General features: G+C 63.8%; 54 protein-coding genes, 1 other RNA gene and 1 pseudogene (2 of these 56 only partly in view). 44 read left to right on the top strand and 12 right to left on the bottom strand.

Translation table 11 applies throughout. From position 1 onward, the window contains the following. Window positions 1-342, bottom strand: partial view of a hydantoinase B/oxoprolinase family protein gene (locus NKG99_RS06340; protein ID WP_352865357.1) — the 5' portion only. 3,525 nt of this gene lie to the left of the window's left edge; only the first 342 of its 3,867 coding nucleotides appear in the window; the start codon lies at window positions 340-342; the stop codon falls past the left edge of the window. Window positions 343-537: 195 nt separating this feature from the next. Here NKG99_RS06340 and NKG99_RS06335 point away from each other — a divergent pair, with 195 nt between their 5' ends. From NKG99_RS06335 to NKG99_RS06305, 7 genes are all read left to right on the top strand, one after another. Next, entirely contained in the window at window positions 538-795 is a 258-nt protein-coding gene (locus tag NKG99_RS06335) for a hypothetical protein (RefSeq protein ID WP_352865355.1), read from the top strand. A 175-nt stretch (window positions 796-970) separates the two neighbouring features. After that, on the top strand, window positions 971-1,690 hold the full coding sequence (locus NKG99_RS06330) for a TerB family tellurite resistance protein (protein WP_352865353.1): 720 nt from the start codon (window positions 971-973) through the stop codon (window positions 1,688-1,690). Next, window positions 1,687-2,442 carry a peptidoglycan recognition protein family protein gene (locus tag NKG99_RS06325; RefSeq protein ID WP_352865350.1) on the top strand — a complete coding sequence of 252 codons (756 nt, stop codon included), beginning with the start codon at window positions 1,687-1,689 and terminating at the stop codon, window positions 2,440-2,442. Before NKG99_RS06330 ends, NKG99_RS06325 begins: the two co-directional genes overlap by 4 nt. A gap of 209 nt (window positions 2,443-2,651) precedes the next feature. After that, complete coding sequence (locus NKG99_RS06320; RefSeq protein WP_352865348.1) at window positions 2,652-3,377, top strand: lytic transglycosylase domain-containing protein; 726 nt, start codon at window positions 2,652-2,654, stop codon at window positions 3,375-3,377. A 50-nt stretch (window positions 3,378-3,427) separates the two neighbouring features. After that, an RNA gene (rnpB, locus tag NKG99_RS06315) (RNase P RNA component class A) lies at window positions 3,428-3,838 on the top strand. A 171-nt stretch (window positions 3,839-4,009) separates the two neighbouring features. After that, window positions 4,010-4,285: a type II toxin-antitoxin system ParD family antitoxin gene (locus tag NKG99_RS06310; RefSeq protein WP_352865603.1), complete on the top strand. Its 276-nt coding sequence runs from the start codon at window positions 4,010-4,012 to the stop codon at window positions 4,283-4,285. Beyond that, window positions 4,282-4,584, top strand: coding sequence for a type II toxin-antitoxin system RelE/ParE family toxin (locus NKG99_RS06305; RefSeq protein WP_352865346.1), 303 nt, complete (start codon window positions 4,282-4,284; stop codon window positions 4,582-4,584). Before NKG99_RS06310 ends, NKG99_RS06305 begins: the two co-directional genes overlap by 4 nt. A gap of 9 nt (window positions 4,585-4,593) precedes the next feature. Here the strand turns inward: NKG99_RS06305 and NKG99_RS06300 are convergent, their stop codons facing one another. Next, window positions 4,594-5,709 (bottom strand): cystathionine gamma-lyase, encoded by a 1,116-nt coding sequence (locus tag NKG99_RS06300; RefSeq protein ID WP_352865343.1) that lies wholly within the window; start codon window positions 5,707-5,709, stop codon window positions 4,594-4,596. Between the two features lie 407 nt (window positions 5,710-6,116). Here NKG99_RS06300 and mraZ point away from each other — a divergent pair, with 407 nt between their 5' ends. The 24 genes from mraZ (at window position 6,117) to NKG99_RS06180 (ending at window position 34,930) form a co-directional block, all read left to right on the top strand. Further along, the gene (gene mraZ, locus NKG99_RS06295) at window positions 6,117-6,575 is read left to right on the top strand and encodes a division/cell wall cluster transcriptional repressor MraZ (protein ID WP_352865341.1); all 459 of its coding nucleotides are present in this window, start codon (window positions 6,117-6,119) and stop codon (window positions 6,573-6,575) included. Further along, entirely contained in the window at window positions 6,572-7,606 is a 1,035-nt protein-coding gene (gene rsmH, locus NKG99_RS06290) for a 16S rRNA (cytosine(1402)-N(4))-methyltransferase RsmH (RefSeq protein WP_352865339.1), read from the top strand. Before mraZ ends, rsmH begins: the two co-directional genes overlap by 4 nt. A gap of 4 nt (window positions 7,607-7,610) precedes the next feature. Beyond that, window positions 7,611-8,006: a cell division protein FtsL gene (gene ftsL, locus NKG99_RS06285; protein WP_352865337.1), complete on the top strand. Its 396-nt coding sequence runs from the start codon at window positions 7,611-7,613 to the stop codon at window positions 8,004-8,006. Then, on the top strand, window positions 8,003-9,712 hold the full coding sequence (locus NKG99_RS06280) for a peptidoglycan D,D-transpeptidase FtsI family protein (protein WP_352865335.1): 1,710 nt from the start codon (window positions 8,003-8,005) through the stop codon (window positions 9,710-9,712). The genes ftsL and NKG99_RS06280 overlap by 4 nt, the downstream gene beginning before the upstream one ends. 54 nt (window positions 9,713-9,766) lie before the next feature. Further along, window positions 9,767-11,221 (top strand): UDP-N-acetylmuramoyl-L-alanyl-D-glutamate--2,6-diaminopimelate ligase, encoded by a 1,455-nt coding sequence (locus NKG99_RS06275; RefSeq protein ID WP_352865333.1) that lies wholly within the window; start codon window positions 9,767-9,769, stop codon window positions 11,219-11,221. Then, window positions 11,218-12,675, top strand: coding sequence for a UDP-N-acetylmuramoylalanyl-D-glutamyl-2,6-diaminopimelate--D-alanyl-D-alanine ligase (locus NKG99_RS06270; RefSeq protein WP_352865331.1), 1,458 nt, complete (start codon window positions 11,218-11,220; stop codon window positions 12,673-12,675). Before NKG99_RS06275 ends, NKG99_RS06270 begins: the two co-directional genes overlap by 4 nt. Window positions 12,676-12,693: 18 nt before the next feature. After that, entirely contained in the window at window positions 12,694-13,776 is a 1,083-nt protein-coding gene (gene mraY, locus NKG99_RS06265; protein ID WP_013530954.1) for a phospho-N-acetylmuramoyl-pentapeptide-transferase, read from the top strand. Between the two features lie 8 nt (window positions 13,777-13,784). Continuing rightward, window positions 13,785-15,185 carry a UDP-N-acetylmuramoyl-L-alanine--D-glutamate ligase gene (gene murD / locus NKG99_RS06260; RefSeq protein WP_352865328.1) on the top strand — a complete coding sequence of 467 codons (1,401 nt, stop codon included), beginning with the start codon at window positions 13,785-13,787 and terminating at the stop codon, window positions 15,183-15,185. Next, window positions 15,185-16,336, top strand: a complete 1,152-nt coding sequence (gene ftsW / locus NKG99_RS06255) for a putative lipid II flippase FtsW (protein ID WP_027034940.1) — start codon at window positions 15,185-15,187, stop codon at window positions 16,334-16,336. Before murD ends, ftsW begins: the two co-directional genes overlap by 1 nt. Window position 16,337: 1 nt before the next feature. Then, complete coding sequence (murG, locus tag NKG99_RS06250) at window positions 16,338-17,465, top strand: undecaprenyldiphospho-muramoylpentapeptide beta-N-acetylglucosaminyltransferase (protein ID WP_352865326.1); 1,128 nt, start codon at window positions 16,338-16,340, stop codon at window positions 17,463-17,465. After that, window positions 17,462-18,868 (top strand): UDP-N-acetylmuramate--L-alanine ligase, encoded by a 1,407-nt coding sequence (murC, locus tag NKG99_RS06245; protein WP_352865325.1) that lies wholly within the window; start codon window positions 17,462-17,464, stop codon window positions 18,866-18,868. Before murG ends, murC begins: the two co-directional genes overlap by 4 nt. After that, window positions 18,865-19,830 (top strand): UDP-N-acetylmuramate dehydrogenase, encoded by a 966-nt coding sequence (gene murB / locus NKG99_RS06240; protein ID WP_352865322.1) that lies wholly within the window; start codon window positions 18,865-18,867, stop codon window positions 19,828-19,830. The genes murC and murB overlap by 4 nt, the downstream gene beginning before the upstream one ends. Window positions 19,831-20,132: 302 nt before the next feature. Beyond that, complete coding sequence (locus NKG99_RS06235; RefSeq protein WP_352865321.1) at window positions 20,133-21,059, top strand: D-alanine--D-alanine ligase; 927 nt, start codon at window positions 20,133-20,135, stop codon at window positions 21,057-21,059. Continuing rightward, a complete protein-coding gene (locus tag NKG99_RS06230) occupies window positions 21,047-21,988 on the top strand; it encodes a cell division protein FtsQ/DivIB (RefSeq protein ID WP_352865319.1) in 942 nt (313 codons plus the stop codon). Before NKG99_RS06235 ends, NKG99_RS06230 begins: the two co-directional genes overlap by 13 nt. Beyond that, the gene (ftsA, locus tag NKG99_RS06225) at window positions 21,985-23,292 is read left to right on the top strand and encodes a cell division protein FtsA (protein WP_352865317.1); all 1,308 of its coding nucleotides are present in this window, start codon (window positions 21,985-21,987) and stop codon (window positions 23,290-23,292) included. Before NKG99_RS06230 ends, ftsA begins: the two co-directional genes overlap by 4 nt. 66 nt (window positions 23,293-23,358) lie before the next feature. Then, on the top strand, window positions 23,359-25,035 hold the full coding sequence (gene ftsZ, locus NKG99_RS06220; protein ID WP_352865315.1) for a cell division protein FtsZ: 1,677 nt from the start codon (window positions 23,359-23,361) through the stop codon (window positions 25,033-25,035). A 281-nt stretch (window positions 25,036-25,316) separates the two neighbouring features. Beyond that, on the top strand, window positions 25,317-26,267 hold the full coding sequence (lpxC, locus tag NKG99_RS06215; protein ID WP_352865313.1) for a UDP-3-O-acyl-N-acetylglucosamine deacetylase: 951 nt from the start codon (window positions 25,317-25,319) through the stop codon (window positions 26,265-26,267). Window positions 26,268-26,529: 262 nt separating this feature from the next. Beyond that, entirely contained in the window at window positions 26,530-27,399 is an 870-nt protein-coding gene (locus NKG99_RS06210; protein WP_352865311.1) for an outer membrane protein assembly factor BamD, read from the top strand. A 169-nt stretch (window positions 27,400-27,568) separates the two neighbouring features. Then, entirely contained in the window at window positions 27,569-29,242 is a 1,674-nt protein-coding gene (recN, locus tag NKG99_RS06205; protein WP_352865309.1) for a DNA repair protein RecN, read from the top strand. Between the two features lie 168 nt (window positions 29,243-29,410). Next, a complete protein-coding gene (gene ligA, locus NKG99_RS06200) occupies window positions 29,411-31,615 on the top strand; it encodes an NAD-dependent DNA ligase LigA (RefSeq protein WP_352865307.1) in 2,205 nt (734 codons plus the stop codon). Continuing rightward, on the top strand, window positions 31,612-32,316 hold the full coding sequence (locus NKG99_RS06195; RefSeq protein ID WP_352865306.1) for a DUF2461 domain-containing protein: 705 nt from the start codon (window positions 31,612-31,614) through the stop codon (window positions 32,314-32,316). Before ligA ends, NKG99_RS06195 begins: the two co-directional genes overlap by 4 nt. A gap of 339 nt (window positions 32,317-32,655) precedes the next feature. Continuing rightward, window positions 32,656-33,384 (top strand): AzlC family ABC transporter permease, encoded by a 729-nt coding sequence (locus tag NKG99_RS06190; protein WP_352865304.1) that lies wholly within the window; start codon window positions 32,656-32,658, stop codon window positions 33,382-33,384. Beyond that, window positions 33,381-33,677 carry an AzlD family protein gene (locus tag NKG99_RS06185; RefSeq protein WP_352865302.1) on the top strand — a complete coding sequence of 99 codons (297 nt, stop codon included), beginning with the start codon at window positions 33,381-33,383 and terminating at the stop codon, window positions 33,675-33,677. The genes NKG99_RS06190 and NKG99_RS06185 overlap by 4 nt, the downstream gene beginning before the upstream one ends. Before the next feature lie 356 nt (window positions 33,678-34,033). Then, window positions 34,034-34,930 (top strand): LysR family transcriptional regulator, encoded by an 897-nt coding sequence (locus NKG99_RS06180; protein WP_352865300.1) that lies wholly within the window; start codon window positions 34,034-34,036, stop codon window positions 34,928-34,930. Here NKG99_RS06180 and NKG99_RS06175 read toward each other — a convergent pair. From NKG99_RS06175 to NKG99_RS06165, 3 genes are all read right to left on the bottom strand, one after another. Beyond that, entirely contained in the window at window positions 34,920-36,764 is a 1,845-nt protein-coding gene (locus NKG99_RS06175) for an aminopeptidase P family protein (RefSeq protein WP_352865298.1), read from the bottom strand. The two genes, NKG99_RS06180 and NKG99_RS06175, sit on opposite strands and share 11 nt — an antisense overlap. A 132-nt stretch (window positions 36,765-36,896) precedes the next feature. Continuing rightward, on the bottom strand, window positions 36,897-37,769 hold the full coding sequence (locus tag NKG99_RS06170) for a 50S ribosomal protein L11 methyltransferase (RefSeq protein ID WP_352865296.1): 873 nt from the start codon (window positions 37,767-37,769) through the stop codon (window positions 36,897-36,899). An 89-nt stretch (window positions 37,770-37,858) separates the two neighbouring features. Continuing rightward, window positions 37,859-38,437, bottom strand: coding sequence for an SCO family protein (locus NKG99_RS06165; protein WP_352865294.1), 579 nt, complete (start codon window positions 38,435-38,437; stop codon window positions 37,859-37,861). Window positions 38,438-38,658: 221 nt separating this feature from the next. Between NKG99_RS06165 and NKG99_RS06160 the strand changes: the two genes are divergently transcribed. The 3 genes from NKG99_RS06160 (at window position 38,659) to NKG99_RS06150 (ending at window position 40,601) form a co-directional block, all read left to right on the top strand. Next, window positions 38,659-39,177 carry a CreA family protein gene (locus NKG99_RS06160; protein WP_352865292.1) on the top strand — a complete coding sequence of 173 codons (519 nt, stop codon included), beginning with the start codon at window positions 38,659-38,661 and terminating at the stop codon, window positions 39,175-39,177. 85 nt (window positions 39,178-39,262) lie between these two features. Then, window positions 39,263-39,904: a transferase hexapeptide repeat family protein gene (locus tag NKG99_RS06155; protein ID WP_352865289.1), complete on the top strand. Its 642-nt coding sequence runs from the start codon at window positions 39,263-39,265 to the stop codon at window positions 39,902-39,904. Window positions 39,905-40,175: 271 nt separating this feature from the next. Continuing rightward, complete coding sequence (locus tag NKG99_RS06150) at window positions 40,176-40,601, top strand: low affinity iron permease family protein (protein WP_352865287.1); 426 nt, start codon at window positions 40,176-40,178, stop codon at window positions 40,599-40,601. 3 nt (window positions 40,602-40,604) lie between these two features. Here the strand turns inward: NKG99_RS06150 and NKG99_RS06145 are convergent, their stop codons facing one another. Continuing rightward, window positions 40,605-41,471, bottom strand: a complete 867-nt coding sequence (locus tag NKG99_RS06145; RefSeq protein ID WP_352865285.1) for an SDR family NAD(P)-dependent oxidoreductase — start codon at window positions 41,469-41,471, stop codon at window positions 40,605-40,607. A 155-nt stretch (window positions 41,472-41,626) separates the two neighbouring features. On the opposite strand from NKG99_RS06145, the gene NKG99_RS06140 reads away from it, so the two are divergent. Next, on the top strand, window positions 41,627-41,908 hold the full coding sequence (locus NKG99_RS06140) for a hypothetical protein (protein ID WP_352633593.1): 282 nt from the start codon (window positions 41,627-41,629) through the stop codon (window positions 41,906-41,908). A 76-nt stretch (window positions 41,909-41,984) separates the two neighbouring features. Here the strand turns inward: NKG99_RS06140 and NKG99_RS06135 are convergent, their stop codons facing one another. Together NKG99_RS06135 and NKG99_RS06130 are read right to left on the bottom strand one after the other, a co-directional pair. Beyond that, the gene (locus NKG99_RS06135) at window positions 41,985-42,413 is read right to left on the bottom strand and encodes an SgcJ/EcaC family oxidoreductase (protein WP_352865283.1); all 429 of its coding nucleotides are present in this window, start codon (window positions 42,411-42,413) and stop codon (window positions 41,985-41,987) included. A 105-nt stretch (window positions 42,414-42,518) separates the two neighbouring features. Then, window positions 42,519-43,094 (bottom strand): TMEM175 family protein, encoded by a 576-nt coding sequence (locus tag NKG99_RS06130; RefSeq protein ID WP_352865281.1) that lies wholly within the window; start codon window positions 43,092-43,094, stop codon window positions 42,519-42,521. A gap of 192 nt (window positions 43,095-43,286) precedes the next feature. Here NKG99_RS06130 and NKG99_RS06125 point away from each other — a divergent pair, with 192 nt between their 5' ends. Further along, window positions 43,287-44,495 carry an MFS transporter gene (locus tag NKG99_RS06125; protein ID WP_352865279.1) on the top strand — a complete coding sequence of 403 codons (1,209 nt, stop codon included), beginning with the start codon at window positions 43,287-43,289 and terminating at the stop codon, window positions 44,493-44,495. Window positions 44,496-44,514: 19 nt separating this feature from the next. On the opposite strand, the gene NKG99_RS06120 is transcribed toward NKG99_RS06125, so the two are convergent. Then, window positions 44,515-45,987 (bottom strand): MATE family efflux transporter, encoded by a 1,473-nt coding sequence (locus NKG99_RS06120; RefSeq protein ID WP_352865277.1) that lies wholly within the window; start codon window positions 45,985-45,987, stop codon window positions 44,515-44,517. Window positions 45,988-46,157: 170 nt separating this feature from the next. On the opposite strand from NKG99_RS06120, the gene NKG99_RS06115 reads away from it, so the two are divergent. Beyond that, a complete protein-coding gene (locus NKG99_RS06115; protein WP_352865275.1) occupies window positions 46,158-46,946 on the top strand; it encodes a L,D-transpeptidase in 789 nt (262 codons plus the stop codon). A gap of 56 nt (window positions 46,947-47,002) precedes the next feature. On the opposite strand, the gene NKG99_RS06110 is transcribed toward NKG99_RS06115, so the two are convergent. Then, window positions 47,003-48,478 carry an esterase-like activity of phytase family protein gene (locus NKG99_RS06110; protein ID WP_352865273.1) on the bottom strand — a complete coding sequence of 492 codons (1,476 nt, stop codon included), beginning with the start codon at window positions 48,476-48,478 and terminating at the stop codon, window positions 47,003-47,005. Window positions 48,479-48,638: 160 nt separating this feature from the next. Here NKG99_RS06110 and NKG99_RS06105 point away from each other — a divergent pair. Then, a pseudogene (locus NKG99_RS06105) lies at window positions 48,639-49,005 on the top strand (trimethylamine methyltransferase family protein); the annotation flags it as partial. A 171-nt stretch (window positions 49,006-49,176) separates the two neighbouring features. After that, window positions 49,177-49,491, top strand: a complete 315-nt coding sequence (locus tag NKG99_RS06100; protein WP_352865271.1) for a ferritin family protein — start codon at window positions 49,177-49,179, stop codon at window positions 49,489-49,491. Between the two features lie 25 nt (window positions 49,492-49,516). Here the strand turns inward: NKG99_RS06100 and NKG99_RS06095 are convergent, their stop codons facing one another. Next, entirely contained in the window at window positions 49,517-50,542 is a 1,026-nt protein-coding gene (locus NKG99_RS06095; RefSeq protein WP_352865269.1) for a LacI family DNA-binding transcriptional regulator, read from the bottom strand. Window positions 50,543-50,737: 195 nt separating this feature from the next. Here NKG99_RS06095 and NKG99_RS06090 point away from each other — a divergent pair, with 195 nt between their 5' ends. From NKG99_RS06090 to NKG99_RS06070, 5 genes are all read left to right on the top strand, one after another. Continuing rightward, entirely contained in the window at window positions 50,738-51,769 is a 1,032-nt protein-coding gene (locus NKG99_RS06090; protein ID WP_352865267.1) for a Gfo/Idh/MocA family protein, read from the top strand. After that, complete coding sequence (locus NKG99_RS06085; RefSeq protein ID WP_352865264.1) at window positions 51,766-52,674, top strand: sugar phosphate isomerase/epimerase family protein; 909 nt, start codon at window positions 51,766-51,768, stop codon at window positions 52,672-52,674. Before NKG99_RS06090 ends, NKG99_RS06085 begins: the two co-directional genes overlap by 4 nt. A gap of 100 nt (window positions 52,675-52,774) precedes the next feature. Beyond that, a complete protein-coding gene (locus tag NKG99_RS06080; protein WP_023757039.1) occupies window positions 52,775-53,788 on the top strand; it encodes a substrate-binding domain-containing protein in 1,014 nt (337 codons plus the stop codon). 86 nt (window positions 53,789-53,874) lie between these two features. Beyond that, a complete protein-coding gene (locus NKG99_RS06075) occupies window positions 53,875-54,672 on the top strand; it encodes an ATP-binding cassette domain-containing protein (RefSeq protein WP_352865262.1) in 798 nt (265 codons plus the stop codon). Beyond that, window positions 54,669-55,721, top strand: a complete 1,053-nt coding sequence (locus NKG99_RS06070; RefSeq protein WP_352865260.1) for an ABC transporter permease — start codon at window positions 54,669-54,671, stop codon at window positions 55,719-55,721. Before NKG99_RS06075 ends, NKG99_RS06070 begins: the two co-directional genes overlap by 4 nt. 11 nt (window positions 55,722-55,732) lie before the next feature. On the opposite strand, the gene NKG99_RS06065 is transcribed toward NKG99_RS06070, so the two are convergent. Further along, window positions 55,733-55,984, bottom strand: the 3' end of a protein-coding gene (locus NKG99_RS06065) for a hypothetical protein (RefSeq protein WP_352865257.1). The gene runs 399 nt beyond the window's last position; 252 of the gene's 651 nt are visible here — the last part of the coding sequence; its start codon lies beyond the right edge, outside the window; its stop codon occupies window positions 55,733-55,735.

The following is a 55,984-nucleotide window of genomic DNA, read 5'->3' as shown; positions in this document are numbered from 1 at the left end:
GATCTCCTTGGCGAAGATGTCCGGGCGCGCCTGATAGGCGATCTTCAGCGCATCGCGAAAACCCTTGGTGATGAGCAAAAGCACGCGGTCGCCCTTGCGCTCCAGCAGCGCATTGGTGGCGACCGTGGTGCCCATCTTGATGTCGCCGATCAGACCGGGCGGAATCGCGTCGCCGGAGGACAGGCCGAGAAGGTCGCGAATGCCCTGGATGGCGGCATCGGTATAGGCCTCGGGATTTTCGGAGAGAAGCTTGCGGGGATGCAGGCCGCCTTGCGGGTCGCGGCCGATGACATCGGTGAACGTGCCGCCGCGGTCGATCCAGAAATCCCATTTTTCAGTCATGACAGCCCTGGCACTTTTCTGCTCGATCCGTGGTTCAGCACATTCTGTTAGTTCGCCATCGCCCGGCCGGCAATCGCAAATGGACCAGACGATGTTACATGCGGAAACGCAACGTTACGAAACTCATGGCCATCTGATGCATTTCCCCTTCGACCGTTCACGGCAACGTGAGCGTGTGTTGAAGGAGAGATTAAGATGAAAAAGCTCATTCTTGCGTCCGTTTCCGCGTTGGCCTTGCTTGGCGTCGCCGCCTGCAGTGACAGCGGCACGGATAATACCACCACCCAGAGCACCAACCCACCGGCCGAACAGCCGATGAAGCCGGCCACGCCGGAAGCAACGCCGCCGGCCGCAACGCCTCCGGCTACCGACAATTCGACCACGAAGAGCATCACACCCGAGAAGCCTGCCGAGCCGGCTCCGGCAACACCAGCTCCTGCGCCCGCGCAGTAGTCAGTAACGCAGTACTTCGTGTGATGAATGAGAAAGGCCGACTCACGTCGGCCTTTTTCATACTGTCCGAGCGCCGGGGCGACATCGCGCGTCAGCGCCGGACCGATTTGTCGTGCAAAGCCTGCGGCACTGTCCCGGCTTGATAGCAGGGGGCGGTGGCACTAAGAAGCAGGCCATGTCGATTTGGGATCGCCTCGGCGAATTCATCACTCGTGTTTCATCTTCAGCCTCGTCGGGTGTCGCCGACGTCGTCGAGGCCGTGCGCACGGTTTTCTCAGGCGATGCGGATCTGCGCCGGCGTGTCGCCTTCTCGGTGGCGATGATCGCGCTGTCGGCCAAGATGGCCAAGGCCGATGGCATCGTCACCCAGGACGAGGTGCGCGCCTTCCAGCAAATCTTCGACGTGCCGCCGAAGGAGACGCGCAATGTGGCGCGGCTGTTCCATCTCGCCCAGCGCGACGTGGCCGGTTTCGAGACCTATGCCGAGCGGATGGCGCAGATGTGCGGCTCGGGGCATTCCAACTGCGCGATGCTGGAAGACATACTCGACGGCTTGTTCCACATCGCCAAGGCCGACGGGCTGGTGCATGAGCGCGAAGGCCTGTTCCTGCATCGCATCGCCGAGATTTTCCGCATCGACGAGGCACATTACGAAAGCATCATGGCGCGGCACGTCAATCTGGGCGCCGGGGATCCCTATGTCGTGCTCGGCATCGAACGCGGTAAGCCGTTCGAAGAGGTCAGGAAGCGCTATCGAAAGCTGGTTTCCGACAATCATCCGGACCGGCTGATCGCGCGCGGCCTGCCGCAGGAATTCATCAAGATCGCGACCACCAGGGTGGCGGCGATCAATGCCGCTTATGAGATGATCGAGCGGGGCCTTCGCCACGCATGAGCGGTTTCCTGCCCGACGAGCCACGTGCCGAGGTCAGGGTATCGCCGAATTTCGGTCCGCGGCGCGAGCCACTCAAGCCTGAAATGATCGTGCTGCACTACACCGGCATGGCGACCGGCATCGGGGCCGAGGCGTGGCTGTGCGACCCGGCCAGCGAGGTGTCGTCGCATTATCTCGTCCACGAGAATGGCCACATCGTGCAAATGGTCAGGGAGAGCGACCGCGCCTGGCACGCCGGCAAGAGTTCGTGGTTCGGACGCGCCGACATCAATTCCTGTTCGGTCGGCATCGAGATCGTCAATCCGGGACATTCGCTGGGCTATCCCGGTTTTCCCAAGCGGCAGATCGACGCGGTGATCGGGCTGTGCAGGGGGATCGCCGGGCGGCATTCGATTGCCGCCGAGCGGGTGCTCGCGCATTCCGACGTGGCGCCGGGACGCAAAATTGATCCGGGCGAGAAGTTCCCCTGGCGGACGCTGTTCGAGGCCGGTGTCGGCCATCTGGTGGCGGCCGCACCCATCCGTCGAGGAGCCGTGCTCAGGCTCGGCGATACCGGCGGTGATGTCGAGGCGTTGCAGTCGATGTTGGCGCTCTACGGCTATGGCGTCGAGATATCGGGCATTTTCGACCTTCAGACGGAGGTCGTCGTCGAGGCGTTTCAGAGGCATTTCCGGCCGCGTAGAGTGGACGGCATTGCCGATGGCTCGACACTGCGGACGCTGCAAAACCTGCTTGCTTCCGTGAGGCGCTGACCTCCGGCAAGCCGCTCCCAAGCAACCCCTACCAATCTTTAAATTACAAGCTGTCACTCAAAGTGACTTGCCTGGCCTTGTTTGACACCAATTCGAGCGTCAAACGGCTGACGTGCAAGTTGTCGGACCCCCAAACCCCCGGATGTTCCGATATTGATTAAGCGATGCTGCGTGAACATCTTCACGCGGTTCAGACAGAACAGGATCACATGCAGAAATCGACCGTTTTAACGGCAGCTCTTGCTGCCGGCGTAATGACCTTTGCCTTCAGCGCGGCGCATGCCGCGCCATTCAGCCCGCGGGCCGATCAAGGGTTTGCCTCGGTACCCGCAAAAAGCGGCAAGACCACCCTGGCCAAAAGCGACAAGGCAAGCCACGACGCCAAGGCAACGAAGCGGGTTTCCGCCAAAGTGGAAAAAGCAAGCTGGTCCAAGCCCAAGAAGTCCACCGCCAAAAGGACGAAGCGCGGCCGCAAGACCGTCGACATGACGACAACGGCGTCGGTTGGTGTGAGGAAGGCGGCGGCATCGACGGCCGCGGTGGCCAGCAGCGGCCAGTATTCCGCAATCGTTGCCCGCTATGCGGCGATCGAAGGCGTGCCGGTGTCGCTCGCCACGGCGGTCATCAAGATCGAAAGCAACTACCGGCCCAACATCGTCGGCAGCGCCGGCGAGATCGGCCTGATGCAGATCAAGCCGGCAACAGCGCGGATGATGGGCTATAGCGGTTCCGCCAAGGGCCTGTTCGATCCCGATACCAACATCAAATACGGCATGAAATACCTCGCCATGGCGCGGAATCTCGGCGGTGGCACGACCTGTGGTACGATTCTGAAATACAACGCCGGGCACGCCGCAACGCGAATGAACCCGGTGTCGGCCGCCTATTGCGGCAAGGTCAAGGTGCAGATGGCCGCGCTTGGATCGCCCGCATAAGTCTGCTTTTTCGTTTGCGTTTTCGGACGTGAACCCCTTTATACGCCTTGCCAGCTGGCCGGGCGGCCGCACCCGCAAACGCCGAAAGGCCGCGGGTGAGGAAAGTCCGGGCTCCATGGAAACACGGTGCCGGTTAATGGCCGGCGGGGGCGACCCCAGGGAAAGTGCCACAGAAAGCAAACCGCCACGGTTCGGCTTTGCCGGATTCGGGGCAAGGGTGAAAGGGTGGGGTAAGAGCCCACCGCGCGACTGGCAACAGGAGCGGCACGGTAAACCCCACCGGGAGCAAGACCGAATAGGGGCGGTGCGAGGGGAAACCCTCGAGGGCTGTTTCCGGCCCACCGTCCGGGTAGGTTGCGTGAGGCGCATGGCAACATGCGCCCAAGATGAATGGCCGCCACGTTCTCGCACCGAAAGGGGCGAGGGCCATACAAAACCCGGCTTACAGGCCAGCTGGCAATTCTCTCCATGATATCGAAGAGAAGTCTTTGAGATCAGCAGGTTGCGCCCTCGGGCGCGCCTGGTGATTCAGGTTTGTTCGACGATCCGCCATGCAAGCCTGGACCGGCGATTGCTTGAAATTGGTGCGATTAAATCGTACCATGGATCGGCAAAATATATCGGGAGCCATCATGGGACAGGTCGATAAACGCAGCATAACGCTGTCGCCGGAATTGGCGCAGGCGGTGGACGATGTGGTCGCCGCCGGCGAATACGCATCGGCGAGCGAGGTAATCCGTGATGCGCTCAGGCAATGGAAAGACCGGCGCGACCTGCATGGCTACACCGTCGAGGAATTGCGCAAGCTGGTGCAGGAAGGGATCGACAGCGGCCCCGGTCGATTTGCGTCGATGGATGACATCAAGGCTGAAGCGCGGAGGCGCTGGCGATCCGACGACGGAGCATGAATTTGCTCCCCATCGTCCGGAACGCGCGCGCAGAAGACGATCTGATCGCGATCTGGCTTCATGTTGCACGCGACAGCGAGGCCGCAGCCGACCGGTTGCTCGATCGCATCGAGGCACGGTGGCAGCAACTGGCCACTTATCCCTTCTCAGGTGCGCCGCGTGACGATATTGCACCCGGCATCCGTCATCTGGTCGTTGGCGACTATCTCACCTTGTATCGCGTCGGTGACGGCGCGATCGAGATCATCCGCGTGCTGCACGGCCATCGCAACATAGAAGCCGATGATCTCGGCCAGTGAACGATTCGGTCAGCCGCTGATCTTGTCCAGCGATGTCTCGATCGCCTTCCAAAGCTCTTCCACTGGCTCGCAGCCGACCGAGAGGCGCACGAAACCGGCGGAAACCGCATCGCCTCGCTTCAAGCGCCGCTCGGCGGAGGTATGGACGCCGCCGAAGGATGTCGCGGCCTGGATCAGGTCGCAATTGTTGATGAAATCCTCGGCCTTGTCCTCCGAGGCGAGTTCGAAAGAGATCAGAAAGCCGAAGCGCTCCATCTGGGCGCGCGCGAGGTTGTGCGACGGATCGCTTTCCAGTCCGGGGAACCGCAGGCCGTTGATCGCCCGGTGGCCTTTCAGCCGCCGCGCGATCACTTCCGCCGAGGAACACATGCGATCGAAGCGCACGTCCAGTGTCTCCAGGCCGCGATGCACCAGCCAGGCTTCGAACGGACCGGGAATGCTGCCGGAAACCTCGCGCCAGCCGGTCACGGCGGCAATGATTTCGGCATTGCGGCTGGCGACATGGCCGAACAGCACATCGGAATGGCCATTGGGTGCCTTGGTGTCGGCGGCAACGACGATATCGGCGCCATGGTCGAGTGGGCGCTGGCCGAAGGGTGTCATCGTCGTGTTGTCGACCACCAGCAGCGCGCCGGCTTTGTGAACAGCGCCGGCTACGGCCGCGATGTCGCAGATATCCAGCCCCGGATTGGCAGGGGTTTCGACAAAGGCAAGGCGATATCCATCGAAGCCGCCATCGAGGAAGGTCGAGGTCGGCCTGACATCGTAGGTGATGCCAAGGGGCTTCAGGAAGCGTTCGGCCAAAGCCCGTGTCGTGTGATAGCCGTCCGAAGGCAGCAGGATGCGATCGCCGGCCTTGAGCACGGCAAAAAATGCTGCCGAGATCGCCGCCATTCCCGAAGGAAAGGCGACGCAGGGCGCGTCCTCCAGATGGGCCAGTATATGTTCGACCGCATCCCAGGTCGGGTTGCTGAAGCGGCCGTACTGGTTGAAACCGGTGGCGTCGCCGGGCGCGTGAAAAATGGCGGCCATGGTCAGGGGCAGAGGGATGGAATCGCCCGTGGCAAGCCCGCTGCTACGCAGATGGGATAGTGCCGCAGCGCGACTGTTCGCTGTTTCAGACATCGATTCTCAAACCCTTTGGTGACCGACCGGATGCGGCGAAACGCTATGCCGGGTAGCGCCTCGCGGCAAGGCGCGTCCGGTTGGGCCAGGCGGCTCTAAACGCTTCGTTAGGCTTAATAGAGCATAAACACGAGACGTGCCGTCAGGGCTGCTCTCATTGGTCGCGGCGTGCGTGTTTGTGAAGCCATCCCGTTGACGCCCATAGTACCCCATGATATCCCATTTAGACATCAAAGCCTTCGTTCCGCGTCAGGGTAAAGCGTACGCCAATCGGGCAGCCGCGGCGGCTGCGCGTTTGCCGTTTCTTGCCCGCGCGAACGGGGTTGGTACGGGGCGGGGAACGCGCCGCGGCGGCGCGTGCGAGACGATGAAGAGGGGTGCGGCGGCGCAAGCGGCTGTAGCGTTTAATGGACCGGTTTCTCTCGAACACGGTGAGCAGGATCGATGCGAAGGGACGGGTATCCGTTCCGGCGCATTTCCGTGCCGTTGTGCAGAAGCGCGGCTATTCGGAACTCTATGCCCTGCGCTGCCTCGATCTGCCGGCGATGGATGTCGGCGGGCTCGACCTGCTCGACCGCTACGAGCAGCGCATCGCACTCGAAGATCCCTTCCTGCAGACGGCGGACGATATGTCGTTCTTTTGCCATGGCGACGGAACATTCTTGAAACTCGATCAGGACGGCCGCATCACGATGAGCGATTTCATTCGCGAACACACCGGCATTTCGGCGGAAGTGACCTTTGTCGGACGCGGCAATTTCTTTCAGATCTGGGAGCCGGGACGACTTGCTTCCTATGGGGCGCAGGCGCGGGCCCGGCTTTTGCAGCTTCGGCAGGGGACGAAGGCTGGGGAGCGACCGGAATGACGGTGGGCCACGGCGATGACCTTTCTCACGCCGTAGATGGGCACGCCGTTGGCGGACCGGCCCGCCACATTCCGGTCCTCCTTGGCGAAGTGCTGGAAGCGCTGGCGCCGGCGGAGGGCGACACGATCATCGACGGCACGTTCGGCGCCGGCGGCTACGCCAGGGCCATCCTGGCGACGGGCGCCTCCGTGGTGGCGATCGACCGCGATCCGGATGCCATCGCCGCCGGGCGCGATCTCGAGGCGCGGTCGGGCGGTCGGCTGCGGCTGGTGCAGGCGCCGTTCTCCACGCTGGACGAACATGTCGAGAGTGCCGACGGCGTCGTGCTCGACATTGGTGTGTCCTCAATGCAGATCGATCAGGCCGAGCGTGGGTTTTCGTTCCGCGCCGACGGGCCGCTCGACATGCGCATGGCGCAGGCCGGTTTGAGCGCCGCCGACGTCGTCAACAGCTTCAAGCCGGGCGACCTTGCCCGCATCTTCGGCTTTCTCGGCGAAGAGCGTCATGCCGGGCGCATTGCCCGCATGATCGAGGCTCGCCGCGAAAAGCGCCCGTTCGAACGGACGCTGGAACTCGCCGACGCCATCGAGACGCATATCGGTCGTGCGCCGAAGGACAAGATCCATCCGGCCACGCGCGTCTTCCAGGCGCTGCGCATCTTCGTCAATGACGAGCTTGGCGAACTGGCCAAGGCCCTGTTCGCGGCCGAACGCGCGCTGAAGCCGGGCGGACGGCTCGCCGTGGTGACGTTCCATTCGCTGGAAGACCGCATCGTCAAGCGTTTCATCGCCGACCGGGCCGACGTCGCGACCGGCTCGCGTCACCTGCCCGAGGCTCATGCGCGCACCGCGACCTTCCGCAAGGCGGGTGGCGGCGTGACCGCCGGCGACGCCGAGGTGGCGGCCAATCCGCGCGCCCGTTCGGCTAGGCTGCGCGCGGCAATCCGCACCGAGGCGCCGGCGCGCGGCAGCGACTTTTCGATTTTCGGCCTTCCAAAGCTTCCCGGCATCGACCGTCCGGGGGAGAGGTAAGCACGTGTTTCGTACCAGCGACATCGTCCTGATAGCCGTCATGGTTGCGGCGGCTGCCCTTACCTACAAGGCCAAGCGCGAGGCCGAGGAACAATTGGCTTCAGTGCAGAAGATCCATGCGCAGATCCGCTATGAGGAGGACACGATCGACCTGCTCAAGGCCGACTGGAGCCTGCTCACCCAGCCATCGCGGCTGCAGAAGCTGGCCGAACTCTACAAGTCGCAGCTCGAACTCGAGCCGGTCAGCGCTCGCCAGATCGTCGGCATCGGCGACCTGCCGGCCAAATCCCTGGACATTCAGGACATCCTGTCCGGACGCCAGGGCGGCATGGCCGACAATTCCGACCAAGTACCTCCGGGCAGCAGGGATCCCGTGGTGACCGGAGGCATCGCCCAATGATCGGCAAACTGCTGAAGCGTCACGTCAGGACGGGTGAAGACGGATCGATCGTCGTCGAGGGCGCCCGCAAGGCGACCGGCGGCAAGGGCAGGACGCGCATCGTGATGACGATGGCGGTGTTCTTCGGTATCTTCTCGACCATTTCGGGACGCCTGGTCTATCTCGGCTTCCAGACCCCTGACATGTCGGGCGGCCCGCAAAGCCGGGTGACGGCATCGCGGCCCGACATTGTCGATCGCAACGGTGAAGTGCTGGCGACGGACATCAAGACGGCGTCGCTGTTTGCCGAACCGCGCCGCATCGTCGACGCCGACGAGGCGATCGAGAAGCTGTCGACGGTGCTTCCGGACATCGACTACGAGCAGACTTATCGCAAGCTGAAGAGCGGCGCCGGCTTTGTCTGGCTGCAGCGGCAGCTGACGCCCAAGCAACAGTCCGACATCATGCAGCTCGGCATTCCCGGCTTCGGTTTCCGCACCGAGAAGCGCCGCTTCTATCCGAGCGGCGAGACCTCGTCCTACATTGTCGGGCTTACCAACATCGACAACCAGGGCATCTCCGGCATGGAGAAATATGTCGATGAGCAGGGCTTGAGCGACCTGCAGGCATCGGGCCTCGCGGTTGCCAAGGATCTCAAGCCGGTGAAACTTTCGATCGATCTGCGCGTCCAGCACGTGGTGCGCGACGAGATTGCCGCCGGCCTGGAGCGCTATCGCGCCATGGGCGCTGGCGCCGTTGTGCTCAACGTCAAGACCGGCGAAGTAGTGGCCATGGCCTCGGTGCCGGATTTTGATCCGAACAATCCTTACAATGCACAGGACAAGGACAGGCTGAATCGGATGTCGGCGGGCCTCTACGAGATGGGCTCGACCTTCAAGAGCTTCACCTCCGCCATGGCGCTCGATTCGGGCAGGGCGACGATGGCGAGCCGCTTCGATGCTTCGCATCCAATCCGGGTCGGCCATCAGGCCATTCACGATTTCCACGGCAAGAACCGTGTGCTGTCGTTGCCGGAGGTGTTCCTCTATTCGTCCAACATCGGGTCGGCCAGGGAGGCCGAAATGGTCGGCATCGCGGGGCATCGCGAATTCCTGCATCGCCTTGGAATTTTGGACAAGATGCAGACCGAACTGCCGGAAGTCGCCCGCCCGACTGAACCGAAGGTCTGGAAACAGGTCAATTCGTTCACCATCGCCTTCGGTCATGGCGTGTCGACGACGCCGCTGCAAGCGGCTGTCGGCTGCGCCGCGCTGATGAATGGCGGCTTCCTGATGAACCCCACCTTCCTGATCCGTACACAGGAAGAAGCGATGGCGGTGGCCAAGAAAGTGGTCAGCGACAAGACGGTCGACGGCATGCGCTATCTCTATACGCTCAACGCCGAGAAGGGCTCGGCCAGAAACGCCAGAGTGCCCGGCTATCGCGTTGGCGGTAAGACCGGAACGGCCGAGAAGGTCATCAATGGCCGCTACTCGAAGGAATTGAATTTCAATACATTCGTCGCCGCCTTTCCGATGGACGATCCACAATACCTGGTGTTTACGATCGCCGACGCCCCGCACCCTGAAAAGCCTGGCATGACAGACGTCGCGGCCTCGAATGCGGGCGTTATGGCGGGCAACATTATCCGGCGTGCGGCTGCCATGCTTGGCGTGAAGCCAGATTTCAGCCATGAAAATGGTGCAACGCTGGTTTCCTATCAGTGATTCTTAGGGCGCGCCGGTAACTGCGCGCTATTTTGTTGCGGTGAACGGGACTCGATGAAGCTCAGAGATCTAGCCGGTATCCTGCCAGTCGAAGGAACAACTTCCGCCGATCTGGAGGTCATCGGGATTTCGTCGGATTCCCGCCAGGTAAAACCGGGCGTTGTCTTTTTTGCGCTCGCCGGAACTAAGGCCGATGGTGCCGTTTATGCCGCCGACGCCGCCGCGCGTGGTGCGGCGGCGATCGTGACGGGCAAGGGCGCCACCATTGCCGGGCTGTCGGTTCCGGTGCTGGCGGTCGGTGATCCGCGCCTGGCGCTGGCGCTGAGTGCGGCCCGCTATTTCGGCAAGCAGCCGCAGACCATGGTCGCGGTGACCGGCACCAGCGGCAAGACGTCGGTCGCCGCCTTCACCAGGCAGATCTGGGAGCAGGCGGGTTATGCCGCCGCTTCGATCGGCACCACCGGGGTGGTGGCGCCTGGCCGCAACGACTATGGCTCGCTGACGACGCCCGATCCGGTTGCCTTGCACCAGTTGCTGCGGGAATTGGCCGATGCCGGCGTCACCCACGCCTCGATGGAAGCCTCCAGCCATGGGCTCGACCAGCGCCGCCTCGACGGCGTGAAGCTGGCGGCCGGCGGTTTCACCAATCTCGGCCGCGACCATATGGATTATCATCCGACCATCGAGGACTATCACCGCGCCAAATTGCGCCTGTTCGACACGCTGCTGCCGAAGGGCGCGCCGGCTGTGATCTTTGCCGACGATCCATGGGCGGCACCGACGATCGAGGCGGCCCGGGCCGCCGGGCTCGAGGTGCTGACGGTCGGTCGCCATGGCGATTTCCTCAGGCTGAAGCGGGTCGAGCACGAGCGCCACCGCCAGCGCGCCGAGGTCGAGGCCGACGGCGTGCTCTACGAGATCGACCTGCCGCTGGCCGGCGACTTCCAGATATCGAACGCGCTGGTTTCGGCGGGGCTTGCCATTTCCACGGGAACACCCGTCGCCAAAGTCTTGATGGCATTGGAGAAACTGAAGGGCGCGCCGGGCCGCCTCGACCTCGTTGGCACCGCTACCAATGGCGCGCCGGTCTATGTCGACTATGCCCACAAACCCGACGCGCTGGAAAACGTGCTGGCCTCGGTGCGCCCATTCACCACCGGCCGCGTCATCGTCGTGTTTGGCTGCGGCGGTGACCGAGACAGAGGAAAAAGGCCGATCATGGGCGAAATCGCGACGCGGCTTGCCGATGTCGTCATCGTCACCGACGACAATCCGCGCTCGGAAGTGCCGGAAACGATCCGCGCCGCCATTCTCGCGGCTGCTCCCGGCGCCATCGAGATCGGTGACCGGCGCCAGGCGATCCACGAGGCGGTCGCCATGCTGCATGCCGGCGACACGCTGATCGTGGCCGGCAAGGGCCATGAAGAGGGCCAGACGATCGGCTCCGAGACCTTGCATTTCTCCGATCATGAGGAAGTTCGCGCAGCACTCGCGGAGCGCGCCGCATGAGCTTGCTGTGGACCACCGAGACGCTGGTTGCCGCCATGGACGGGCGGCCGCTCGGGCCGATGCCGGACGGCATATCGGGCATTTCGATCGACAGCCGCAGCCTGCAGCCGGGCGACGCTTTCTTCGCCATCAAGGGCGAGGCGATGGACGGCCATGACTTCGCGACCGCTGCCATCAAAGCCGGCGCCGGGGTGCTGGTGGTGGCCGAAGGCAAGCTGCCGTCGCTCGGCCGGCTGACGGCGCCGATCATCGTCGTCGAGGATGTGCTGGTCGCGCTGGAAAAGCTCGGGGTTGCGTCGCGCGCCCGCTCGAGCGCGAAAATCATCGCCGTGACCGGTTCAGCCGGCAAGACCACCACCAAGGAGGCGCTGCGCCACGTGCTGCAGGCCGTCGGCAAGGTGCATGCCTCGGCGCAGTCGTTCAACAACCATTGGGGCGTGCCGCTGACATTGGCGCGCATGCCCGCCGATTGCGATTACGCCGTGTTCGAAATCGGCATGAACCATCCCGGCGAGATACGGCCGCTGGTAAAGATGGTGAGGCCGCATGTCGCCATCGTCACCATGATCGCGGCCGCCCACCTTGGCTTCTTCCGCAACCTGGACGAGATCGCCAAGGCCAAGGCCGAGATTTTCGAAGGGCTGGAGCCTGAGGGCGCCGCCATTCTCAACCGGGACGATGCGCGCTTCAAGCTTCTCGACAAGATGGCGCAAGCCGCCGGTGTCGAGCACGTCTACGGTTTCGGCGAGAATGCGCGTTCGACCTTCAAGCTGGTCAAATGCGAACTGCATGCGGATCATTCCGACATCGCCGCCAGGATCAGCGGCCATGAGGTGACGGCGCGGATCGGTGCGCCCGGCCGCCACATGGTGCAGAACGTGTTGGCGGTGCTGGGTGCGGCGCATCTGGTCGGTGCAGATCTCGACAGAGTGGCACTCGCACTGGCCGATCTCTCGGCCGAGCGCGGGCGCGGCAAGCGCCATGTGCTGCGCCATCCCGGTGGCCCGACTTCGGGCCACCCGGGAGGACCGATCACGCTGATCGACGAGAGCTATAATGCCAATCCGGCATCGATGGCTGCCGCCATGGCATTGCTCAACGCGACGCCGGTGACCGGCGAGGGCCGCCGCATCGCCGTGCTCGGAGACATGCTCGAACTCGGCGACCATTCGGCCAAGCTGCATGCGGCTCTCGCCGACCTTATCGTTGGCACCGGCACGCAGACCGTCTTTCTCGCTGGCCCGGAAATGCGGGCGCTGGCCGAGATACTGCCCGGCGAGGTCGAGACGGAATACCGCGCCGGCGTCGAGGAGTTGAAGCCGGTGCTGCTTGCAGCCCTGAAACCGGGAGACGTGGTGATGATCAAATCGTCGAAGGGCATCGGTTTTGCAAAACTGGTCGATGCGCTGCTGGGCAAATTCCCGGCTGAATCGACAACCAGAAAACAGACCTAGGTCGGGGACCAAAAGCGCATGTTTACACTGCTCGTCGATTTTGCGGACAAGGTCTCGGTCTTCAATGTCTTCCGTTACATCACCTTCCGCACCGGCGGGGCGCTGATCACGTCGGCGCTGATCGTCTTCATCTTCGGGCCGACGATCATCAATTCGCTGCGGCTGCGGCAAGGCAAGGGCCAGCCGATCCGCGCCGACGGGCCGCAGACGCATTTCAAGAAGGCAGGTACGCCGACCATGGGCGGGCTGATGATCCTGTCGGGCATCATCGGCTCATCGCTTTTGTGGGCGAACCTGTCGAGCATCTATGTCTGGGTGGTGCTGCTGGTGACGCTGGGCTTCGGCTCGATCGGCTTCTATGACGACTACCTGAAGGTGACCAAGCAGTCGCATCTCGGCTTTTCCGGCAAGGCGCGGCTGGCGCTCGAATTTGTCATCGCCGGCATCGCCGCATGGGTGATCATGCATAACGGCCAGGCGCCGTTCTCCTCGTCGCTGACATTTCCCTTCGCCAAGGAATTCATCGTCAATCTCGGCTGGTTCTTCATTCCGTTCTCCTGCTTCGTCATCGTCGGCGCCGGCAATGCTGTGAACCTGACCGATGGCCTGGACGGACTGGCGATCGTGCCGATCATGATCGCGGCGGCCTCCTTCGGCGTCATCGCCTATCTCTCCGGCAACGCCGTCTTCGCCGAATATCTGCAGATCCATTTCGTGCCCGGCACAGGCGAACTGGCTGTCGTGCTTGGCGCGGTCATCGGTGCCGGCCTCGGCTTCCTCTGGTTCAACGCGCCGCCGGCGGCGATCTTCATGGGCGACACCGGCTCGCTGGCCATGGGCGGCCTGATCGGCACGGTGGCGGTCGCCACCAAGCACGAGATCGTGCTGGTCATCGTCGGGGGATTGTTCGTCGTCGAAATCCTTTCCGTCATCATCCAGGTCGGCTATTTCAAGATGACCGGCAAGCGGGTATTCCTGATGGCGCCGATCCACCATCATTTCGAAAAGCTCGGCTGGACCGAAAGCCAGGTGGTGATCCGCTTCTGGATCATCGCCGTCATCCTGGCTCTGGTCGGCCTGTCGACCCTCAAGCTGAGATAGGAGGCCGCTTGATCCCCGCCGCATCCTTTTCAGGCAAGCGCGTTTCGCTCTTCGGGCTCGGTGGCTCGGGGATCGCGACGGCGCGCGCGCTGATTGCGGGCGGAGCGGACGTGCTGGCCTGGGACGATAATCCCGAAAGCGTCGCCAAGGCCGCCGCCGCCGGGATCGCAACCGCCGATTTGCGCGGGGCCGACTGGGCCAAGTTCTCGGCTTTCGTGCTGTCGCCGGGCGTGCCGCTGACGCATCCCAAGCCGCACTGGACGGTGGAGCTGGCGCGCGGTTCCGGTGTCGAGATCATCGGCGACATCGAACTTTTCTGCCGCGAACGGATGCTCGGCGCGCCAACGGCGCCCTTCATTGCCATCACCGGCACCAACGGCAAGTCGACGACGACCGCGCTGACCGCGCACATCCTGAAAGCAGCCGGGCGCGACACCCAGATGGGCGGCAATATCGGCCGCGCGGTGATGACACTTGATCCGCCGCGGCCCGATCGGCACTATGTGGTCGAATGCTCGTCGTATCAGATCGACCTCGCCCCCTCGATCGACCCGACGGCCGGTATCCTGCTCAACCTGACGCCCGACCATCTCGACCGCCACGGCACCATGCAGCACTACGCCGCGATCAAGGAGCGGCTGGTGGCCGGCAGCGAGACGGCGATCGTCGGCATCGACGATTCCTGGTGCGCGCAGATCGCCGAACGGCTGGAGCGAGCGGGGCGGCATGTCATCCGCATTTCCAAGCGGCTGCCGCTGACCGACGGCTATTTCGCCGACGGCGGCGATCTGATGGAGGCCGTGCACGGCCGCTACAGCCGTGTCGCATTCCTTGAAGGCATCGGCTCGCTGCGCGGCCAGCACAATGCGCAGAACGCGCTGGCTGCGGTCGCCGCCTGCCTCAAGGTCGGACTGGAGCTTGGCGAAATCCAGTCAGGGCTGGAAAGCTTTCCCGGCCTCGCGCATCGGATGGAGCAGGTCGGCCGCAAGGACCATGTGCTGTTCATCAACGATTCCAAGGCGACCAACGCCGATGCGGCGGCACCGGCTTTGTCGAGCTTTGCGCGCATCTACTGGATTGCCGGCGGCCTGCCCAAGGAAGGCGGCATCGAGCCGTTGCGCGGGTTCTTCCCGCGCATCGCCAAGGCCTATCTGATCGGCGAGGCCGCGCCTGCCTTTTCGGCGACGCTGGGTGAGGCCGTGCCCTATGAGATTTCAGGCACGCTGGCCGCGGCGGTCGAGCACGCCGCACATGATGCGGCGCAGGACGACAGCAGCGAGGCGGTGGTGCTGTTGTCGCCGGCCTGCGCGAGTTTCGACCAGTTCAAGAATTTCGAAGTCCGCGGCGAAGCCTTCAGGCAAGCTGCGAATGCTATCGAGGGTATGAAACCCATCGGAGGGGCACGATAATGCAGAGCCGTCTCGACAAAAGCCCGGTTGCGACCTGGTGGTGGACGATCGATCGCTGGTTCCTGGCAGCGTTCCTGTCGTTGATGGGGCTCGGCATCGTGCTGTCCTTCGCCGCCAGCCCGGCGGTGGCCGAACGCATCGGTCTCGACAGTTTCCACTTCGCCACCAGGCAGATCATCTTCACGGTGCCGGCGCTCGGCGTGATGCTGGCCGTGTCGTTCCTCGATTCCAGGCAGATCCGGCGCATGGCGCTGATCATGCTGTGCCTGATGCTGGTGCTGATGGTGGCGGTGCTCTACATCGGCGTCGAGGTGAAGGGGGCGCGCCGTTGGGTGTCGCTTGCCGGCCTGTCGATCCAGCCCTCGGAATTCCTCAAGCCCGCCTTCGTCATCATGTGCGCCTGGCTGTTTGCCGAGCACAAGCGCCAGCCCGACATTCCGGGCAATCTGTTCGCCATGCTGTTGCTGGTGCTAGTCGTGTCGCTGCTGGTGGCGCAACCGGACCTCGGCCAGACCATGCTGACGACCGGCACCTGGGGCATCATGTTCTTCATGGCGGGGCTGCCATGGCTGTGGATCGTCGCGCTGGGTGCCGCTGGCGTCGGCGGTGTCTTTGCCGCCTATACGGTGTTTCCGCACGTTGCCTTGCGCATCGACAAGTTCCTCACCGGCGAAGGCGACACGTTCCAGGTCGACATGGGGCGCGAGGCGCTGATCAATGGCGGCTGGTTCGGCGTCGGGCCGGGCGAGGGCACCGTCAAGCGGGTCATTCCCGACAGCCATGCCGACTTCGTCTTCTCGGTCGCCGGCGAAGAGTTCGGGCTGATCATGTGCTTCTTCATCATGTCGATCTTCGCGTTCATCGTGCTGCGCGGCCTCAACACGGCGCTGAAGGAGCATGACGATTTTACCCGCTATGCGGTCGGCGGCCTGGTCACCGTGTTCGGCCTGCAGGCTGTCATCAACATGTGCGTCAACCTGCAGCTTGTACCGGCCAAGGGCATGACGCTGCCGTTCATCTCCTATGGCGGCTCCTCGCAGATCGCCATCGCCATCTCGATGGGCATGGTTCTGGCGCTGACACGCAAGCGGCCCGAAAAGCGCAAGCAGATGGGCTTTGGCCTGTCGCAGCGCGCCGTGCCGGCGGAGTGATATGGCCAGAGGCGTCATCCTTCTCGCGGCGGGCGGAACCGGTGGGCATCTTTTCCCGGCCGAGGCGCTGGCGCATGAGCTGAACGGGCGCGGCTGGTTGGTGCATCTGGCGACCGACGACCGTGCCGAGCGGTTTGCCGGCCATTTCCCGGCGGCAGCCATCCATCCGATCCAGTCGGCAACGATGGGTTCGAAAAATCCCTTTGCCCTGCTTGGTGCCTTCTGGAAAATCTGGCGCGGCGTGCGTCAGGCTTCCGCCATCATCGCCAGGATCAAGCCGGATGCGGTGGTTGGCTTCGGCGGCTATCCGACCTTGCCGCCGCTCTACGCGGCGACACGGCGCAAGGTGCCGACCCTGATCCATGAGCAGAATGCGGTGATGGGCCGCGCCAACCGGGCGCTGGCCGGCCGTGTCGATGCGATCGCCGGCGGCTTCCTGCCGCAGGACACCAGTGCCATCGGCGCCAAGACGGTGACGACGGGCAATCCGGTCAGGCCCGCCGTGCTGGAAGCGGCCAAGACGGCTTATGCGGCGTCGGCCGGGGAACAGCCGTTCCGCCTGCTGGTGTTCGGCGGCAGCCAGGGCGCCCAGTTCTTTTCCGACGCAGTGCCGGGGGCGGTCGCGCTGCTTTCCGATGCCCAGCGCAAGCGGCTTGTGATCACGCAGCAGGCGCGCGCGGACGACGTGGCGCGCGTCAAGGCCGCTTATGCCGCCCTTGGCGTCGCTGTCGAGGTCTCACCCTTCTTCACCGACATGGCGGCACGTATGGCGGCCGCGCATCTGGTGATCTCGCGCTCCGGCGCTTCGACCGTCTCCGAGATCGCCGTCATCGGCCGGCCGGCGCTGCTGGTGCCTTACCCGTACGCGCTTGATCACGACCAGGCGGCGAACGCGGCGGCCCTTGCCGCCGCCGGCGGTGGCGAGGTGCACCCGCAATCCTCGCTTTCGCCCGAACGGATCGCAGCGCTCATCGGCGGGCTGATGGACGCCCCCGAGCGGCTGGCGGCGATGGCGGCTGGCGCGAAATCGGCCGGCAGGCCGGACGCGGCACGGTTGCTCGCCGATCTCACAGAGGCTATTGCGTCCAAAAAAGCCGTTTCGGATTTCAGGGAAGGGACGCACGCATGAAGATGCCGGAGACCATCGGCCTTGTGCATTTCATCGGCATTGGCGGCATCGGCATGAGCGGCATTGCCGAAGTGCTGCACAATCTCGGCTACAAGGTGCAAGGCTCCGACCAGGCCGAGAGCGCCAATGTCCAGCGGCTGCGCGACAAGGGCATCGAATGCTTTGTCGGCCACAAGGCCGAAAATCTCGGCGATGCCGAGGTTGTGGTCGTCTCGACGGCGATCAAGAAATCCAATCCGGAACTCAAGGCCGCGCGCGAAAAGCTGCTGCCGATCGTGCGCCGGGCCGAGATGCTGGCCGAACTGATGCGCTTCCGACAGGCGGTGGCCATCGGCGGCACGCATGGCAAGACGACGACGACCTCGATGGTGGCGACCTTGCTCGATGCCGGCGGGCTCGATCCGACCGTCATCAACGGCGGCATCATCAACGCCTATGGCACCAATGCCCGCATGGGCGACGGCGAATGGATGGTGGTCGAGGCCGACGAGAGCGACGGCACCTTCCTGAAGCTGCCGGCCGAGATCGCGGTCGTCACCAACATCGATCCCGAGCATCTCGATCACTATGGCAGTTTCGACAAGGTGCGCGAGGCGTTCCGCCAGTTCGTCGAGAACGTGCCGTTCTACGGTTTTGGCGTGATGTGCACCGATCATCCCGAGGTGCAGGCGCTGGTCAGCCGCATCGAGGACCGCCGCATCGTCACCTATGGCGAGAACGCGCAAGCCGATGTGCGTTTCACCAACCACCGCATGGCGGGTGCCATTTCGGAATTCGACGTGGTGATCCGTGACCGCAAGACCGGCGGCCAGACGACCATAGCAGGCCTGCGCCTGCCGATGCCCGGCCGTCACAACGTCTCCAACGCGACCGCCGCCATCGCCGTCGCGCATGAGCTTGGCCTGTCGGCCGAGGCGATCAAGAAGGGCCTGTCGTCCTTCGCCGGCGTCAAGCGCCGCTTCACCCATACCGGCTCGTGGAACGGCGTCGATGTGTTCGACGATTACGGCCACCATCCGGTCGAGATCTCGGCGGTGCTGAAGGCGGCGCGCAGCGCCACCAAGGGTCGCGTCATCGCCATTGCGCAGCCGCATCGCTTCACCCGGCTGCATGATCTGTTCAACGAGTTTTCCGCTTGCTTCAACGACGCCGACACGGTGATGGTGGCACCGGTCTACGCGGCCGGCGAGGAGCCGATCGACGGCGTCAGCTCGGACGCGCTGGTATCGCGCATCCGCGCCGGCGGCCATCGTGACGCGCGCTACATCGAGGGGCCGGCGGCAATCGCGCCCATCATCCGCGATCTGGCCAAATCAGGCGATTTCGTCGTCTTCCTTGGCGCCGGCAACATCACCCAATGGGCCTATGCGTTGCCCAAGGAGCTTGGCGGGACGGTCTCATGATGCACGGCCAGGCCCTGATCGACAAACTTGGCGACCGGCTTGCCGGCCTGCGCGGCCGTATGACGCCGAATGCCGAGATGGACAAGATCACCTGGTTCCGTGCCGGTGGCCTGGCGGAAGCGTTGTTCCAGCCGGCCGATGAGGAGGACCTCGCCGCGTTCCTCAAAGCCGTTCCGGAGGAAATACCGCTGACCATCGTCGGCGTCGGTTCGAACCTTCTGGTCCGCGACGGCGGTATTCCGGGCTTTGTCGTCAGGCTTTCAGCCAAGGGGTTTGGTGAAGCGGAAGTCATTTCGCCGATCAGGATCAAGGCCGGCGCGGCCACGCCTGACAAGCGCGTCGCCGCGGTGGCGCTCGAGGCAGGCATTGGCGGCTTTCATTTCTACCATGGCATTCCGGGCGCCATCGGCGGCGCGCTGCGGATGAATGCCGGTGCCAATGGCGTCGAGACGCGCGAGCGCGTCGTCGAGGTACGCGCGCTCGACCGCAAGGGCAATGTGCAGACGCTGAGCAATGCCGATATGGGTTATGCCTACCGTCATTCGGCGGCACCTGCCGGGCTGATCTTCACCTCGGCCGTGTTCGAAGGCTTTGCCGAGGACAAGGCGGCGATCAAGGCGGCGATGGATGCCGTGCAGAACCACCGCGAGACCGTGCAGCCGATCCGCGAGAAGACCGGCGGCTCGACCTTCAAGAATCCGGAAGGCACATCGGCCTGGAAGGAGATCGACAAGGCTGGCTGCCGCGGCCTGATGATCGGTGGCGCGCAGATGTCGCCGATGCATTGCAACTTCATGATCAACACGGGAACCGCGACCGGCTACGACCTTGAATATCTCGGCGAGACGGTGCGCACGCGGGTGCTGGAGAATTCCGGTATCCGGCTGCATTGGGAAATCCAGCGCATCGGCAATTTCCGGCCGGGACATGCCGTCCAGGAGTTTCTCGGGCAGCTTCTCTAGCCCGCCTTGAAGTTCATGTGATGCATGAACTTCAAAAGGTTCGAAACGGCTCGCGGCCGTTGCCGCAAAGACTCAACGACACGCTTTTCGCATCCATTTTCTCAGAAAGTGAATCTCTCGGAATCGTAAGCACTTGCCAGTGAATCAACTCTCTGATTCTCTGCTCGAAAGCGTTTCCTGATTTGAGTCGTTCGACGCGTTACCCGCGTTTTTCCGTCTGGGGGGCAACCTGCCGGGAGACTCGGACTCAATGTTGCGGAAAATCTTGGTTTTTGGTCCGCCGTGAGAGGGGATACCGGGGAATGAAAAGCAAGCATGTGGCTGTCCTGCTGGGTGGTTTTTCGTCCGAGCGGCCCGTGTCTTTGTCTTCGGGGAAGGCTTGCGCCGATGCGCTCGATCAGGAGGGCTACCAGGTCACCCGCGTCGATGTCGGGCGCGATGTCGGCTCCGTGCTTGCCGAACTCAAGCCCGATGTCGTCTTCAACGCGCTGCATGGCCCTTTTGGCGAGGACGGTACCGTCCAGGGCATCCTCGAGTATCTCGGCATTCCCTACACCCATTCCGGCGTGCTCGCCTCGGCTTTGGCCATGAACAAGGAGCAGGCCAAGCGGGTTGCCAAATCGGTCGGTGTTCCGGTCGCCGAATCGAAGGTTGCCAGCCGCTTCGCCATTCAGAACAAGCACCCGATGAAGCCGCCCTATGTGGTCAAGCCGGTCAATGAGGGTTCGAGCTTCGGCGTCGTCATCGTGCATGAAGGCCAGTCGCATCCGCCGCAGGTGATCGGCTCGTCCGAATGGAAATATGGCGATACCGTCATGGTCGAGCGCTACGTCCATGGCCGTGAGCTGACCTGCGCGGTGATGGGCGATGTGGCGCTGGGGGTCTGCGAAATCATCCCGACCGGCCATTCCTTCTACGACTATGATTCAAAATATGTCGCTGGGGGATCAAAGCACGAATGCCCCGCAAAAGTTTCACCGAATATTTACCAAAAAATACAAACACTGGCGCTCAAGGCTCACCAAGCGATCGGCTGTCGGGGCGTTTCCCGGTCGGACTTCCGTTATGACGATCGGCATTCCGAAAACGGCGAGATTGTATGGCTCGAGGTCAACACCCAGCCGGGTATGACGCCGACGTCCTTGGTGCCTGAAATCGCCGCCCAGGCCGGGCACTCGTTTGGCGATTTGTTGAGTTGGATGGTGGAGGACGCTTCGTGTCTGCGTTGAAATGGGGACAAGGTAAGGAGAGGGGCGCGGCCGAGCCGACGCTGTTCGGCCTGCCGTTGTCATCAGGCCATTTCGTGCTGCCGCGCGTGCTTCGCCGTCCGGTGCGCATTCTGGCGCGCCTCGGTGTCGGGGAGTTCCAGGCGCCGCGCTTTTCCGCTGCCATGATGTCGGCCGTGCTGATCGCCTCGAGCGGAGCCTATGGCGCCTATCTCGGCGGCCATATCGACGGCATCGTCCAGAGCATCACTGCCCGTACTGGCTTTGCCGTCGATCAGGTCAAGGTGGTCGGCAACCGCCAGACCTCGGAGATCGATATCCTCGACAGGCTCGAACTCGACGGCTGGACATCCCTGATCGGCTTCGACGCCGAGGCCGCGCGGGAGCGCATCGACACCCTGCCGTGGATCGAGGTCGCGGCGGTGCGCAAGGTTTATCCGCACACGCTGGAAGTGCGTGTCGAGGAGCGCGCCGCCTTCGCGCTCTGGCAGCAGGGTGATGAGCTGTCCGTCATCGAGAAGGATGGCGCCGTGATCGCGCCGTTCTCGGGCGGCAAGCAGGTGCTGCTGCCGCTGCTGATCGGCACTGGCGCGCCTGCGAGCGCGCCTGACTTCCTGGCCAAGATCGAAAAATATCCAGATCTCGCGGATCGGATCAAAGGCTATATCCGCGTGGGTGAGCGGCGTTGGGACCTGAAGCTGGACAATGGCATCACCATTAAGCTTCCCGAGGACGGCGAGGATCAGGCGCTCGCCGAACTCGTCAAGATGGACCATGACATGGGCCTGTTGTCGCGCGATATCGCCGCCGTCGACATGCGCCTGACCGACCGGCTGGTCGTGCAGTTGACGCCCGAGGCGGCGACGCAGCGCGAAGCCGCACTCAACGAAAAACCCAAGAGCCTGAAGCGCAAGCCGGAGACGAAGATATGAGCTGGCTTGGCGGTCATGGCGATGCCTCGTCACGCCGGTCCGGCACCTTGACGGTGCTGGATGTCGGTTCGAGCAAGGTCTGCTGCATGGTGGCCAAGCTGAAGCCGAGCGATGACGGCAAGCTGCTGCGTGGCCGTTCGCACCGGATCCAGGTGATCGGCATCGGCCATCAGAAGTCACAAGGCGTGAAGTCGGGCGTCGTCGTCGATCTCGACCGCGCCGAGCATGCCATCCGCCTTTCCGTCGACGCGGCCGAGCGCATGGCCGGGCTGACCGTCGATTCGCTGATCGTCAACATGACAGCCGGCCGGCTGAAGAGCGAAGCCTTCTCGGCAACCATCAACCTTGGCGGCCACGAGGCCGACGAGGCCGACATCAAGCGCGTTCTCGGCGCCGGCGCCAAGCAGGCGCTGAAGGCCGAGCGCGAGGTGATCCATTCGCTTCCGGTCGGCTTCTCGCTGGATGCCGAACGCGGCGTGCGCGATCCGCGCGGCATGGTCGGCGACGCACTCGGCGTCGACATGCATGTGCTGACCGGCGACGCCGCTCCGATGCGCAACCTGGAGCTTTCCATCAACCGTTCGCATCTGTCGGTCGAGCGCATGGTGGCGACGCCCTATGCCAGCGGGCTGGCGGCCCTGGTCGACGACGAACTGGAAATGGGCGCGGCCTGCATCGACATGGGCGGCGGCACGACGACGATCTCGGTGTTTTCGGAAGGCAAGTTCGTCCATGGCGATGCCATCGCCATCGGCGGCAATCACGTCACGCTTGACATGGCCAAGGGGCTTTCGACCTCGCTCGATGCCGCCGAGCGGCTGAAGGTGATGCATGGCTCGGCGCTGCCGGGTAGCGCCGACGACCGCGACCTGATCTCGATCCAGCCGATCGGCGACGATGGCGACGTGCCTTTGCAGATCCCGCGCTCGGTGATGACGCGCATCGTGCGCGCCCGTATCGACGAGACGCTGGAACTGCTGCGCGACCGGCTGAACAAGTCCGGCTACGGCAATGCGGTGGGCAAGCGTGTCGTTCTGACCGGCGGCGCCAGCCAGCTTGCCGGCCTGCCGGAGGCGGCGCGCCGCATTCTGGGACGCAATGTGCGCATCGGCCGTCCGCTCGGCGTGGCCGGCCTGCCGGAAGCGGCGAAGGGGCCGGCCTTCTCGGCCGCGGTGGGGCTTCTGATCTATCCGCAGATGGCGAGCTTCGAGAGCCATCCGGCGAAAGGAATTTCCGGTCTCAGAATGACCGGAACGGGCGGAAAACTGCATCGCATGAGTCAGTGGTTGAGAGACAGTTTCTAATTGACGGGGACAGCCCCATAGGCGGCCGCGGCGGCGAAGCGGCGTGAAAGGCAAAGGACGGAGACAATGACCATCAATCTGCAAAAGCCGGACATCACCGAGCTAAAGCCACGCATCACCGTGTTCGGTGTCGGCGGCGGCGGCGGCAATGCCGTCAACAACATGATCACCGCCGGTTTGCGCGGTGTCGAGTTCGTGGTGGCCAACACCGACGCGCAGGCGCTGACCATGTCGAAGGCAGGCCGCCTGATCCAGCTTGGGGCGCATGTCACCGAAGGCCTCGGCGCCGGCTCGCAGCCGGAAGTCGGCCGTGCGGCGGCGGAAGAGTGCATCGATGAGATCCTCGATCACTTGACCAACACCCATATGTGCTTCGTCACCGCCGGGATGGGCGGCGGCACCGGTACGGGTGCTGCTCCGGTCGTTGCCCGCGCCGCGCGCGAAAAGGGCATCCTCACCGTCGGCGTCGTCACCAAGCCGTTCCATTTCGAAGGCCAGCGCCGCATGAAGACCGCGGACTTCGGCATCGAGGAACTGCAGAAATGCGTCGATACGCTGATCGTCATCCCTAACCAGAACCTGTTCCGGCTGGCCAATGACAAGACCACCTTCGCCGACGCCTTCGCCATGGCCGACCAGGTGCTCTATTCCGGTGTTGCCTGCATCACCGACCTGATGGTCAAGGAAGGCCTGATCAATCTCGACTTCGCCGACGTCCGTTCCGTCATGCGCGAGATGGGCAAGGCGATGATGGGGACCGGCGAAGCTTCGGGCGAGGGCCGCGCGATGGCCGCCGCTGAGGCGGCGATTGCCAACCCGCTGCTCGACGAGACCTCTATGAAGGGCGCCAAGGGCCTGCTGATCTCGATCACCGGCGGCCGCGACCTGACGCTGTTCGAGGTCGACGAAGCGGCAACCCGTATCCGCGAGGAGGTCGATCAGGACGCCAACATCATCCTGGGCGCCACCTTCGACGAGGAACTCGAAGGCGTCATCCGCGTCTCGGTGGTTGCCACCGGTATCGACAAGTCGGCGGCGGAAATCGCCGCCGCGCCGATCTCGATCCGCACGGTGCCTCCGAAGCCAGCCAGCCGCCCGGCCGTTGCCGCGGTGGAAAACCGCCCGGCGCCGGTCCAGCAGACCGCCTACGAACCGCGTGCCATCGACCCGGTCGCCGAAGCCATCCAGCTGGCTGAAGCCAATGCCGCGGCCATGGCACAGGCGCGCCCGGCTCCGGCTCACGCTGAAGACTTCCGCCCGCAGAGCAAGATCTTCCAGGCGCCGCCAGCTCAGCCGATGCCGCAGCCCGTGGTCCAGCAGACGCAGCCGGCTCCGCAGCCGCGCGAGATGCTGCGCGAAGCCCCGCAGCCGGTTGCCATGGCGCCGCAGCGTATGCCGCGCGTCGAGGACTTTCCGCCCGTCGTCAAGGCCGAGGTGGATGCCAAGAGCCGCCCGGCCGACCACGAGAACAACAGCGGACCGATGGGCCTGCTGAAGCGCCTGACCAACGGATTGACCCGCCGCGAAGAAGAGCCTGCGCGGCTGCAGCCGGCGCAGCCGCGCGAACCCAAGCTGCGCCAGGCCGCACCCGAAGTGCGCCGTCTTGCCAGCCAGGACGCGCAGCTCTACGCACCGCGCCGTGGCCAGCTCGACGACCACGGCCGTCTTACACCGCAGGTGAGGGCGACTCAGGAAGACGATCAGCTGGAGATTCCGGCGTTCCTGCGCCGCCAGGCCAACTGACTGGTAAACGGACTGTAACGATTGTTAACAGGCAAGCGAGGAATCGCTTGCCTGTTAACGTTTTAAGTTGTGTGATTTCAATCACTTACAAAGTCGTGCCTGCTTCAGTTCGCGGTTACACGGAGTAAGAAACCGTGATTTGGAGTCTCCCTGACGGGACATTATCTTCGCTGCCTACCATCGTCGGTTTGCCGGGATTTCGGGGGAAGTGACCCTGCCTGCCGATTCACACAAGAGCCGCGCCCTCGGGCTGGAGAAGCGGACCTAGGCATTACGGGCTTATGGGGATTGTCTTGCACGACTATCAGACGACATTGAAGACGCGCGCGTCGCTTACCGGCACCGGCGTCCACAGCGGCAAGGAAGTGTCCATCAGCTTCGTGCCGGCGGATGCCGACACCGGCGTCGTTTTCCAGCTTTTCGACGGTGCAGAGCAGGGCCGCGAGTTCCGCGCCCTGGTCTCGGAAGTCGGCGCCACCGACCTATGCACGATGCTTGGTGATCCCGCTGGCGAACACATCGCCACGGTCGAGCACATCATGGCGGCGCTGTTCGGGGTCGGCATCGACAATGTCGCCATCGAGATCGATGGTTCCGAGGTTCCGATCTTCGACGGCAGCGCCATGGCGTTCGTCGAAGCGATCGACCAGGCCGGCATCGAGACGCTGTCGGTCAAGCGCCGCTATATCAGGGTCATCAAGCCGGTCCGCATCGAGAACGGCGCCTCCTGGGCGGAATTCAGACCCTATGACGGCACCCGTTTCGAGATCGAGATCGACTTCGAAAGCCCGGCTATCGGCCGTCAGCTGTTTGCGTCCGACCTCAATGCCGATATCTTCCGCCGCGACATCGCGCGCGCCCGCACCTTCGGCTTCATGAAGGATGTCGAGCGGCTGTGGGCCGCCGGCTACGCGCTCGGCTCCTCGCTGGAGAATTCGCTGGTGATCGGTGACGACAACCGCGTCATCAACATGGGCGGCCTGCGCTATCCCAACGAATTCGTGCGCCACAAGACGCTGGACGCCATGGGCGACCTAGCGCTGGCCGGCGCCCGCTTCATCGGCTGCTTCCGTTCCTATCGCGGCGGTCACAGGATGAATGCCGCGGCTCTGCGCCGGCTGCTGTCCGACCGCACCGCGTTCGAAATCGTCGAGACGACACGTCGCGAGCGCGGCCGCAGCGCCGAGATGAACGCCGTCAACGCACCGCTCTACGCGCCCTGGATGATCTGATTTTTTTCATTTCTAGGGTTCCGTGGCGAGCGGCCGGTGTTGCACGAATGCACCACCTGTCGGTGAAATTGCACCGATATTCAAGCTGTGTCCGGCCGCCATAAAAATGCGCGATTGGCCGGAGATAGCGTTGCCGGGCAAGGCGGTAATGGTTTATGGCTGCTGCCGTCGATTAGTGCATGGCGCTCAAAAGTGGGGACCAGTTTTGAGACAACGGCGTGCAGCGGACATTAAAATAACGCCGAAAGGGCGGAATCCAATCATGTTCTTCAAGCGAGTCGGTCAATTGAAAGCGCCGCGGAGGGCTGTTTTCCTGGCGCTTTCGGTGGTTGTTCCATCGCTCTTCCTGTCGGCCTGCATGTCGTCGGAGAAAGATATCGACCTGTCGACCTATGTCGACCAGACCGAGCCGGCCGATGTTCTCTACAATCAGGGCCTCGCCAATCTCAACGCCGGACGCCTGCAAGAGGCTAGCCGCAAGTTCGACGCTGTCGACCGCCAGCACCCCTATTCGGAGTGGGCCCGCAAATCGATGGTGATGGGCGCTTTCGCCGACTATCGCCAGGGCAATTACGACGAGGCGATCGGCTCGGCCAAGCGCTATCTCACGCTCTATCCGTCGACCGATGACGCCGCTTACGCGCAGTACATCATCGGCTTGAGCTATTACCGCCAGATCAAGGACGTGACGCAGGACCAGAAAGAAGCGCGTCAGACCGTTCAGACGATGCAGGATCTGGTGACGCGCTGGCCGACATCGGAATATGTCGACGACGCCAAGGAAAAGATCCGCTTCGCCAACGATCAGCTGGCCGGCAAGGAAATGCAGATCGGCCGCTACTATCTCGAGCGCCGCGAATACATCGCCGCCGTCAAGCGCTTCCGCACCGTGGTGGAGACCTATTCCAACACGCGCCATGTCGAGGAGGCGCTTGCCCGCCTGACCGAAAGCTATTACGCGATGGGCCTGACCTCCGAGGCGCAGACCGCCGCCGCAGTGCTCGGCACCAATTATCCTGACAGCCAGTGGTACAAGGATTCCTACAAGCTCCTGCAGAGCAATGGGCTTGCACCGCGCGAAAATGCCGGGTCGTGGATATCCAAGGCCGGGAAGATGATCACCGGCGCCTGACCCCAAGCAAGCTCGCGGGCTTCGCCAACGCGCCGTCTGCTTGGTTTTTCTTTGTTTGTCGGACCGAAGCGCACGAAGCGCTTTTTCGGATTGATCCGATGCTCAAACAAAAAGATAGTGCGGCGCTGCGGCTGCAAATGGTCGCGTGCCGTTCTAGATTCGGGTTCTGATGCTTTCCAGACTGTCGATCCGCGATATCGTCCTGATCGAGAAGCTGGATATCGACTTCCAGCCGGGTCTTTCGGTGCTGACCGGCGAAACCGGCGCCGGCAAATCCATCCTGCTCGATGCCTTGTCGCTGGCGCTCGGCGCGCGCGGCGACGCATCGCTGGTGCGCCATGGGGCGGCGCAAGGCCAGGTCATCGCGGTCTTCGACGTGCCGCGCAACCATCCGGCCCGCACGCTGCTTGCCGACAACGCCATCGAGGATGACGGCGACATCATCCTGCGCCGCTTGCAGACGGCGGATGGCCGCACCCGCGTTTTCGTCAACGATCAGCCTTCGAGCGTGACCTTGATGCGTGATGTCGGCCGTGCACTGGTCGAGATCCATGGCCAGCACGATGAACGCGCTTTGGTCGATCCCGGCGCGCACCGCGAGGTGCTCGACGCTTTCGGCGGTCATCTCGGCGCCGTCCGCTCGACGGGCGAGGCATGGCGGCACTGGCGTGCCTGCGAGCAGGAGCTGTCGCGACACCGCGCCAAGGTGGCGGCGGCCGCGCGCGAGGCCGACTATTTGCGGGCTGCGGTGGCGGAACTGACGAAGCTCGATCCGCAGCCGGGTGAGGAGACGGACCTTGCCGAATTGCGCGCGTCGATGATGCGGGTGGAGAAGATCGCCTCGGAAATCCATGATGCGCAGGATGTGCTGTCCGGTCCGTCCTCGCCTTTGCCGCAACTGGCGAGCCTGCTGAGGCGGTTGCAGCGCAAGGTGACGGAGGCGCCGGGCTTGCTCGATGAAGTGGTCAAGTCACTGGACGAGGCGATGCTGTCGCTCGACGCGGCGCAATCGGGCGTCGAGGCCGCGCTGCGCGCCACCGAATATGATCCGCAGCGGCTTGAGAAGGCGGAAGAGCGGCTGTTTTCGCTGCGCGCCGCCTCGCGCAAGCATAGCGTCGCCGTCGACGACCTGGCGCAGCTGCGCGACACGATGGTTGCCGATCTTGCCGATCTCGACGCCGGCGAGGAGCGCCTGCACGGGTTGGAAAAGCAGGCCGGAGCGGCGCGCGAGACATACGACATCGCCGCCGCGCAGCTGTCCTCGCTTCGTCATGCGGCGGCGGTCGGCTTGACCAAGGCGGTTATGGCGGAATTGCCGGCGCTGAAGCTCGAACGCGCCGCCTTTATCGTGGAAATGAAGAGCGAGGCCGAGAGCCGCATGGAAGAGGGCATCGACCAGATCGAGTTCTGGGTGCGCACCAATCCAGGCACGCGGCCGGGCCCGATGATGAAGGTCGCGTCCGGCGGCGAGCTGTCGCGCTTCCTGCTGGCGCTGAAGGTGGCGCTGGCCGATCGTGGCTCGGCGCCGACGCTGGTCTTCGATGAAATCGACACCGGCGTGGGCGGCGCCGTGGCGGATGCCATCGGCCAGCGGCTGGCGCGATTGTCGAAGCGCGTCCAGGTGCTGTCGGTGACGCACGCGCCACAGGTGGCAGCGCGCGCGGCGACGCATTTCCTGATCTCCAAATCCGGTACCACAGACCGTGTCGCCACCGGCATTGCCGAGATGGACCGGCCGGCGCGGCAGGAGGAGATCGCGCGCATGCTGGCCGGCGCCACCATCACCGACGAGGCCCGCGCCGCCGCCGAGCGGCTGCTGCGTGAGAACACCGGCGCTTCCTGACGGCGCTACTTCTCGATCGGGCTGCTTCTGGTCGGTGAAATTCGGCGTCCGAACAGAGTCAGCATATGGCTCCATCCCGCTGTTTCAGCGTGGTTTTGTCAGAATTCAGCTCCCTTCCATCCGAATCCTGATCTATTGTCCCGGGCCAACAGCAGCCAGGTGCAAATCATGTCCGAAAAACCAGTCGATGCCCTGACCGAAATCGAGGCCGAAGCCGAGCTGAAGCGCCTGGCGGAACAGATCGCCGAGCACGACCGGCGCTACCATACCGAAGACGCGCCTGTTATCACCGACGCCGAGTATGATGCGCTGGCGCGGCGCAATCTCGCCATCGAGGAGCGCTTTCCGGCGCTGGTGCGCGAGGATTCGCCGTCGCGCAGGGTCGGTGCGGCACCTGCGGAAGGCTTTACCAAGGTGCGCCATGCGGTGCCGATGCTCAGTCTTGCCAAGGCCTATACCGACCAGGATGTCATCGATTTCATCGAGCGCGGCCGGCGGTTCTTCGACCGCGACAAGGATCTCGATATCGCCTTCACGGCCGAGCCGAAGATCGACGGGCTGTCGGCTTCGCTGCGCTACGAGAAGGGCGTGTTCGTGCAGGGTGCGACGCGCGGCGACGGTGCCGTCGGCGAGGATATCACCGCCAATTTGAGGACCATCGCCGACATTCCTTCGAAGCTGAGAGGCTCGGGCTGGCCCGAAATCATCGAGATCCGCGGCGAGGTCTACATGACCTATGCGGAATTCGAAGCGCTGAAGCAACGCTCGGCGGCGGTCGGCGGCCAGGACTACGTCAATCCCCGCAACACGGCGGCCGGGTCGCTGCGCCAGAAGGATCCGTCCGTTACCGCCAGCCGCAACCTCAAATTCTTCGCCTATGCCTGGGGCTACACGACAGCGGATCCGGCCCCGACCCAGTATGATTCGGTGCAGAAGTTCGCGGAGTGGGGATTCAAGGTCAGTCCTCTGATGGTACGGGCGAAATCGGCCGATGACCTGATCGCGCATTATCACCGGATCGAGGAGCAGCGCTCGGCGCTGGGCTACGACATCGACGGCGTCGTCTACAAGGTCGACCAGCTGGAGCTGCAGCGCAGATGGGGGTTCGTCACCGGCGAGCCGCGCTGGGCCGTCGCGCACAAGTTTCCGGCCGAACAGGCGATGACGACGGTGCTCAAGATCGATATCCAGGTCGGCCGCACGGGCACGCTGGCGCCGGTTGCGCGGCTGGCTCCGGTCACGGTCGGCGGTGTCGTGGTCGAGAACGTGACGCTGCACAATGAGGACTACATCAAGGGCCTGGACAGCACCGGCCAGCCGATCCGCGACGGCATCGACGTGCGCATCGGCGACACGGTCGTGATCCAGCGGGCAGGCGATGTCATTCCGCAGATCGTCAGCGTCGTCATCGACAAGCGGCCGCCCGATGCCGTGCCATACGAGTTCCCGCACACCTGTCCGATCTGCGGCTCGCCGGCGACGCGCGAGATCAACGAGAAGACCGGCAAGGAAGATTCCCGCCGCCGCTGTACCGGCGAACTGATCTGCCCTGCCCAGGCGGTGGAAGGATTGCGCCACTTCGTGTCACGCGGCGCCTTGGACATCGAAGGCCTGGGGGCGGAGAACATAGACACCTTCTTCAATGCGGGATTGATCAAGACCGCCGCCGATATCTTCACGCTCAGGGATCGCCGTCCGGCCGTCACCAGGGCACTGGCCGAGCGCCGCGAGGAGCAGGCCAGGCAGCGCGAGGCCGCATCGGGCAAGACGCGTAGGAATGTGCGCAGCGTCGAGGATCGCAATTACGAAGGGCTCGACAAGCTGTTCGCGGCCATCGATTCGCGCCGCGAGCCGGAGCTCGACCGTTTCATCTTCGCGCTCGGCATCCGCCATATCGGCGAAACGACGGCCGCGGTGCTCGCCCGGACCTTCTCGACCATCGAGGAGCTGATCCGCGTCGGCAAGGAGACGGCGGCCGCTGCCGATCCGCACTCGGTTTTCCCATCGGTCAACGGCATCGGCGACACGGTGATCGATGCGCTGCGCGATTTCTTCGGCAATCAACGCAATGACGACGTGCTCGACGCGCTGCTCAAGCAGGTCAAGCCGAAGCCCTATATCGTCAACGTCTCTGCCGACAGCGAGGTCGCCGGCAAGACGATCGTGTTCACAGGCTCGCTGGAGAAGATGACACGCTCCGAAGCCAAGGCGATGGCGGAGCGCCTCGGCGCCAAGGTCGCGGGCTCGGTTTCGGCGAAGACCGATCTTGTCGTGGCCGGGCCGGGTGCCGGCTCCAAGCTGAAGCTCGCCAGCGAACACGGCATTGAGGTGATCGACGAGGACGCCTGGCTGGCGCGGATCGGCAAGGCATGACTGGATCGTTCACCGGCTTCGGCGCCAAAGCCATTCCGTTTCTTAAGGCGCTGGATTTCCACCAGAGCCGCGAGTGGTTCCTGGAGAATCGCGACCTCTTCGAAAAGGATTTGCGCGATCCCTTCGGCGATCTCGTCGACACGCTGACCGAGCGCTTCGCGAAGGCAGGCCTCGGCCTGCGCGGCGACCGCAAGAAGTCGCTTTTCCGGATCAATCGCGACGTGCGCTTCGCCAAGGACAAGCGGCCCTACAACCGGCATCTGTCGGCCATCCTGTCGCCCGACGGCACCAAGATGGAGCAGGGGGTGTTCTACGTGCATATCGGGCTCGAGCGCTGCTTCGCCGACATTGCCTGGTGGCAGCCGGAGCCGGCACTGTTGCTGGCGATGCGCAATGCCATCGCGACCTGGCCGGACAGGTTTCGTGCCCTGGTGATGGCGTTGAAGAAGAACCGTCTTGAACTGCAGACGGAAGGCCGCATGAAGCGCACGCCACGCGGCTTCGAGCATATCAGCGATGCAGATCTGGTCGCCGCCATCCGCAACCGGCATTTTGTCGTCCAGCATGTCATCGATCCGGCGGGAATCCATACGGCTGATCTGGTCGACGAACTCGTCGATTTCACCTTGCGCGCCAAGCCGCTGCTCGATTGGGGCAGGGCGATCGAGGGCAAGGTTTCGGAGCATTCGGCCATCCCGTAGCCGTTTCGGATTTCAAGTCGAGGCGCCGGCCGATGCACGGCCTGGTTGCGTTATGAGGGCAGTTATGCTATCCATATAACCATGGTGCTGATTTGCGCCAACGACCCGCCGCAGAGGCGGGTTTTGCGTTTCGGGCCCTGGCGTCATCCTGCGCAGCCGATGAAGTACAGGCATGTGCGCCTCCAGGGAGCCAACTGAATCAGGGGATCCCGAAGGGCGCGTATCGCGGCCTTGCTCGATCCAGGACATATCAGTTTCGCTGATTTGTTGGCTCAAGCGAATTCGTCTGACTTTTCAACCGCGCACCCCTAAATACCGGCGCGACGTTAGGAATGTGACATGTCGGCTGAGACTTTGACCGCGAATTCCGTGAGCAGCGATTTCTGGCAAGGCGTGCGGCTCTCGATGCCTGTCGTTGTGGCGTCGGCGCCGTTCGCGGTGCTGTTCGGCGCACTCGCCGTCGACAACGGCTTCTCAGTCCTGGAAGCCTTCCTGATGAGCGCGCTGGTCTATGGCGGCGCCAGCCAGATGGTCGGCATCCAGCTGTTCGGCCAGCATGTGGCGCCGTGGCTGGTCGTGCTGTCGATCTTCGCCGTCAATTTTCGTCATGTGCTCTATTCCGCCGGCATTGGCCGGCGCATCGCGCACTGGCCTGTCATCCAGCAGGCGCTCGGCTATTTCATCCTCACCGACCCCCAATTCGCGGTGGCCGAGGCGCGGGCGCAATCCGGCCAGACGGTCGGCTTTGCCTGGTATCTAGGGCTCGGCCTGCCGGTCTATCTGTTCTGGATCGTCGAAAGCGCGCTCGGCGCGGTGTTCGGCAAGCTTATCCCCGACACGCATGCGCTGGGCATCGATTTCCTGCTGCCGATCTATTTTCTTGGTCTTGTGCTGGGCTTCCGCAAGCGGCCGCTGTGGCTGCCGGTGGTCATTGCCAGCGGTGCCGCCTCGATCATCGCCTACAAGACGGTGGGCTCGCCCTGGCATGTCTCGATCGGCGCGATTGCCGGTGTGCTGCTGGCTGTTATCCTGCCACCCCACCACAGCGGCGTGAAGGCACGGCCATGAGCACGACATTCTGGATCATCATCGCCGGTGCGATCGCCACCTATCTCACCCGGGTCGGCGGGCATCTGGTCATCTCCCGTTTCGACACCATCCATCCGCGCGTCGAGGCAGGGCTCAATGCCGTGCCGGCGGCGGTGCTGACGACACTGGTGGCGCCCGAGCTGCTGAACGCCGGACCGGCGGAATGGGCGGCATTGGTCGTCACATCAGTCGTGTCACTGCGCGGAGGGCTGATGGCGATGTTCTTGGCCGGGGCGGCGGCGTTGATCGTTGCCAGGCAGTTCGCCGGCTGACTTTTTGTCCCAGTCAGTCCATGTATGCTCACGGACCCAGCGCCGACACGCGTAATGATCGAGGCAATAATTCCTGTCAGGCGCTTCTTGAAAATCGAAGCGATCCACACCGCGCTCAGCCGAATTGCCTCCGATCTCTCCTGATGGGCGCGACGCACAACGTCGGTGTAAAGGGCGTTGCGCTGCATCGGAGTCAATGCGCCAAGATCGATCGGCCAGCGGCCGGCAGGTTCAGGTGACATTTCCATCTCCCGTGTTTGACCGCCCGAATCGGCGTCAATAACAGGCGGTTTACGCGCCGTTGATCATCAGATAAAATGAATTATTAAGATCATTTTATTCTCCGGGAGAGATGGATGGATTTGACCGACCTTCGCATCTTTCGCATGGTGGTGCGCGAGGGCGGTATCACCAAGGCGGCGGAAAAGCTGTTTCGCGTGCAGTCCAACGTGACCACTCGCATCCGGCAGCTTGAAGAGGATCTGGGCGTGCGGCTCTTTATCCGCGAAGGCAAGCGGCTGCAGGTTTCGGCCGCCGGCCAAAGGTTGATTGTCTACGCGGACCGGTTGCTGGCGCTTGCCGAGGAAGCGCGAACGGCGGTCCTCGATCCGCGCCCACGCGGTAAGCTGCGGCTTGGCGCTATGGAGAGCACCGCCGCGGCTCGGCTTCCTGGCCTGCTCGCCGAGTACCACGCTCGCTATCCCGAGGTGGAGATCCAACTGCGCACCGGCAACCCGCAGGTTCTCGCGGCCGCCATGCTCGCCGGCGAACTCGACGCCGCGCTCGCGGCCGAGCCGATCGCAGACGCTCCCTTCGAGAAGCAGGCTGCATTTCGCGAGGAGTTGGTCATTGTCTCGGCGGCATCGCGCGGTTCGATCGAGGACCGCAGCGACATGCCCAAAACCATGATAGCCTTCGAGCATGGCTGTCCACATCGCAGGCGGCTGGAAGAATGGTATGCGCGCCGAGGCTTCATGGCCGAGCAAATCGTCGAGCTTGGTTCATATCATGCGATGCTCGGTTGCGTGGCGGCCGGCATGGGCATAGCGCTGATGCCAAAAAGCGTGCTCAAGGGCTTCCCTGAAAGTGGCAGGCTGCAGGAGCATGAACTGCCTTCGGACGAGGACAGTGCCCTGACGGTATTGTTTTGGCGCAAGGGAGCAGGCTCTCCCAATGTCCAGGCTTTGCGGGAGCTGCTTGTGGAGCAAGGCTCCCCAATACCGAGCAAGGTTGCCGCCGCGACTATTGCTTGAGATCGTGCGGCAATGGCGCGGTGGCCTTTCCTAGCCAGGCCAGCGTTTCGCCATCGAGCATCGGCCCAATCTCGGCCAGCACGCGGGCATGGTATGTGTCGAGCCAGTGCAGTTCGTCACGCGTCAGGAGATCGGTGCGCACCAAGCGGGTGTCGATCGGCGCCAGCGTCAATGTCTCGAAGCCGTGCATGGCGATGTCGCCGCCCTCGATCTCCTCCGCCGGCGTCACCAGGATGAGGTTCTCGATGCGGATGCCGTAGGCGCCTTCCTTGTAGTAGCCGGGCTCGTTGGACAGCATCATGCCTTCGAGCAGCTTTTCGGTGCCGGTGCGGGCAATGCGCTGCGGCCCTTCATGCACCGCCAGATACGAGCCGACGCCATGGCCGGTGCCGTGGGCGAAGTCGCAGCCGTGCTTCCATAGCGCCATGCGGGCGACGGCATCGATTTCCGAACCGCGCGTGCCGGCGGGAAAGCGCAGCGTCGAAATGCCGATCATGCCTTTCAGCACCAGTGTGAAGCGCTCGCGCATCTCCTCGGTCGGCTGGCCGATCGGCACGGTGCGCGTGATGTCGGTGGTGCCATCCTGATACTGCGCGCCGGAATCAAGCAGGAACAGTTCGCCGGCCTGCAGCTTGCGGCTGGTGGCGCGCGACACGCGGTAATGCATGATGGCGCCGTTCGGGCCGGCGCCGGAAATGGTGTCGAAGGAGACGTCGCGCAGCGGCATCTGCGTTTCCTCGCCTGTCCGCCGGCGCGACTCCTCCAGCCTGGCGACGACCGATATTTCGTCGAGCGAGCCAGGTTTTTGCCGCTCCAGCCAGCACAAAAGCTTCGCCACGGCGGCGCCGTCGCGGCGATGCGCGGCGCGCGAGCCGTTGATCTCGGCCTGGTTCTTGGTGGCGCGCGGGATGCGGGCGGGGTCGGGCGCCGCAACCACCGTGCCGCCGTTGCTCTCCACCAGCATGCGCAGCCTGTCGGCCGCCAGCACTGGGTCGAGCGCGATTTTCGAGCCGCCCTTGGCGAGGGTCACGATCGCCGCTTCGAATTCACCGGGCTCATGCGGTTCGGCGAGTTGAGTGAGATAAGCCGCGACCTGGCGCGAGAACTTGCGCCTGTCCATGAAAAGCTGGTGCGACCCGTCGGCGGCGAGGATGGCGAAGCCGAGCGCCAGCGGCGTGTGCGGCACGTCGCCGCCACGGATGTTGAAGGCCCAGGCGATGGAGGAGGGGTCGGTGAGCACCGCATGGGTGCCGCCGTCCTTGCCAATGGCGGCTGCCAGCCGCGCCAGCTTGTCCTTGGCGAGTTCGCCGGCAAAGCCGATTGGGTGAAGCTCGACAGGCGCCACCGGCGCGTCGGGCTGATCCTTCCAGATGATGTCGATCGGATTCCTGTCGAGCGGCACCAGCACCGCGCCCGACTTGTCGGCAGAGGCCTGCAGCGCCTTGACCTCGCTGATCGTGTGGAGCCATGGATCAAAGCCGAGCCGCGCGCCCTTGCCGATGTTGTCCTTGAGCCAGACGGCGGGCGGGTTGTCGACCAGGCTTTCGATCGAAAAGACGTCGAGATCGACCTCGCCCCGCACCTGCAGCGTGTAGCGCCCGTCGACAAAGACGAAGGCGCGGTCGCGCAGGACGATGGCGACGCCGGCCGAACCGCTGAAGCCGGTCAGCCATTTCAGCCGCGCCGAACGGTCCGCGACATATTCACCCTGATGCTCGTCGGCGCGAGGCACGATGAAGCCATCCAGTCCGTTGGCAGCCAGCCATTGGCGCAGTAGCGCCACGCGCGGTTTGCCGACGGCCGGGTCGCCCGCGGAATCGAAGGTCTGGAACATGGTTGCCTCCTGCAGTCAGCACAACCGTAGCGTACGGTCGCGAAAACCGGAATCGATTTCCGGCAACGGCAAATTGCTACGGCATCAATTGACTGACAACCGCCGGGCCTTGGTCCAAGCTCGTTCTCGGCTTCAACGTTTGAGGTGGATCGTCACCCAGCCTTCGCGGTGCAAGGTTCTGACATGGCGGAAGTTCTGGCCGACATAGGCCGAGACGACGGCGTCGCGCTGGCGCTCGAGGATGCCTGACAGCACGATCGAGCCGCCGAGGGCGATGTGATCGGCCATTTGCGGCGCCAGCCGCATGAGCGGCCGTGCCAGTATGTTGGCGACGATCAGATCGAAAGGCGCGCGCTTGCCGAAGATCGGGTGGTGAAAGCCCGGCGCGGTCACTGTTTCCACCAACGCCTTGACGTGGTTGAGCCGCGCATTGGCGGCGGCCACCCACACCGCCACCGGATCGATATCGGTTGCCAGCACTGGAATATGCGCCAGCCTGGCGACGGCAATGGCCAGCACGGCACTACCCGTGCCGAGGTCGAGCGCGTTACGCGGGCGTTCGCGCCGCACCACCTTTTCCAGCATTTCCAGGCAGCCGGCCGTGGTGCCGTGATGGCCGGTGCCGAAGGCGAGGCCGGCCTCGATCTCGATGGCGAGTTCGCCGCTGTGGCGTTTTCTGCGGTCATGCGCGCCGTGGACGAAGAAACGGCCGGCGCGCACCGGCTTCAGCCCCTCCAGCGAGCGCGCCACCCAGTCGATGTCGGGCAGGCTCTCGCGCTCGATCGGCTTCGACAGGGAAAGCCCTGCAAGGATGTCCTTCAAGCGGGTCTCGACCGCATCGACGTCGTCATCGGCGTAGAGCGACACTTCGTGGATGTCCTTGTCCTCGTCGACCTCCAGCAGGGCGATCGGCAGGCCTTCATCCTCGAAAGCCGCTTCGAGCGCTGCGAAAATGCTGACGGATTCGGTCTTTCCGGTGGTGAAATAGAGGCGCGTCTGGGTCATGAAATGTGTTTCTTTTTGAGCATGATCTCAGGACAAACGAGGTTTCCGTTTGTCCGAGAAAACCGGGTCCCGCTTTTCGGGATCAAGCTCTAGCTTTTCGCCGCCAGCCGCTTCAGTTTGGCGACGGCCGTTTCCGAACTTTCGCCATAGGCGATGGTGCCGGCAAAGTCACCCTTGGCGTTGAGCAGCAGCACCGAGGCGGTGTGATCCATCGTGTAGTCGCCGTCGCCGGTGTCGACCTTCTTCCAGTAGATGCCGAACGACTTGGCCATCGCATGGACCTTATCCGGATCGCCTGTGATGCCGGTGATCCGGTCGGAGAAATTGCTGACATAGGCGTTCATGACATCGGGCGTGTCGCGCTCCGGATCGACCGAGACGAAATAGGCGTGCAGGTTCTTGCCGTCGTCGCCGAGCGTCTTCAGCCAGCCGGCCAGCTCGAACAGCGTGGTCGGGCAGACCTCGGGGCAATGGGTGAAGCCGAAGAAGACGACGCTGGGCTGGCCCCTGAAGGCAGCCTCGGTGATCGGCGCGCCCTTCTGGTCGACCAGCGTAAAGGCGGCGCCGAAAGGTTCGCCGCCATAGTGGCCGCGGTACCAGTCGAAGGTCAGCCAGCCGATGCCAGCCGCCATCAGGACGAGAATGCCGACCAGGATAGAACGCATCATCAATAAGGTCCGTCTTGCAATTTCTTCGGCGTGCCGGCCAAGGCCACAGGCAAGCCTTTGGTTCGGCGAACAGTCTTAGCGGTTTGACCGGGTACACGCAAAGGTGCCGCGTTGACGCAACCGGCCATGGCGGATGCGGCGGTTTCATCCGGTGCCGCCGCTTGCAATGCCGTGCTCTTCGCCCCACCTGAGACCGGCAACTCGAACCGCAGGAGGCTAGTTTGCGACGACTGACTGGGCGACGACTGATTGGGCGAAAACTGATCGGCTGCGCGTTGGCCGCGTGCGTTGTCCTTGGCGCTGGTGCCGCCGTAGCCGAGGAAGTCGGCAAGGTCGGCGTCGACTGGCTCGGCAACGACATCATCGTCGAGGCGATCAAGGATCCGAAGGTGGAGGGCGTGACCTGCCACGTCTCCTATTTCGACCGAGGCATCATCGACCGCCTGCACAAGGGCAACTGGTTCGAGGACCCTTCCGATTCCTCGATCTCGTGCCGCCAGACCGGCCCGATCAGCATCGGCGACATCGACACGAGCGAGAGTGGCGAGGAAGTGTTCAAGCAAGGCATCAGCCTGATCTGGAAGAAGCAGGTGGTGAACCGCATCTACGACAAGGCCAACGAGACGCTGATCTATCTCTCGCATTCGCGCCAGGTGCAGAACGGCTCGGCCAAAATGTCGGTCACCACCGTGCCGCTCTACGGCCAGAACGTGGTGTGGAGCAACGGCAAGCCGAAATAGGCGGGTCGAACTCCTTCGCGGAACCGGCATGACGGACGATTGGTCCCGCTTGCGGGACCAATCGCTCTGACGTAAAGCCGCCGGCATGGACCGTTCCGAAAATCTCGTCCCGAAGGACTCCGAGCCGCGCATCCATCCGACCGCGGATCTGAAGGCGTGCAAGCTCGGCCGCTATGCCTCGATCGGTGAGCGGGCGGTGCTGCGCGAGGTCACTGTCGGCGACTTCTCCTATTTCGAACGCCACTGCGAAGCGATCTACACGACGATAGGCAAATTCTGTTCGATCGCCGCCAACAGCCGCATCAATGCGCTGGAGCACCCCATCGAGCGGCTGACCCAGCACAAGGTCAGCTATCGGCCGAACGAGTATTTTCGCTGGCTGGGCGTCGACGCCGAATTCCGCGCGCGGCGGCAGGCGAAAGCGGTGACCATCGGCCACGATGTCTGGATTGGCCACGGCGCGGTGATCATGCCCGGGATCACGATCGGCAATGGCGCGGTGATCGGCGCCAATGCGGTGGTGACACAGGACGTGCCGTCCTACACGATCGTCGCAGGCGTGCCCGCCAGACCCCTCAGGCCACGGTTCCCGGCCACTGTCGCGGCACGCATCGAGCGTCTCGCCTGGTGGGACTGGCCGGTCGAAAAGCTCGCCAGAGCGGTTCCCGACATGCAGGCAATGCCGATCGGAGCCTTCCTCGATCGCTGGGAAAACGACGTCAGCTGACCTGAAGCGGGCTGCGTTTCCGGGCTGAAACCCCTTCCGCCATGCGGGGGTGGCGCAGCGGAAGGGGCTGGAGGTAAACCGCTGTGAAGCGGAAGGGAACAGGCACTCTTGCCTGCACGGTTACTGTGACATTAAACCCATAAAGCGTGTTTTTCGCTCTATTCTCCCCATGCGTGTATTCAATTGTAGCTGACGTATTTGTTTGCGCCGGGAACCTGGAGCGGTCGCCGGTTGTTTCTCATCGCGCCGCGGCATTGAGGAATTTGGATAGATGGAAAAGCTTTTCACCAAGATAGCCAACTGGGTCGCCCATGTAACCGGCCTGCCGCTGACATTTGCCGTCTGCTGCCTGATCGTCGTCGTCTGGGCAGTGACAGGTCCGTTCTTCGGCTTTTCGGATACCTGGCAACTGGTGATCAATACCGGCACAACCATCATCACCTTCCTGATGGTGTTTCTCATCCAGAACACCCAGAACCGCGACGGCGCGGCGATCCAGGCCAAGCTCGACGAACTGATCCGGGTCGGCAAGGGCCAAAACCACTTCATCGGCATCGAACACCTGACCGAATCCGAAGTCGAGGAGATCCGCGAAAAATGCGAGCGTGCGGCGAAGCGGCATGACGAGAATATCGCCGCCATGGCCGCCAAGAAGGCCGTGGCGCAGAAGCGCGGGCCGAAAAAGCACGCGGCCTGAAGATCAGCCTTTCATGAACGCCGCGAAAGGCTCCTTGTAGTCCGGATGCCAGCGCGACAAAGCAGGGCGGTTTTCGATGATGTCGCCGATCGCCCAGGCCATGCGCTTTTCATCCAACGGCCGCGCCGCCTCATTGTCCGGGCACAAGATGTAGAAATCGCCCCTGGTCAGGGATTCCAGCATGAAATCAACGACCTGTCCGCCGGTCCAGGCGCCGGCCGGTTTTTCCGTCGCGCCTTCGGTCAGGCCGGTAAAGGTGAAGCCGGGGATCAGCAGATGGGCTGCGACATGGGCGCCGGCTTCGTTGCGTAGTGCATGCGCCAGGCCTTCGGTGTAGGTCTTCACCGCGGCCTTGGAGACATTGTAGGCGAGGTTGCCGGGCGGCGTGGTGATGCCTTGCTTGGAGCCGGTGTTGACGATCAGGCCCGGCTTGGCCGAGGCCAGCATACGCGGCGCGAAGGCTTCGACGCCATGCACGATGCCCCAGAAATTGATGTCCAGCAGCCGTTTCCAGGCATCGCGGTTTTCCCAGGGCTTTCCGGGATTGTCGCCGACGCCGGCATTGTTCATCAGCAGCGACACATCGCCGAAGGCGCCGAACGCCCTTTCGGCGAGGCGGTCCACCTCATCCGCCTTCGAAACGTCGGCGGCAACGGCAAGCACGGCATCGTCGCCGGCAATCGCGGCGACGGCGCGCGAGGCGTCGTCAAGGCGCGCGCCGCCAATGTCGGCCAACACGATCTTCATGCCCATCGATGCAAGCCGCTTGGCGGCCGCAAGACCGATGCCGCTGGCGGCGCCGGTGATGACGGCGGCGTTGCCCCGGCCAAGCGCGGGCAGGACGGTCTGGATCTCGGCGTCGGTGGTCATGGCTGGGTCCTTCTTTCGATGGCGTCGAACTTAGCGCCCGAACGGGCTTGCGCAAGCCTCTGCTCGCCTTGTCGGGTTGACCAGTCCGGTAGAGGCTGCGCATGTTGCCCCCGGCAAAAGGAGACTTTTGCCGGGGCAAAATGGAGATTTCCTGATTGACGGACTGGGTCGCAATTCTGAAGGAACAGACCGCCATCGGCGATCAGATGGGTCGCGAGGTGCCGCAGATGCTGGCCAACCCCGACATCAGCGAAGCGCAGGTGAAGACGCTGTTTTCCGCTTTGGAGAAACAAGCAGAGTTCGTCGAGAAACTGCGCATGGCGCTGGAAAAGTTTGGCCATGATTTCTCGATTATCAAGGCGGCGGAACGGCTGGAGGAGCGCTATGCCGACCTTGCCGCGTCGGTGGCGGAAAAACTGAAAGCGATGCGAAAGTAGGGTGGTTTCTCAGTCCAGGCGCGCCGCTCTGGCGTCATGGCGGCGCGCTTCTTGCCTTTGGCTAGGTTGGCATGAGTTAGCTTTTCGAGCCGGCTGGGGCGATTGCGCCAGGAACAATATCAGTGTTCTGAGCCACCTTGATACGCCATCCCGACGGCCCTTCTTGGGCAATCAGAAGCAATATGCCTTTCCTGAGCCCTGCCGGGGACCCGTCCGGGGCAGATGCTCCCGTTAGGGTCCAAGTGTAATGAACGGAAGCAAGCCCCGGAGCCAATTCCACGACCGACGAGACATCGCCTTCCAATCGGCTATCCCGAAACATGGTGTCATGGGTGGCTCGGTGCGCCGCTTCGATTTCGGATCGGTTCTTCCACCAAATACCTACGACGTTGACGAAATTGGCATCAGGAGCGAACAGAGATGCAAACTCATCCATATCATGCCGGTTCCAAGCGTTCGCAAAAGCGGTAGCGACATGCTCAGGCTTGCTAGTCGTCACGCCCATGACCCTGCGTCTCCTAGATACTTTCCGCTAAGCGTATAGGAGTCGGGGGCCGGATGCGACAGCGGCAAGGTCAAATTTCAAACCGAGACACTACCGCAATAGCGGCTATTTTTCGAGCACTCGCGCAAAACGCGTATCCGGCACGAGCCATACCGTTGCGACCAGCACGTACAGCGCGACGCCGATCCACTGGCTGACGAAGGTCAGCGCGACGGCTGCGATGTAGATAGCCAGCGAGATCTTTCCCTTGCGATCGTTGCCCAGGGCCTTGGCAAAGGCGGTGTCATTGCCGTGCAGGCGATGCAACGCGGCGGCCAGTATCGCATAGGCGATGGCGCATAGTGCGAGGTCGGCGCCATAGACGGCGACCGGCACTGGCGCAAAGTGGTTCTCGCCCATGAAGGCTGTCGTCACCGGCATCAGCGACAGCCAGAACAGCAGATTGAGGTTCGCCCACAGCACGCGGCCGTCGACGCGCTGCACGGTGTGGAACATGTTGTGCAGGTTGTTCCAGTAGATGCCGACATTGATGAAGGACAGCACGTAGCTAAAGAAGACCGGCCACAATGGCACCAAGGCGGAGACATCCTCGCCATGCGGCACTTTCAGCTCAAGCACCATGATGGTGATGATGATGGCCACGACGCCATCGGTGAACGCCTCGACCCGGTTTTTGCCCATAAATCCTCCCTTCTGCCGGCACAGGTTACGGTACGAAATCCAAAGACGCCATCTCTCGAATTGAGTGCTCAACAACGAGCTTGTCGCTCCGGCAACGCCCACCGTGCCGTCAGGAGGCCTGCCTGCCGGCCGGAACGTCGCGGATGAACGTGCGTTAAGTCGCGATCCCCGAAACCGGTAATGAGGTTGGCCATGGCCATTCGCGATTTGGCGCGTACGCCCAACGAAACTCGCGGCGATGCTCTTGCAATCACGGCCGTCGCCGCGATGATCGCGGTGCTGTTTGCCGGCAGCACCGTGCTGACGCCGCTCTACATCATCTACAAGCAGCAATTCGGCTTTTCACAAATCACGCTGACGCTGATCTACGCGGTGTATGTCGTCGGCAATCTGGCGGCACTGTTGATGCTGGGCGGTATCTCGGACGTTGTCGGGCGCCGGCCCGCGAGCCTGGCGGCCATGCTTGTCGCCATCGTCAGCGCGCTTGTCTTCCTGTTTGCCGGAAACGTCGTGTCGCTCGACGTCGCCCGCATTCTGAGCGGGCTCGGCATCGGCGTTGGCGCGGGGACGGGAACCGCATGGATTGCCGAGCTTCTTCCCGGTGCGGACAAGTCGCGCGCCAGCGTCATCGCCACCAGCACCAATTTCCTCGGCCTCGGTTTTGGCGCCTTGATCTCAGGACTTCTGGCCGAGTACGAGCCCTGGCGGTTGCGGCTGGTCTTCATCGTCTACCTGGCGGCACTCGCGGTGGTGACGATCCTGGTCTGGCGCACCCGTGAAACGGTGGCGAAGCCACGTGGCCTCAAATATGTTTCCATCCGGCCGCAACTCTCCGTGCCGGAGGATATCCGCGCGCGTTTCGTCGCGCCGGCGGTCACCGGCTTTGGCGCGATGGCGCTGGTCGGCTTTTATGCCGTCGTGGCGCCGAGCATCCTTGCGCAGCAGCTGCATGAGGCCAACCACGCCGTCGCCGGCGCGCTGTTCTTCGAACTGGCGATCGTCACCGCGCTCAGCATCGTGGTTCTGATGCACATGAAGAGCAACAAAGCCATGCTGGCCGCGCTGGCATTGATGATCCCAAGCGTTTTGTTGGTGGTGGCGGCGCAAATGATGGCTTCGCTGGCGTTGATGATCGCGGCGACAGCCTGCTGCGGCGTGGTGGCGGCGCTCGGCTACCGTGGTGGCCTGCAGGTGGTGAACGAGATCGCGCCGCGGGATCGCCGCGCGGAGGTGGTGTCCAGCTTCTTCATCTGCTGCTTTGTCGGCAATGCCTTGCCCGTCATCGGCATCGGCATCGTTTCGACCTATGCCAATTCTATCGCCGCAAGCCTGGCCTTTGCGGGCATGATTATCATATTTGCGGTGGTGGCGCTGGCCTTCGGGCTGAAACACAGGCGTTGAGACGAGGCGCCGCTCGGGCTCAGCCGCTCGGCATTTCGGGCGCCATGTTGGCGCGCTGGCGCGGCACGCCAAGCCCGGTATCCGGTGGTTCGCCGGCGGCCGGCCTGTTCTCGATCATGTGCAAGGTCCGCCAGCCGCCGAAGCGGTAGTAGGCCGCCGCCAGAACCAGCGACGTGATCGAGCCGGCTGGAAAACTCCACCACAGCGCCTCCTCACCGAGCACGCCGCGCATGAAATAGGCAAAGCCGGTGCGCACGACCAGCACCGAGATCACCAGGATGACCAGCGGCGGCATCACGGCGCCCGTGGCGCGCACCGTGGCAAACAGCACGATGGTGATACCGAACAGGATGAACGACCACGACGCGATGGTGTTGACGTGGATAGCGATGTCGATCGCGGCACTATCGCCGCTCAGGAACAGGCTCAGCACGGGGCGGTCGAAAACGGAAAGCATGGCAACCAGTGCGCCCGTCAGGACCATGTTGAATCCGACCCCGGACGCCGCGATGCGGCCGATCCGATCCCAGCGCCCGGCGCCGACATTCTGCGCCGCCATCGAGGAAACCGCGGCGCCGATGGCGAGCGCCGGCATCTGGATGTAGGTCCATAGCTGCGCGGCGATGCCGTAGGCGGCGGCGACTTGCGAACCGTAGGAATTGACCATGCCCATCACCGTCAGTGCTGCTGCCGAGATGACGATCATCTGCAACCCCATCGGCACGCCCTTGAAGACGACGATGCGCAGCAAGGAGGGGTCGGGCCGCAGCAAAGCGAGATCGGCGCCGGCCAGCCGCAGCGGATGCTTGCGCATATAGAGCACGATGAGGATGGCGATCACGCTCACGGTCTGGCCGATCAGCGTGGACGTAGCGGAGCCGGCGATGCCGAGTTCGGGAAACGGCCCGATGCCGCGGATGAGCAGCGGGTTGAGGACGATGTCGAGGACGACGGCCAGCGCCATGAAGAAGAAGGGCGTGCGTGAATCGCCGGCACCGCGCAGCACGGTCATGACGAAGGACAGAAGGTTCATCATCGGCACGGCGATGAAGATGATGCGCAGGTAGGAGCGGGCCAGCGGCAGGGCGTCGGCCGGCGTGCCCAGCGCGCCCAGGATGGCGTCGACCCAGATCCAGCCGCAGACCGCGAACACCACCGAGACGAGGAAGAAGAAGGTGGCGCTTGTGCCGACGATGCGGCGCGCCTCCGGCAGGTCGCGGGCTCCGACCGACTGGGCCACCAGGATGGTCGCCGCCATGCCGATGCCGAACACCGTGCCGAGGATCAGGAACAGGACGAGGTTGGCGTTGGAGGTGGCGGTCAGTGCCGATTCGCCGAGGAAACGGCCAACCCAGACCGCGTTGATCGACCCGTTGAGCGACTGCAGCACGTTGGAGCCGAGCACCGGCAGTGCGAACAGCAGAAGCGTGCGCGGAATCGGCCCGCTGGTCAGGTCGCCGGTGCGGCGGCGCGAGGGCATTTTTTCGTCCATGGCTGGCAACTCGGCGAAGGTTTGTCTCAAGTCCGGTCCACGATGATCGCCGATTCCACGGGACAGGTCTGCCTTGATCTAATCATGTTCTCAAAACTTCAGGAATGGGATATTGATCCTTGATGCGTGGGGCCGCATTCCTACTAGATCTTGGATAGACCGGGGGGTTCATGTCCGATATTCCGCTGTTTTCCGAGCGCCTGAGCCGGCGCGCGTTTCTCGGTGCATCCGCCTTGGGCGCGGCCTCGATTGCGCTTTCGGCGTGCACCACGACGGACGTGGCGCCGCCGCCGGTGGCGGCACCCCCAAGCGATCCGGCTTTCGGCGATGCCGCAAGCATGTATGCGGCGCGCACCGACGAGGGCTATCAATTGCCGGCAATCCCGGTGGCCAAGCTCGATCCGAAATTCGTGCGCCAGATCGTGTCCGACCCGACCGGAGAGAAACCCGGCACGATCGTCGTCGATACGTCCGAGCACTTCCTCTATCTGGTGGGCGATGGCGGCAAGGCTATCCGCTACGGCGTCAGCCTCGGCAAGGCCGGTTTCGGATGGACCGGCAGCGCGGTGGTTCAGGCGAGGAAGAAATGGCCGGTCTGGACACCGCCGCCGGAAATGATCCAGCGCCGGCCGGAACTGGCGAAATACAAGGACGGCATGCCGCCCGGCCCGCAGAGCCCGCTTGGCGCCCGCGCGCTGTATCTCTTCCGCGACGGCAAGGACACGATGTACCGGCTGCACGGCACGTCGGAGTGGGATTCCATCGGCAAGAACGCATCGTCGGGCTGTGTGCGCTTCATGAACCAGGACATCATCGACCTCTACAGCCGGGTCAACGGCGTCGCGCCGGTCTTCGTGCGCCCCAATCTGTCGGCCGCCGGCAAGATCACCGCCGTGTCGAACAGGACTGCCGAGCCGATCGATGCCGGCGTGCCAAGGGATGCGGAGATGCTGAACTAAGCCTTCACGATCTGCTCAGGCGGACGCGCTCGGCGCGCCCGCCTGGGCAGTGGTCGTTACTTCTTGGCCAGGCCCGGCAGCGTGACCTGGTAGACCAGGAACATGGTGTCGACATCGGCGCCGTCGTCGGCCTTGTAGGGCGCGCCGACCTGGAAGCCGTCCTGGGCGAGGAAGTCGTTATCGTTGGCGACGAACAGGAAATAGTCGTCGGGCAGCTTCGGATCGAGCACGCTGGCGAGCGACATCGCCTCCCACTTCTCCGACAGGTTGTTCCTGTCGTTCGGCGCGCCGTTGTGCAGGCCGAAGCGGCCGAGCTCGGCATTGTCGTTGATGTCGATGAACGGCGTCAGCTTGGCCGGCGTCACCGATGGGTCGAGCACGCCCTTGGGCGCCAGCGGCTTGCCGGCGGCATCGAACGCGCCGCCGGCGATGTCCGTCGCGGCCGAGACGTCGACGACGAAGATCTGGCGCACCAGCGAGGTGTCGCCCTTCACGCCCTGGCCGTTGCCGCTGTCGCGCGCCAGCATCAGGAACGTCTGATCCGACAACGCCACGATCTCGCTTTGCGCGGCGATCTTGGTCTTGCCCTTGGCATCCGTGAACACCGGCAGCGGCACGACATACTCATGCGCCAGCTTGAGATGGGCGCGGTCGGATGCGTCATAGACCAGCGCCCTGGTGTTCTGGCGCGTCGCGGGCGAATCGCCGCCATCCTGCCTGGGTGCCGACTGCAGCACGGCGATCAGGAACTTGCCGTCGGGCGTCATCGCCATGCCTTCGAGGCCCTGGTTGTTCTGGCGGCCGCTATCGGGATCCTTCGGATCGGGCTCGGCGGCACCCGGGCCGGGATTGTCCGAGGCGAAGTTCGGCGCGCCGCGGCGCATCGGCACCAGCGCCGCCGGCGGCTGGGTCGCCGACAACAGATGTCCGTCGGCGGAGAAGCGGTAGATGTTGGGGCCGTATTCGTCGGAGATGAACATGGTGCCGTCGGGCAGGCGCGCGATCGCCTCGTTGTCGAGCGCCAGCTTGCCGTTGGCTTCGGGCAGGATCGGCATGTCGCCGCTTGCCGCGCGCACGCCGTTGAGCGGATCGAGGCCGGTGGCATCGGCGCCCTTGTCGTCGGTGAGAAGCATGGTCTCGATAAGCGTCGCCGTGATGCCCGTCTGCTCCTGGCCGGCGGCGGGTGCCGCACCTGGTGTGACCGGGGTAAACTCGATGCCGATCGTGTTGAGGCGCGGCCGGTAGTCGGTGGTGCCGACGACATTGTAGCCTCGGTCCGGAAGCAGCCAGAGCGAACCCTTGTAGCCGCTCGCGTCATGCGTCCAGCTGGCGGTGTCGATCGACATGCCGGAGCCCGAGCCGAACGTCTCGCCGAACTTGTCACGCAGAGCGGCCGGGATGCGGCCGACGCCGACCAGTCCCTTGTTGACGAGGCCGCCGATCGTCGCGGTGCTGTCGGCGAGCGCCGGCGTCAAGGCGGTGAACAAGGCCAGCGCGATGCCGAGCGACGCGGTTCGGTACAGGTGTTTCATGGATAGTCCTCTTTGTGACAGATGTGCCGGAGCGGCCGCGGGACGAAAAGCTGAAGAGGTGCGACAACGATGATGCAGCTAGCACCTCCCGAAGCGCGGTCTACGGCGCGAACATGATGCTTGCGTGACAGCGCATGATGCATGCCAGGTTCGTGTTCGCGCGCGCGGCACACCGCAAATCGAGGACGGCTTCGAGATGCTGCAGCTGGCGCGCGGCTTGTCGCAGGAGGAGTTTCTGGCAGGCGCCCATTGTTACACCGTCATCAACACCAACTCGCCGCGCCGACATTCCGATGGCGCAAGGCATCATCGATTTTGCACATGCGGGCCAAGTCTCGGTGATCACGCCGTTCTGCCTGGCGGGCGCCATGGCGCCGATTACCGTTGCCGGCGCGCTGACGCTGCAGCATGCCGAAGCGCTGGCCGGGCTGACGCTGGCGCAGCTCGTGCGGCCCGGTGCGCCGGTCGTCTACGGCTCCTTCTCCTCCAATGTCGACATGAAGTCGGGTGCACCGGCATTCGGCACGCGAACGGCGGAGGGTGGAGCGGCGCCGGTGTCGTGAGACAGCGCCGCTACGGGCGTTTGATTTCTTGCTCCTGCCGAATTGCGGCCACGCCGCGGAACCAGCGGCGTCCCAAGACATTCAGGGTTACGGCCGGTGCCTTGTCGCATTTGCCAGCCATTGTGGGAGGACGACATGGGATTCGACCAGTATCACGAACCGCCCGAAGAATTGACGCAGGAGGTGCGGACCTTTGCCCGCATGATCACCTCGCTGATCGAGGAGGCGGAAGCGATCAGCTGGTACGAACAGCGCATGTCGGTGGAAAAAGACGCGCAAGCGCGGGCCATCATGAAGAACGCGCAAGGCGAGGAGTTCAAGCATTTCGGCATGGATCTCGAATTCCTGCTGCGCCAGAAGGAGGACTGGCGGGCGGAACTGAAGGAAATCCTGTTCACCACCGGTGACATCGTCAAGGCCGGCGAGAAGGGCGAGGAGAAGGTGGATTGAGCGTCTTTGCCGGCCTCGCCCACGATCAATCGCTGTCGCGCGCGATCAGCTCCAGCGGCCAGACCTCGCGCATGACCCGCGGACCTTCCGGGCCGGCGAAGGCCGGCATTGACGCCAGCAGCATTTCGGCGAGCCGCTGTCCCATCGGCTCCAGCGCCGGGCGGAAGGCGGTCAGCGCCGGCGAGAAGTAGCGGCAGAGCGGTGTGTCGACGATGACGGTCACCGCCATGTCGTGACCCGGCCTGATGCCCATCTCGGCCAGCGCCTTGCAGCCACCAAGCGCCATCGCGTCATTGTTGAAGATGATGGCGGTTGGCGGGTCTTTCGAGCGCATCACCCGCGGCGTCACCTCGTAGCCGCCGGCCTCGTTGATGAAGCCGGACGCAATCAACTCGGGGTCGACCTCGATGCCGTGCCGCCGCAGGGCCTTGCGGTAGCCGGCCAGGAACAGGTAGACGAAGTTGAGATCGAGCGACGGGCGGACGGCGGCGATGCGGCGGTGGCCGCGCGCGACGAGGCGGTCGACCGCATCGGCTCCGGCTTTTTCGAAATCGAGGTCGAGGGAAGGGTAGGACTTGGCCCCGGAACGGCTGCGCCCGAGCGTGGCGAACGGAAAACCGGTCTGGGTGAGATAGTCGATGCGCTCGTCCTCGCGCCGGGTCCAGGCCAGCAGCACCGCATCGGCGCGGCGCGTCTCGACGACACGGCGCAGCCGCTCCTGCTGGTAGTCGCCGGGCGCACCCATGACCACGATCAGGTCGAGTCCGCTTTCGGCGAGCCTGGCCTGCAGCCCGATCAGGAACGGAATGAAGAACGGCTCGCCATATTGCTGGTCGCCTGGATGCGGCTGCAGCATGAAGGCGATCGAATGGGTGGCGCCTTGCCTGAGACTGCGGCCGGACTGGTTCGGCGAATAGTTGAGCGTCCTGGCTGCCTCGAGCACGCGTTGGCGCGTGTCGGCATTGACATCGGCGCGGCCGTTGAGGGCGCGCGACACCGTGCCGATCGAAATGTTCAGGTGACGGGCAAGGTCGTGAATGCTGGATGCCAAGTGACTGTTCTCCCCCTTGCTTGGCTAGCACCGGCAGCCGCCCAGGCCAAGGCGACAAGACGATTTTCGCGAGCGGCCAATTGACATTCTACGCCTTCGGGTGTGTTCTCGTAAACGTTTACGGAAAACCGTTTACGGCCTTGCCGTGAATGCCGTGACGATCGGTCTGGAGGGACCGAGAGGGAGGAGTGCTGGATGATCAATGTCGTCCTGGTCGGCTGCGGAGCGATGAGCAAAGCCTGGCTCGATGCCGTGCGGCAGATCAACGGGCTTGCCATTGTCGGCCTTGTCGACCTCGACGCCGACAGGGCGCGGGCGAGGGCGCGCGAATACGACCTCACCAATGCCGTCATCGGCAGCGACCTCGACGCCGTGCTCGGCCAGACCCGGCCTGACGCGGTCTTCGATGTGGTGGTTCCCGCCGCCCGGCGCGAAGTCGCGCTTTCCGCTTTTGCCCATCATTGCCATCTCTTGACGGAAAAACCGCTCGCCGACAGTCCGGAGAATGCGCGGGCCATCGTCGAGGCGGCCCGCCAGGCCGGGCGTGTCCATGCCGTCGTCCAGAACCGTCGCTATGTCGCCAATGTCAGGCGCATCCGGAGATTTCTGGACTCCGGCGCCATCGGCGCGCCGACCAGCATCCACGCCGACTTCTTCGTCGCGCCGCATTTCGGCGGCTTTCGCGAAGAGATGGCGCATGTGCTGCTGCTCGACATGGCGATCCACACATTCGACGCCGCCCGCTACATGGTCGCCGGCGAGCCGGCCGGCGTCTATTGCCAGGAATGGGAGCCGGCCAATTCGTGGTACCGGCAGGGATCGTCGGCCAGCGCCGTCTTCGATCTCGGTGGGGGCAAGGTCTTCACCTATGCCGGTTCCTGGTGCGCCGACGGCTTCCGCACCAGCTGGGAGGGCAGCTGGCGCATCGTCGCCGAGCGCGGCAGCCTGGTCTGGGACGGCCACGACGGGCTGAAGGCAGAAGTGGTGGTGCCGGGCCGCGACGGCCTGATTGACAAGACCCAGCCGATCGAAGTGCCACCGCTCGATCCGGCCGATCGCATCGATGGCCATCTCGGCATTATCAGGGATTTCATCCGCGCCATCGAGACCGGCACCGAGCCGGAGACGCACGGCGCTGATAACATCAAGAGCCTGGCCATGGTTTTTGGCGCGATCGAAAGCGCCGAGACCGGCCGCCGGGTGACGATCGCAGAGGACGCACAATGACGCCAAACCCGCTTCTCGACATCCGGATCGGCACCATGGTGCGGGCCAATCTCGACGACCCGGCGGCCTACATCAAGGCGATCCTGCCGCTCGGCTTCGAGAGCATCCAGCCCTTCTTCTGGCAGACGCTGGGCGGCAAGGACCTGCCGCGGCTCGCCGGCCAGATCCGTGAGGCGATCGGCGATGCCGATGTCGCGGTGTCTTCGCTCGGCGTGTTCGGCAACCCGCTGGAGAGCGGCGATGTCGACCGCGGCGTGCTCCAGGCCTGGGAAACGGTGATCGACAATGCGCATCTGTTCGGCACCTCGATGGTCAGCGGCTTCACTGGGCGCCTGCGTGGCAAGCCGCTGACCGACAGCCTGCCGCGCTTCAAGGAGGTCTGGGGGCCGCTGGCCAGGCGCGCCGCCGACAAGGGCGTGCGCATCGCCTTCGAGAATTGCGCCATGGACGGCAACTGGGCTCTAGGAGACTGGAACATCGCCCACAATCCGGACGCCTGGGAGCTGATGTTCAACGAAGTGCCCGACGACAATCTGGGTCTCGAATGGGAGCCCTGCCACCAGCTCGTCTATTTGATCGATCCGATGCCGCAGATCCGCAAATGGGCGCCGCGCATCTTCCACGTCCACGGCAAGGACGCGACGGTACGCTGGGACGTGATCCGCGAGCATGGCGTGTTCGGTCGGCTGCCTTTCGTGCAGATGCGCACGCCGGGCTTCGGCGACAGCGACTGGACGCGGGTGATCAGCGAATTGCGGCTGGCCGGCTACAAGGGCGCCATCGACATCGAGGGCTGGCACGATCCGGTCTATCGCGGCGATCTGGAAATCACAGGCCAGGCACGGGCCCTGGAATATCTGAAGCAATGCCGGGGAGGCGCCAGCTACCTGCCAAACCCGGTGTGAGAGCAGACCGGCGGGGGGAGCCAGCCGGAAGTCCGCGGCGCACTGCCGAAGCGAATGTTGAAAGCCCTCGGATTGCGAGGACAAAAGGGAGGATAAGTGCATGAGCATCGCGAAGAGAACGACACTTCTGCGCTCGACCGTCGTGGCCGCCGCCACGGCGCTCTGCGCCACAATTTCCACCTTGCCCGCGCAGGCGCTCGACGCCCAATGGTGCAAGGACGTCCATATCCGTTTTTTCGTCGGGGGCGCCGAGGGCGACGCTTTCGGTACCATCGTTTACAATGGCGCCAAGCAGGCGGCGGCCGATCTCGGACCGAAGGTCGACTACATCTTCTCCCAATGGGACGTTGAAAAGATGGTGCAGCAATTGCGAGAGGCGGTCGCGGTCAAGCCCAACGGCATCGCCATGATGGGCCATCCCGGCGACGGCGCGATCATGCCGCTGGCCGAGCAGGCGCACAAGGATGGCATCAAGATGATGTACCAGAACGTGCCGGTGCCGAAGGTGGTGGAAGCGTTCGGCGGCGGCTATGTCGGCGCCCAGCAGGAGCAGCAGGGCCGCGCGCTCGGTGCCGAGGCGTTCAAGCTCGGCAAGCTCAAGGCCGGCGACAAGGCGATCATGATCGGCCCGTTCGAGAACGAGGCCCGTGGCGCGCGCGAGCGCGGCACGGTGGCGGCGCTCAAGGAGGCCGGCGTCGAAGTCATCCAGCTGTCGTCGCCGCCAAGTGGCGAATGGGCGTCCGATCCCAATCTGGCGATTCCGGTGATCACCGCGGCACTGCTCAACAATCCCGACGTCAAGGCGGTCGGTTATCCCGGCGGGCAGATGCTCGGCAATGTTCCCACCTACATGCAGGCGGCGGGACGCAAGGCGGGCGAGATCTTCAACTTCGGCTTCGACACCAGCCCTCAGATCGTCGAGGGTTTCAAGGGCGGCTGGGTGCAGCTGACGGCCGACCAGCAGCCGTTCCTGCAAGGCTATCTGCCGATCCTCAGCCTCTGCCAGCAGGTGGTGCTCGGCCTGGCGCCGATGAATGTCGACACCGGCGCCGGTTTCGTCACGCCCGACAATTACGAGATCGTCGCCGAGCTTGCCAAGCAGGCGCTGCGCTGACCTCCCAAGCCGTCGGCCGGGGTTCAGGCCCGGCCGGCGGAACCGCCGGCGAGAAGCCGGCACGAGACAATCAAGCGAGGACCGCCATGGCCGAACGTCTCATCGAACTGCGCGATATCAGCAAGTCCTATGGCCACGTCTATGCACTGGGCGGGGTCAATCTCAGCGTCGACCGCGGCGAGGTGGTCGGCTTGATCGGCGACAATGGCGCCGGCAAGTCGACGCTGATCAAGATCCTGTCCGGCGTGGTCAAGCCGACCAGCGGCGAGATCCTGGTGCGCGGCAAGCCGGTTACCGGATGGAGCGCGGCACGCTCGCGCGACGCCGGCATCGAGACGGTGTTTCAGGATCGGGCGCTGGCCGTGCAGCAGACCATCGTGCGCAACATCTTCATGGGCCGCGAACTCACCGGCTTCATGGGCTTTCTGAGGGTCAACAAGGAGATCGAGGAGGCGAGCCGGCTGATGCGCGAGATCGGTTTCACCTCGAAAGTGTTCACGCCGCATTCGATCGTCGGCCAGCTGTCCGGCGGCGAGCGCCAGGGCGTGGCGATCGCGCGCGCCATCTACAAGCAGGCGGAGCTGATCGTCCTCGACGAACCGACGACCGCGCTGTCGCTGACCGAGACCGCCAAGGTCTTCCATTTCGTGCGCCAGGTGCGGGCGAGCGGCCGCTCGATCCTGTTCATCGGGCACAACATCCACCATGTCTTCGACATCGCCGATCGCTTCGTCGTGCTGGATCGCGGCAAGGTCGCACTGACGACCGACCGCAGCCAGGTCAAGTCGGCCGAAGACCTCATCAATTTCATGGAAGACGTCGCGCACCCGGGCGGGTTGGCCGGACTGCATGACACCGGCGATACGGAGCAGGCAACGCGATGAGCAAGACCATGGAGCCCGATCTGCACGAGCCGTCCGCCGGCATTTCCCGGCAAGGTAGCCCTCAGAAGGAATGGAAACACCCATCCGATCACTGGATGCGCGGCTTCATCCTCGACAACCGCGCCTCGCTCGGCACGCTCGGCGTGTTCATCATCATGATGGCGGTGTTCATCATCGCCAACCCGACGGTCTTCACCACCTGGTACCTCTACCGCTCGGTGCTGACCACGCTGCCGGTGGCGCTGTTCGTGGTGGTGCCGCTGGTCTTCGTCGTCACCTGCGGCGAGATCGACCTGTCGTTTCCGGCGACGATGGGTTTTGCCTCATGGGTCTTCGCGCTGGTCGTGCAGGCCGGCTATGATCCGTTCCTCGGCATAGTCGCAGCGCTGATCACCGGCATGCTGCTCGGTTTCCTCGTCGGGTCGCTGGTGGTCTATGGCGGGCTATCGTCGCTGATCGCGACGCTCGGCATGAATTTCCTGCTGCGGGGCCTGATCCAGATCATCAACGAGGGCAAGTCGATGGCGCTGACCAGCCTTGCCGACAGCTGGGCCTACACGATCTTCTCCGGTCAGCTCATGGGCATCCCGGTGCAGGTCTTCTGGGCTATCGCCTTTGTCGTGCTGTCGGCGATGCTCTACAACCGCCATCGCTTCGGTGCGCAGGTGAGGGTGGTCGGCGATAACCCCGACAGCGCCCAGCAGATGGGTATCGACGTCAAGCGTGTGCGGGTGAAGGTGTTCGTCTTCGTCGGCATCGGAGCGGCGATCGCCGGCACCTTCTCGGTGATGATCAACTTCACCTGGTGGCCGACAGCCGGCGACGGCTATCTGCTGCCGGTGCTGGCATCGGTGTTCGTCGGCGGCACCCCGACCTGGGGCGGCATCGGCACCGTCGTCGGCGGCGCTATCGGCGCCGTCACCGTGTCGTTCATCCAGACCGGCGTCGTAGCGGCGGGCCTGAGCGGCTTCTACGTGCAGTTCTTCAACGGGCTGATCATCATCCTGTCGCTGCTGGGGCATAAGTGGAACCAGGCGCGGTATCGGTAGCTCAGCCGCATTTAGCGCCAGTCGAATAGTGGTGTTTCACCCAATGGTTTCTCTTCAACAACCGGAGCCTCGGCCTGTTCTTTCCGATGTGCTGCTTCTAAAATAATTTTCGCGTCTTCTAGCGCCAACAGAAATTCATCGAGGCACTCGCGTAATTCATTTCTTGAGAGAAGCTCAAAGTCACCGCGGTTCCACACGAGGGGCTGGCGTTTCGCTGAATCGCCTTTTCCAACTTTTGGGAAGCAGAGAAATTCGCCAGGCGA

Origin of the sequence: Mesorhizobium sp. M1409, from assembly GCF_040317535.1 — a bacterium.
Lineage (GTDB): Bacteria > Pseudomonadota > Alphaproteobacteria > Rhizobiales > Rhizobiaceae > Mesorhizobium.
Note: the sequence above shows the minus strand (reverse complement) of the source record. Positions and strands in the feature narration are given on the sequence as shown.

What these genes read in the sequence shown, in the direction of transcription:
- NKG99_RS06075 (WP_352865262.1), top strand. Translation starts at nt 53,875, where the DNA reads ATGGCCGAACGTCTCATCGAACTGCGCGATATCAGCAAGTCCTATGGC.
- NKG99_RS06080 (WP_023757039.1), top strand. Translation starts at nt 52,775, where the DNA reads ATGAGCATCGCGAAGAGAACGACACTTCTGCGCTCGACCGTCGTGGCC.
- NKG99_RS06165 (WP_352865294.1), bottom strand. Translation starts at nt 38,437, where the DNA reads ATGATGCGTTCTATCCTGGTCGGCATTCTCGTCCTGATGGCGGCTGGC.
- NKG99_RS06300 (WP_352865343.1), bottom strand. Translation starts at nt 5,709, where the DNA reads ATGTCTGAAACAGCGAACAGTCGCGCTGCGGCACTATCCCATCTGCGT.
- NKG99_RS06175 (WP_352865298.1), bottom strand. Translation starts at nt 36,764, where the DNA reads ATGTTCCAGACCTTCGATTCCGCGGGCGACCCGGCCGTCGGCAAACCG.
- NKG99_RS06090 (WP_352865267.1), top strand. Translation starts at nt 50,738, where the DNA reads ATGATCAATGTCGTCCTGGTCGGCTGCGGAGCGATGAGCAAAGCCTGG.
- mraY (WP_013530954.1), top strand. Translation starts at nt 12,694, where the DNA reads ATGTTTACACTGCTCGTCGATTTTGCGGACAAGGTCTCGGTCTTCAAT.
- NKG99_RS06100 (WP_352865271.1), top strand. Translation starts at nt 49,177, where the DNA reads ATGGGATTCGACCAGTATCACGAACCGCCCGAAGAATTGACGCAGGAG.
- ftsA (WP_352865317.1), top strand. Translation starts at nt 21,985, where the DNA reads ATGAGCTGGCTTGGCGGTCATGGCGATGCCTCGTCACGCCGGTCCGGC.
- NKG99_RS06235 (WP_352865321.1), top strand. Translation starts at nt 20,133, where the DNA reads ATGAAAAGCAAGCATGTGGCTGTCCTGCTGGGTGGTTTTTCGTCCGAG.
- NKG99_RS06320 (WP_352865348.1), top strand. Translation starts at nt 2,652, where the DNA reads ATGCAGAAATCGACCGTTTTAACGGCAGCTCTTGCTGCCGGCGTAATG.
- rsmH (WP_352865339.1), top strand. Translation starts at nt 6,572, where the DNA reads ATGACGGTGGGCCACGGCGATGACCTTTCTCACGCCGTAGATGGGCAC.
- NKG99_RS06325 (WP_352865350.1), top strand. Translation starts at nt 1,687, where the DNA reads ATGAGCGGTTTCCTGCCCGACGAGCCACGTGCCGAGGTCAGGGTATCG.
- NKG99_RS06130 (WP_352865281.1), bottom strand. Translation starts at nt 43,094, where the DNA reads ATGGGCAAAAACCGGGTCGAGGCGTTCACCGATGGCGTCGTGGCCATC.
- NKG99_RS06120 (WP_352865277.1), bottom strand. Translation starts at nt 45,987, where the DNA reads ATGGACGAAAAAATGCCCTCGCGCCGCCGCACCGGCGACCTGACCAGC.
- NKG99_RS06330 (WP_352865353.1), top strand. Translation starts at nt 971, where the DNA reads ATGTCGATTTGGGATCGCCTCGGCGAATTCATCACTCGTGTTTCATCT.
- ftsW (WP_027034940.1), top strand. Translation starts at nt 15,185, where the DNA reads ATGCAGAGCCGTCTCGACAAAAGCCCGGTTGCGACCTGGTGGTGGACG.
- NKG99_RS06195 (WP_352865306.1), top strand. Translation starts at nt 31,612, where the DNA reads ATGACTGGATCGTTCACCGGCTTCGGCGCCAAAGCCATTCCGTTTCTT.
- NKG99_RS06280 (WP_352865335.1), top strand. Translation starts at nt 8,003, where the DNA reads ATGATCGGCAAACTGCTGAAGCGTCACGTCAGGACGGGTGAAGACGGA.
- NKG99_RS06110 (WP_352865273.1), bottom strand. Translation starts at nt 48,478, where the DNA reads ATGAAACACCTGTACCGAACCGCGTCGCTCGGCATCGCGCTGGCCTTG.
- murG (WP_352865326.1), top strand. Translation starts at nt 16,338, where the DNA reads ATGGCCAGAGGCGTCATCCTTCTCGCGGCGGGCGGAACCGGTGGGCAT.
- NKG99_RS06125 (WP_352865279.1), top strand. Translation starts at nt 43,287, where the DNA reads ATGGCCATTCGCGATTTGGCGCGTACGCCCAACGAAACTCGCGGCGAT.
- NKG99_RS06190 (WP_352865304.1), top strand. Translation starts at nt 32,656, where the DNA reads ATGTCGGCTGAGACTTTGACCGCGAATTCCGTGAGCAGCGATTTCTGG.
- lpxC (WP_352865313.1), top strand. Translation starts at nt 25,317, where the DNA reads ATGGGGATTGTCTTGCACGACTATCAGACGACATTGAAGACGCGCGCG.
- murC (WP_352865325.1), top strand. Translation starts at nt 17,462, where the DNA reads ATGAAGATGCCGGAGACCATCGGCCTTGTGCATTTCATCGGCATTGGC.
- NKG99_RS06155 (WP_352865289.1), top strand. Translation starts at nt 39,263, where the DNA reads ATGGACCGTTCCGAAAATCTCGTCCCGAAGGACTCCGAGCCGCGCATC.
- NKG99_RS06310 (WP_352865603.1), top strand. Translation starts at nt 4,010, where the DNA reads ATGGGACAGGTCGATAAACGCAGCATAACGCTGTCGCCGGAATTGGCG.
- murB (WP_352865322.1), top strand. Translation starts at nt 18,865, where the DNA reads ATGATGCACGGCCAGGCCCTGATCGACAAACTTGGCGACCGGCTTGCC.
- NKG99_RS06275 (WP_352865333.1), top strand. Translation starts at nt 9,767, where the DNA reads ATGAAGCTCAGAGATCTAGCCGGTATCCTGCCAGTCGAAGGAACAACT.
- NKG99_RS06085 (WP_352865264.1), top strand. Translation starts at nt 51,766, where the DNA reads ATGACGCCAAACCCGCTTCTCGACATCCGGATCGGCACCATGGTGCGG.
- ftsZ (WP_352865315.1), top strand. Translation starts at nt 23,359, where the DNA reads ATGACCATCAATCTGCAAAAGCCGGACATCACCGAGCTAAAGCCACGC.
- NKG99_RS06305 (WP_352865346.1), top strand. Translation starts at nt 4,282, where the DNA reads ATGAATTTGCTCCCCATCGTCCGGAACGCGCGCGCAGAAGACGATCTG.
- NKG99_RS06115 (WP_352865275.1), top strand. Translation starts at nt 46,158, where the DNA reads ATGTCCGATATTCCGCTGTTTTCCGAGCGCCTGAGCCGGCGCGCGTTT.
- recN (WP_352865309.1), top strand. Translation starts at nt 27,569, where the DNA reads ATGCTTTCCAGACTGTCGATCCGCGATATCGTCCTGATCGAGAAGCTG.
- NKG99_RS06145 (WP_352865285.1), bottom strand. Translation starts at nt 41,471, where the DNA reads ATGACCACCGACGCCGAGATCCAGACCGTCCTGCCCGCGCTTGGCCGG.
- NKG99_RS06070 (WP_352865260.1), top strand. Translation starts at nt 54,669, where the DNA reads ATGAGCAAGACCATGGAGCCCGATCTGCACGAGCCGTCCGCCGGCATT.
- NKG99_RS06170 (WP_352865296.1), bottom strand. Translation starts at nt 37,769, where the DNA reads ATGACCCAGACGCGCCTCTATTTCACCACCGGAAAGACCGAATCCGTC.
- NKG99_RS06210 (WP_352865311.1), top strand. Translation starts at nt 26,530, where the DNA reads ATGTTCTTCAAGCGAGTCGGTCAATTGAAAGCGCCGCGGAGGGCTGTT.
- NKG99_RS06270 (WP_352865331.1), top strand. Translation starts at nt 11,218, where the DNA reads ATGAGCTTGCTGTGGACCACCGAGACGCTGGTTGCCGCCATGGACGGG.
- NKG99_RS06335 (WP_352865355.1), top strand. Translation starts at nt 538, where the DNA reads ATGAAAAAGCTCATTCTTGCGTCCGTTTCCGCGTTGGCCTTGCTTGGC.
- NKG99_RS06185 (WP_352865302.1), top strand. Translation starts at nt 33,381, where the DNA reads ATGAGCACGACATTCTGGATCATCATCGCCGGTGCGATCGCCACCTAT.
- NKG99_RS06180 (WP_352865300.1), top strand. Translation starts at nt 34,034, where the DNA reads ATGGATTTGACCGACCTTCGCATCTTTCGCATGGTGGTGCGCGAGGGC.
- ligA (WP_352865307.1), top strand. Translation starts at nt 29,411, where the DNA reads ATGTCCGAAAAACCAGTCGATGCCCTGACCGAAATCGAGGCCGAAGCC.
- NKG99_RS06135 (WP_352865283.1), bottom strand. Translation starts at nt 42,413, where the DNA reads ATGGGCGTGACGACTAGCAAGCCTGAGCATGTCGCTACCGCTTTTGCG.
- mraZ (WP_352865341.1), top strand. Translation starts at nt 6,117, where the DNA reads ATGGACCGGTTTCTCTCGAACACGGTGAGCAGGATCGATGCGAAGGGA.
- NKG99_RS06150 (WP_352865287.1), top strand. Translation starts at nt 40,176, where the DNA reads ATGGAAAAGCTTTTCACCAAGATAGCCAACTGGGTCGCCCATGTAACC.